At 51.7% G+C, this 48759-nt stretch carries 40 protein-coding genes and 1 pseudogene; 36 read left to right on the top strand and 5 right to left on the bottom strand.

Annotation, left to right across the window (positions count from 1 at the left end; all coding sequences use genetic code 11):
* The 12 genes from QME66_02655 to QME66_02600 form a co-directional block, all read left to right on the top strand.
* Positions 1-2746, top strand: a 2746-nt coding sequence (locus QME66_02655) for a M1 family aminopeptidase (protein MDI6807868.1), incomplete at its 5' end; no start/stop codon positions are given.
* The gene (locus QME66_02650) at positions 2743-3744 is read left to right on the top strand and encodes an ATP-binding cassette domain-containing protein (GenBank protein ID MDI6807867.1); all 1002 of its coding nucleotides are present in this window, start codon (positions 2743-2745) and stop codon (positions 3742-3744) included. The genes QME66_02655 and QME66_02650, both read left to right, overlap by 4 nt.
* Positions 3725-4546, top strand: a complete 822-nt coding sequence (locus tag QME66_02645) for an ABC transporter permease (GenBank protein ID MDI6807866.1) — start codon at positions 3725-3727, stop codon at positions 4544-4546. Before QME66_02650 ends, QME66_02645 begins: the two co-directional genes overlap by 20 nt.
* Positions 4537-5385 (top strand): ABC transporter permease, encoded by an 849-nt coding sequence (locus QME66_02640; GenBank protein MDI6807865.1) that lies wholly within the window; start codon positions 4537-4539, stop codon positions 5383-5385. The genes QME66_02645 and QME66_02640 overlap by 10 nt, the downstream gene beginning before the upstream one ends.
* Positions 5386-5519: 134 nt before the next feature.
* Positions 5520-6488, top strand: a complete 969-nt coding sequence (gene corA / locus QME66_02635; GenBank protein ID MDI6807864.1) for a magnesium/cobalt transporter CorA — start codon at positions 5520-5522, stop codon at positions 6486-6488.
* The gene (locus tag QME66_02630; protein MDI6807863.1) at positions 6479-7036 is read left to right on the top strand and encodes a phosphatase PAP2 family protein; all 558 of its coding nucleotides are present in this window, start codon (positions 6479-6481) and stop codon (positions 7034-7036) included. Before corA ends, QME66_02630 begins: the two co-directional genes overlap by 10 nt.
* A 71-nt stretch (positions 7037-7107) precedes the next feature.
* The gene (locus QME66_02625) at positions 7108-9483 is read left to right on the top strand and encodes a hypothetical protein (protein MDI6807862.1); all 2376 of its coding nucleotides are present in this window, start codon (positions 7108-7110) and stop codon (positions 9481-9483) included.
* Positions 9484-9741: 258 nt separating this feature from the next.
* A complete protein-coding gene (locus QME66_02620; protein MDI6807861.1) occupies positions 9742-10983 on the top strand; it encodes an aspartate kinase in 1242 nt (413 codons plus the stop codon).
* 68 nt (positions 10984-11051) lie between these two features.
* Positions 11052-11564: a PTS sugar transporter subunit IIA gene (locus tag QME66_02615; GenBank protein ID MDI6807860.1), complete on the top strand. Its 513-nt coding sequence runs from the start codon at positions 11052-11054 to the stop codon at positions 11562-11564.
* A complete protein-coding gene (locus QME66_02610) occupies positions 11561-11908 on the top strand; it encodes a C4-type zinc ribbon domain-containing protein (protein MDI6807859.1) in 348 nt (115 codons plus the stop codon). Before QME66_02615 ends, QME66_02610 begins: the two co-directional genes overlap by 4 nt.
* A gap of 3 nt (positions 11909-11911) precedes the next feature.
* Complete coding sequence (locus QME66_02605; GenBank protein ID MDI6807858.1) at positions 11912-12457, top strand: HD domain-containing protein; 546 nt, start codon at positions 11912-11914, stop codon at positions 12455-12457.
* Between the two features lie 239 nt (positions 12458-12696).
* Positions 12697-13017 carry an AMP-binding protein gene (locus tag QME66_02600; GenBank protein MDI6807857.1) on the top strand — a complete coding sequence of 107 codons (321 nt, stop codon included), beginning with the start codon at positions 12697-12699 and terminating at the stop codon, positions 13015-13017.
* A gap of 25 nt (positions 13018-13042) precedes the next feature.
* On the opposite strand, the gene QME66_02595 is transcribed toward QME66_02600, so the two are convergent.
* Positions 13043-13675 carry a DedA family protein gene (locus QME66_02595; protein MDI6807856.1) on the bottom strand — a complete coding sequence of 211 codons (633 nt, stop codon included), beginning with the start codon at positions 13673-13675 and terminating at the stop codon, positions 13043-13045.
* Positions 13676-13682: 7 nt separating this feature from the next.
* Positions 13683-14738: a M20/M25/M40 family metallo-hydrolase gene (locus QME66_02590; GenBank protein MDI6807855.1), complete on the bottom strand. Its 1056-nt coding sequence runs from the start codon at positions 14736-14738 to the stop codon at positions 13683-13685.
* 233 nt (positions 14739-14971) lie between these two features.
* Between QME66_02590 and QME66_02585 the strand changes: the two genes are divergently transcribed.
* A complete protein-coding gene (locus tag QME66_02585) occupies positions 14972-15517 on the top strand; it encodes a Mut7-C RNAse domain-containing protein (GenBank protein ID MDI6807854.1) in 546 nt (181 codons plus the stop codon).
* On the opposite strand, the gene pgeF is transcribed toward QME66_02585, so the two are convergent.
* Complete coding sequence (gene pgeF, locus QME66_02580; GenBank protein MDI6807853.1) at positions 15509-16216, bottom strand: peptidoglycan editing factor PgeF; 708 nt, start codon at positions 16214-16216, stop codon at positions 15509-15511. The two genes, QME66_02585 and pgeF, sit on opposite strands and share 9 nt — an antisense overlap.
* A 412-nt stretch (positions 16217-16628) precedes the next feature.
* On the opposite strand from pgeF, the gene QME66_02575 reads away from it, so the two are divergent.
* The 12 genes from QME66_02575 to QME66_02520 all read left to right on the top strand — a co-directional run bounded on the left by QME66_02575 (position 16629) and on the right by QME66_02520 (position 34309).
* Positions 16629-19538, top strand: coding sequence for a peptidyl-prolyl cis-trans isomerase (locus QME66_02575; protein ID MDI6807852.1), 2910 nt, complete (start codon positions 16629-16631; stop codon positions 19536-19538).
* Positions 19535-20839 (top strand): M20/M25/M40 family metallo-hydrolase, encoded by a 1305-nt coding sequence (locus QME66_02570; GenBank protein MDI6807851.1) that lies wholly within the window; start codon positions 19535-19537, stop codon positions 20837-20839. Before QME66_02575 ends, QME66_02570 begins: the two co-directional genes overlap by 4 nt.
* Positions 20811-21911, top strand: coding sequence for a DUF1611 domain-containing protein (locus QME66_02565; GenBank protein MDI6807850.1), 1101 nt, complete (start codon positions 20811-20813; stop codon positions 21909-21911). Before QME66_02570 ends, QME66_02565 begins: the two co-directional genes overlap by 29 nt.
* Positions 21895-22911, top strand: coding sequence for a dipeptide epimerase (locus QME66_02560; protein MDI6807849.1), 1017 nt, complete (start codon positions 21895-21897; stop codon positions 22909-22911). Before QME66_02565 ends, QME66_02560 begins: the two co-directional genes overlap by 17 nt.
* Before the next feature lie 50 nt (positions 22912-22961).
* Positions 22962-24719 (top strand): T9SS type A sorting domain-containing protein, encoded by a 1758-nt coding sequence (locus QME66_02555; protein ID MDI6807848.1) that lies wholly within the window; start codon positions 22962-22964, stop codon positions 24717-24719.
* Entirely contained in the window at positions 24712-27570 is a 2859-nt protein-coding gene (locus QME66_02550; protein MDI6807847.1) for a M6 family metalloprotease domain-containing protein, read from the top strand. The genes QME66_02555 and QME66_02550 overlap by 8 nt, the downstream gene beginning before the upstream one ends.
* A 152-nt stretch (positions 27571-27722) precedes the next feature.
* Positions 27723-28778: an AI-2E family transporter gene (locus QME66_02545; GenBank protein MDI6807846.1), complete on the top strand. Its 1056-nt coding sequence runs from the start codon at positions 27723-27725 to the stop codon at positions 28776-28778.
* Between the two features lie 26 nt (positions 28779-28804).
* Entirely contained in the window at positions 28805-29977 is a 1173-nt protein-coding gene (locus QME66_02540) for a DUF401 family protein (protein MDI6807845.1), read from the top strand.
* Between the two features lie 10 nt (positions 29978-29987).
* The gene (locus QME66_02535; GenBank protein ID MDI6807844.1) at positions 29988-30395 is read left to right on the top strand and encodes a CoA-binding protein; all 408 of its coding nucleotides are present in this window, start codon (positions 29988-29990) and stop codon (positions 30393-30395) included.
* Between the two features lie 31 nt (positions 30396-30426).
* A complete protein-coding gene (locus tag QME66_02530) occupies positions 30427-31842 on the top strand; it encodes an HDIG domain-containing protein (GenBank protein MDI6807843.1) in 1416 nt (471 codons plus the stop codon).
* Positions 31839-33452, top strand: a complete 1614-nt coding sequence (locus QME66_02525; protein MDI6807842.1) for a homocysteine S-methyltransferase family protein — start codon at positions 31839-31841, stop codon at positions 33450-33452. The genes QME66_02530 and QME66_02525 overlap by 4 nt, the downstream gene beginning before the upstream one ends.
* Entirely contained in the window at positions 33449-34309 is an 861-nt protein-coding gene (locus QME66_02520) for a methylenetetrahydrofolate reductase (GenBank protein ID MDI6807841.1), read from the top strand. Before QME66_02525 ends, QME66_02520 begins: the two co-directional genes overlap by 4 nt.
* On the opposite strand, the gene QME66_02515 is transcribed toward QME66_02520, so the two are convergent.
* The gene (locus QME66_02515; protein MDI6807840.1) at positions 34294-34698 is read right to left on the bottom strand and encodes a hypothetical protein; all 405 of its coding nucleotides are present in this window, start codon (positions 34696-34698) and stop codon (positions 34294-34296) included. The two genes, QME66_02520 and QME66_02515, sit on opposite strands and share 16 nt — an antisense overlap.
* A gap of 335 nt (positions 34699-35033) precedes the next feature.
* The gene (locus tag QME66_02510; GenBank protein MDI6807839.1) at positions 35034-35705 is read right to left on the bottom strand and encodes a hypothetical protein; all 672 of its coding nucleotides are present in this window, start codon (positions 35703-35705) and stop codon (positions 35034-35036) included.
* A gap of 878 nt (positions 35706-36583) precedes the next feature.
* Between QME66_02510 and QME66_02505 the strand changes: the two genes are divergently transcribed.
* The 11 genes and pseudogenes from QME66_02505 (at position 36584) to QME66_02455 (ending at position 48667) form a co-directional block, all read left to right on the top strand.
* A complete protein-coding gene (locus QME66_02505) occupies positions 36584-38815 on the top strand; it encodes a vitamin B12-dependent ribonucleotide reductase (GenBank protein MDI6807838.1) in 2232 nt (743 codons plus the stop codon).
* A gap of 308 nt (positions 38816-39123) precedes the next feature.
* Positions 39124-41877, top strand: a complete 2754-nt coding sequence (locus tag QME66_02500; GenBank protein ID MDI6807837.1) for a type I restriction-modification enzyme R subunit C-terminal domain-containing protein — start codon at positions 39124-39126, stop codon at positions 41875-41877.
* A gap of 32 nt (positions 41878-41909) precedes the next feature.
* Complete coding sequence (locus QME66_02495) at positions 41910-43100, top strand: ATP-binding protein (protein MDI6807836.1); 1191 nt, start codon at positions 41910-41912, stop codon at positions 43098-43100.
* Positions 43101-43116: 16 nt separating this feature from the next.
* Complete coding sequence (locus QME66_02490) at positions 43117-44640, top strand: restriction endonuclease subunit S (GenBank protein ID MDI6807835.1); 1524 nt, start codon at positions 43117-43119, stop codon at positions 44638-44640.
* Complete coding sequence (locus QME66_02485) at positions 44603-44983, top strand: HEPN domain-containing protein (GenBank protein ID MDI6807834.1); 381 nt, start codon at positions 44603-44605, stop codon at positions 44981-44983. The genes QME66_02490 and QME66_02485 overlap by 38 nt, the downstream gene beginning before the upstream one ends.
* Complete coding sequence (locus tag QME66_02480; protein MDI6807833.1) at positions 44962-45282, top strand: nucleotidyltransferase domain-containing protein; 321 nt, start codon at positions 44962-44964, stop codon at positions 45280-45282. Before QME66_02485 ends, QME66_02480 begins: the two co-directional genes overlap by 22 nt.
* Positions 45272-45418 (top strand): annotated as a pseudogene (locus QME66_02475) (type I site-specific deoxyribonuclease). The gene QME66_02480 and the pseudogene QME66_02475 overlap by 11 nt, the downstream one beginning before the upstream one ends.
* A 91-nt stretch (positions 45419-45509) precedes the next feature.
* The gene (locus QME66_02470) at positions 45510-45821 is read left to right on the top strand and encodes a hypothetical protein (GenBank protein ID MDI6807832.1); all 312 of its coding nucleotides are present in this window, start codon (positions 45510-45512) and stop codon (positions 45819-45821) included.
* Complete coding sequence (locus QME66_02465) at positions 45809-46030, top strand: DUF2283 domain-containing protein (protein MDI6807831.1); 222 nt, start codon at positions 45809-45811, stop codon at positions 46028-46030. Before QME66_02470 ends, QME66_02465 begins: the two co-directional genes overlap by 13 nt.
* 33 nt (positions 46031-46063) lie before the next feature.
* On the top strand, positions 46064-47521 hold the full coding sequence (locus tag QME66_02460) for a class I SAM-dependent DNA methyltransferase (protein MDI6807830.1): 1458 nt from the start codon (positions 46064-46066) through the stop codon (positions 47519-47521).
* Positions 47522-47686: 165 nt separating this feature from the next.
* Positions 47687-48667 (top strand): polyprenyl synthetase family protein, encoded by a 981-nt coding sequence (locus QME66_02455; GenBank protein ID MDI6807829.1) that lies wholly within the window; start codon positions 47687-47689, stop codon positions 48665-48667.
* The last annotated feature ends 92 nt before the right edge of the window (positions 48668-48759 follow it).

Genomic DNA, 48759 nt, shown 5'->3' with positions numbered 1-48759 from the left:
AAGGTTTTTCAAGGATTTCAGCAGATTCCCGGAGGAGATGTGGGGAGAAGAGAAGATTGAGAAGTTTATCTTCGATGGCGCGGAGCTCCCTGTTGAAGTTGATGACACGATCGGAAGAGTGGCTCTCCCGAGAGCTATTCTCCCGGGAGAAACCGTACTTTTCGAAATCACGTTCAAAGGCAGAATTCCAGAGCACCTGATTAGAATGGGACGGCGTGGGAGAGATTTCAATATCGCGCAGTGGTATCCGAAGATCTGCGTCTATGATTTGCGAGGATGGCACAAGGACCAGTACATAGGCCAGGGCGAGTTCTACGGTGATTTTGGCACTTTTGATGTTTCCCTGACACTGCCGGGGACATTTCTTGTTGCTCATACCGGAACACTTACGAATCCCGGCGAAGTCTTGCCCGATTCAGTCATAAAGAAGCTCGCCACAGTAGGCGACACAACACTCAATATTGCAGATAACTCGAACTGGCTTCGCCCCAGTGATCCTACGTTGCGAAAAGAGCTTGAGAAGCCCAAGACTTGGCGATTTCGCGCGGATAATGTTCATGATTTCGCTTTTGCGGCGAACGAGAAATACATCTGGGATGCCACGAAGTTGGGGAATGTCTACGTTCACACTTTCTACTTCAAAAACAAAGCCGTGCACTGGCGTGAAATGGCCGGAGTTTCAAGAGAGTGCGTGAGATTCTACAGCGAAACCTTCGGAGGATATCCATACGATCAGGTGAGTGTGGTTGCCACAAGTGTACACGGAGGAATGGAGTATCCCAATCTTGCCTTCATTGGAAGTGAAATAGGTGACGAACGCTCCCGTTTTCTTTCCGCTGTGATAGCTCACGAAATTGCTCACAATTGGTTCTATGGAATCATTGGGAGCAACGAAAACGATGAAGCGTGGCTTGATGAAGGCTTCACAAGCTTCGCCACGATTCTCTTCATGGAGAACTACTACGGAAGAAACAATGATGTCCGCAAGTACAAGAGGCCATGGGAGAGGTATTTCTTTCCCCCTGAGGACAAGAGGGAATCAAGCCAGTTTGACTACATAAGCTTTGCAGAAACTGGATATGAGGAGCAGGTGATTACGCCGTCAGACAAGTTCGGAGAGCGTATTGCATACAGGACCGCGGTTTATCAGAAGTCAGCGGCGATTCTCTTTATGCTCCAGTATGTACTCGGTGATGAAACATTTGACCGGGTGATGAAGGAGTACTTTGCATTATGGCAGTTCAAACATCCCTATACGGAAGATTTTATTGCGGTGGCAGAGAGGATGAGCGGGAGAAAGCTCGGCTGGTTTTTTGACGAATGGCTGAGGCGAACGTACCGCTGCGACTATGCCGTCAAGGGAATGAAATTCAGGCGACTCGCCGATGGAAGAGACTACTCAGTTGATGTCAGGATCGAGAAGAAAGGCCGTGCAATAATGCCTCTCGATTTTGCCTTCAGATCGAGCTCTGGCGAGACTCGTGTACTGTCACTACCACATACGGTCTGGGACGATGGAAGGAGATCATACACGCTCAAGGGAGAGCTTCCCTTCAAGCCGGTCGGGGTTGAGATGAATCCGGACAAACGGATAGCGGACGTTGACAGGAGAAACAATGTTTACCCCTATCCGAAGTTGAAGTTTCAGTTTGATAATCCCGTACACGCTTCGATTCCGATCGATGCTTACAGGGTCACCTGGAGGCCGGCGGCTTGGTTCAATGACATTGATGGCGTGAAGGTTGGACCCCGGCTTGGTCTCAGTTTTCTTGAAGACCAAAACCTTACGGCGCTCAGCATCTGGTACGGAACGAGGAACGCCGGGTGGCAGTATGATTGCTCCTACAGCACGCCTCTTGGTCTAGCGGGGTATGACGCGAGAGTCGGGGTTAGAAGTTACACGATTGACGGAAGAGAGGGGTATTCTTTTTTCTTTAGGAGACGGCTGAGCTCCTACATGAACATTGGTCCTTATCACACTGTCACGCTTAGCATTAACGAGAAGAGACTTCTGAGGGAAAGCTATCTCAGAAATCCCTTGGAGTGGGAGAAAGGGGCGGTTCGGACTCTCGATGCCGGCTACTCGCTTGAGGGCAGTTACAGACGGTTCAACCTCTCAGGCGGAATGCATCTTGAGACCAGTGTTCCGGGCAGCGCCTACTCTTACGATAGACTCACCGGAGAGGCCACGGTGAGCTCAAGTCCGATGGGCCTGTTTCATCTTGAGGGTAGAACATATTTGGGAGCGACTGACGGCAGGCCTCCGGTTCAAAGAAAGTTATATCTCTCCGGCGCCGACCCTTATCAGGAGTTTGAGAATGGATTTTTCAGATCGAAAGGATTGATAAGGCCGAATTGGCACGGGCGGCTTGGAGGAGCGGGAAATCTAAGGGGCTATTTTGACAGGGATCCCGCTCTTTTCACAGGCGCAAGAATTGCGTCTGCCAATGTCGAGATATCATTCGACAATCTCGTCCCGATTCTTCCGGATGGGATATTTGGAAACTCATCCATGCCTTTCTCTCTTCTCAGGTCGGCGCTTTTCGTTGATGTTGGAAAGGTGTGGGAGAAGGGGGAAGCATTCTCCACGTCGGGCCTCCTCTGGGACGGAGGATTTGGGATAAGAACAAAGAAGCTGGTGGGAGGGCTTCGTCTGCGGTTTGACTTTCCGGTCTTTCTCTCCGATCCGGCTCCATGGGATGACAGGTGGAAATGGCGGTGGCTTTTTTCAGTTGAGGGAATATGAACTTCTCTGTCGAAACAGAAGGACTCACCAGAATCTTCAAGGCGTCGAAGAAGGAATATCATAAGAAGGCGATAACCGCACTTGACGACGTCAACCTCAGTGTCAGGGAGGGCGAGCTTTTCGGAATTCTGGGGCCAAACGGCGCCGGCAAGACTACGCTGATCAAGATACTCACTACTCTTCTCCTTCCCACGTCAGGAAAAGCCCATGTTCTTGGATTCGATGTTCTCAAGGAAGCCGGCAAGGTCAGAGAATCCATAAACGTCGTTTCGGGCGGTGAGCAGAGCGGCTACGGAATCCTTACCGTGAGAGAAACACTCTGGATGTTCTCTCAGTTCTATGGCGTCCCGGGACGAGAGGCAAAGAAAAGGATAGATTTTTTGCTGTCGGCGTGCAGCCTTGCTGATAAAGCAAACACTAAGATGAACAAACTCTCCACCGGCTTCAGACAGAGACTGAACTTTGCGAGAGGATTTGTGAGTGACCCAAAGGTGATCTTTCTGGATGAGCCTACTCTTGGACTGGACGTTACATCAGCGCGCGAGATAAGAGCATTCGTGAAGCGCTGGGTAAAGGAGAAACCCGGGAGGACTGTCCTTCTTACCACGCACTACATGGCTGAAGCGGACGAGCTCTGCGAGAGAGTTGCCATTATCGACAGAGGGAGATGTCTTGCATGTGAGTCACCGAAGGTACTCAAGGCGGAGCTCGTCAGTGAGTCGGTCTTCCATCTTGAAGTTGATCTCTGCCCCGACGGACTGGGCGGCTTGAAAGAAGTCCGCGGTGTGAGAAGCTTTGCAACGAGTCACAGAGAGAATGTCGGAAAGACAGAAGTCAAACTTGTCCTGGAAAGCGACTCAGTGATTTCGGACGTTGTTTCCTTTGTGAGAGCATCCGGACTCAATGTAATGACACTGAGCAAGGTTGAGCCGACTCTTGAAGACGTGTTCGTCAAACATGTAGGGAGAAGCCTCGAAGATGAAATTCTCGAAGATTGAGCTTAACCTGCGCGCTGCTGTTGGAAGAGCGTACGTAAGAGTCGTTGCAGCGAACAGGGAGCCTTCCTGGATAATAACTGAGACGGTGCTGCCGTTGCTTTCCATATTTGCTTTTGTCTATATCTACAGGGCAATGAAGGCGCCGGAGGAATTCGTTGGATTCGTGGTCCTGGGCGGCGCGATGACGGCTTACTGGATGAATGTGCTCTGGAGCATGGCAAGTCAGTTCTATTGGGAAAGAGAGACCGGGCTGCTTCAACTGTATCTTGTCGCACCTTGCTCGAGGATGGCCATTCTTCTGGGGATGGCAGTCGGCGCAATAATCATGACGACCACGCGGGCCGCCTCAGCGATCATTCTGGGCAGCCTGATCTTCAAGGTTCATTATCAAATCACTTCAATCCCTCTTTTGATTGTGATCTTCTTCCTTACCATGCTGTCTCTCTATGGCCTTGGAATGATGTTAAGCTCTCTCTTTCTTTTCTTCGGAAGGGAGGCCTGGCACACTGTCAATTTGCTTCAAGAGCCGGTTTACCTGGTGTCCGGGTTCTACTTTCCCGTGAGGGCGCTCGGCTTCTGGTTTGCGCTGGCAGGTTCCATCATACCTCTCACGCTCGGACTTGACGGGATGCGGCAGCTTCTCTTCGGCCCGGAGAAGGCAAGGGGATTTCTAGATGTACGGCTTGAGGCATTGATTCTCCTTGTTCTCGGAGTAATCTTCCTGATTGGAGCTCAAAAGTCCCTGTCATTCATGGAACGAAAGGGGAAGGAAGAAGGGAGGCTCACACTCAGGTGGCAGTAGTGCGAGTGCTGAGAAATATCAGGTCTGCCGCCTGGCTTGGATGGCAAATAGAATCGAACTGGGCAGACCCATTTCTGTTTATTGTCTACTCGGTTGCGAAGCCGGTTGCCTCTTCCCTGATACTCGTCTTCATGTATCTCATCGTTCTGGGCGGAGACACTTCGACCCCCTTTTTCGCCTACATGTTCTCGGGAAACGCGTTTTTCATCTACGTAGGTCAGCTCCTTATCGGAATAGGCTGGGTTATTTTTGAGGACAGGGAGCACTATGAGACTCTGAAGTATGTCTATGTGTCTCCCCAGAAGATAGTTCTCTATCTCTTTGGGCGCGGGACAATCAAGTTTCTTACTGCAACACTCGCGGTCGCGATAACTCTTGCTTTTGGAATCATAGCTCTTCGTGTTCCTGTGCACACGGAACGCATAATGCCGTTCCACTTTGCTGCTTCCTTTGTTCTTGGCATCATAGGGATAGCCGCGCTTGGCATCATTCTGGCCGCGATCGGGCTTCTCGTCGCGCGGCACAGCATGAGTTTGAATGAGGGCGTTGCCGGGCTTTTCTATCTGCTGAGCGGAGCAGTCTTCCCGATCGATGTCCTCCCTGGCTGGGTGAGGGGATTCTCCAAGTCGCTTCCGTTTACGTACTGGCTTGAAGGAATCAGGAGATCACTTGGATGGGGAGGGGTGAGCAAAGAGTTGGGCAGCATCCCGGATGGAAGAATCCTCCTCATTCTTCTCGTCACAACTGTTTGTCTGTTCTTCTTCGCCCTCTGGTTCTATGCGGTTTGCGAGCGCATCGCCAGAAGGTACGGACTGATCGACAGAACGACGAACTACTGACGTCTCCGAATCAGCATTCTGCGGTGGATTGGAGGTGTCCTTTCCCTCCTGCCTTCGCCAACGCCTGGTCGCATAAGGAAATACTTTACAACACCCCGCTTTCCTCTTAATATCGGCCTCAAAGGAGCACTTTTATGACAAGAGTCCTGGTCTACGAATTGGAGAAGCGATCTGTCAGACAGGGAGCGCTCGAGGAACTCCCTTCACTTCTTTCCAGAGATGATGTCAGAATCTGGGTTGACCTTGAGAAACCATCTGAAGAAGAAGCGCAAATCCTTTCAACTGTCTTCAAGTTTCACCACCTTGCTGTTGAAGACTGCATTGGTAATCTCAATCATCCCAAAATTGATGACTACGGTGAGTATCTTTATCTCGTAATACACGGTGTTGATTTCTATGCGCCGAAGGACAGGTTCGACACGCAGGAGCTGGACATTTTTCTTGGAAAGAACTACCTCGTCACGTTTCATTACAAGTTTTCGAGAAGCGTATCATCAAACTTTGACAAGTGCTGCGAGAATGCCTTTTTCATGCAGAAAGATTGCGAATTCATTCTCTACCGGATACTTGATACGCTGGCAGATGATTATATGCCCACGCTTGAGGCATTGGATGACAAGATTGATGCCATCGAGAAAGGGCTTTTTGAGAATCCAACTCAGGACATTCTCAGCAAGATATTCATTCTGAAAAAGGATATTATGTTTCTGAAACGAATCGTCGAGCCGCAGAGGGAAGTCTTGAGGAAAGTCGCCGGAGGAGAATTCCCGCTGATCTGCAGCGAATGCATTCTTCTCTTCAGAGATATTCAGGACCACCTCTTCATGATTTATCAATTGACCGATTCTTACAGGGACGCAGTAACCGGGATGCTCGAGGCCTACCTGTCGATAGCGTCAAACAAATTGAATGAAGTCATGAAAGTCCTGACCGTCATCGCGACAATAATGATGCCGCTCACTCTTATTACCGGAATCTACGGGATGAACTTCGAATACATTCCGGGGCTTAAGGTTCGAGTGGGTTTCTTCATACTTGTCGGCGCGATGGTTGTTCTCAGTGCATTCATGCTCGGTCTCTTCAGAAGGAAGAGATGGCTTTGATGAAGGCAGTTGCTCTCCTCATCTTCCTACCCGTTCTGGCAAGCGGCGAAAGTCTCGACACACGCCTTCTCGAAAGGATACACACGGGATGGGAGAGCCGGCATCTAACACAGATCATGGAGAAGACGACTGTCCTTGGACAGGCTGAAGTGGGCCTGGGACTGTGCCTCATATTGAGCACATATGGTAGCGAAAAGGAAAAAGAAACAGGAAAGCTTGGCTTCACTTCGCTGGCTTTGACAGGCCCCGTTGTGAGCGGGCTCAAGTACGCCGTGGGGAGAGAAAGGCCTTACGAGAAGACATCGAGAGCCAATTCCTCTTTTCCATCGGGTCATGCTGCTGCAGTATTTGCTGTCTCATCGGTGATAGCATCGGAGTATCCCCGGCTGAAAATTCCTGCTTACGTGGTGGCAGGGGCAGTAGCATTCTCAAGAGTCTATCTCGGAAGGCACTACCCCAGCGATGTCATTGTGGGATCTGCAGTCGGATACGGAATAGGGAAGTTAGTGTACGCAAAAAGAAAACCTATTCTTGCTCTTACTTTCTAATACCAATTGCAGGGGCAATAGATTCGTCACGGCTGGGACAGGTGCGTCCCAAACAAGTGGAGGGGGGTTTCATGGCTCAACTAAGTGGTCTGACCGCGAGGGTTCCTTATACTGAGAAAAGAAGCCGGTACGTGGAGGTCGAAGACCTGCTGCAAGACTCTCAGTACGAGCCCAAGAAAGAGCTGATTGACTGCCTTGAGAAGTATGATCTCATTTACCGCACAGTGTGCGGCATTCTTTACAACTTCGTCCCAACGTCGGGCCATCCAGGCGGGAGCATTTCTTCGGGCAGGATGGTCGAGATGCTTCTTTTCTCCACCATGGACTACGATTTCTCGAATCCCGAAAGGGAAGATGCCGACATCATTTCTTATGCCGCCGGGCACAAAGCCATGGGGCTCTATGCGATGTGGGCGCTCAGAAACGAAATCGCAAGAATTGCCAGGCCGGAGCTTCTGGCTGATGAAAAGAGACAGCTCAGACTTGAGGATCTGCTCGGCTTCAGGCGAAATCCTACAACGAAGACGCCGCTCTTCAAGAAGTATCACGCAAAGCCGTTGGACGGGCATCCGACTCCAGCCACGCCGTTCATCAAAATCGCAACCGGTGCGTCAGGCGTAGGCATACCTGCTTCGTTTGGATTGGCTCTGGGATGTATTGAAACCTATAGAGACGCCGTGCCATTTGTGCATGTGATAGAAGGCGAAGGCGGAATGACTCCCGGTAGAGTCTCCGAAGCTCTCGCAACCGCGGCGACGGCACAGCTCTGGAACACAGTCGTTCATCTTGACTGGAATCAGGCCTCGATAGATTCAAATCAGGTTTGCAGGGATGGGGACAAGCCCGGCGAGTATGTGCAGTGGAATCCGATGGAATTCTTCTACGTCCATGACTGGAACGTTGTTCATGTCCCGGATGGAAAAGATCTGAAGCAGGTTTTTGCAGCTCAGAAGTATGCCGCGTCCCTGGACAATGGGCAGCCTACGGCAATAGTGTACAGGACTGTCAAGGGGTGGAAGTACGGAATCGAAGGCAAAGCATCTCATGGGGCTGGTCACAAGTGCTGTTCGCCAGAATATTATACTTCCGTACAGGAGTTCGAAGACACGTTTGGCGTCACATTTCCGCGTCTTCAGGGTGAGGCGAGTCCTGACAATCTTGAGCAGAATTTCTTTGACACCTTAATGGTCGTAAGGAAAGTGTTTGAGCAAAACAAGCAGCTTACTCAAACACTCGGGGCGATGCTTGCCGAATCAAAGGAAAGGTTGGACAAGAAAAAGAGAAAGCTGCGTCCTGACCTGCCTGACATCTCGGCGATCTATGCTGCAGACGTCAAACCGGAAGTGACGCCTGATGAGCTCGTTCTCAAGCCCGGAAGCGAGAGTACGCTGAGAGCTGCGCTGGGCGATACTCTCAATTACCTCAATAAGAAATCGAAAGGAGCAATCTTCGGCGGGGCCGCGGACCTCCTCGGTTCTACGAGTATCTCAAATCTGGCAAAGGGATTTCCGCAGAGTTTCTACAATGCTGTTTCAAATCCGGGAGCAAGGCTTATTGCATGCGGCGGAATCTGCGAGGATTGCATGGGAGCGTTTATGGCGGGTCTGTCGGCCTACGGAAGACACATGGGGACCGGCTCGTCATACGGCGCCTTCATCGCTCCGCTTCAGCACATTGCTTCGAGACTTCACGGAATCGGCCAGCAGGCGATGGCAGAGGTTCTGCATCAACCCTACAGACCGTTCATTCTGATCTGCGCGCACGCTGGTTTAATGACCGGCGAAGACGGACCGACGCATGCAGACCCTCAGGCCCTTCAGGTCCTTGAGGAGAACTTCCCGAAGGGAATTATGATCACGCTTACACCGTGGGATCCCGCGGAGCTCTGGCCACTCGTGGTTGCTGGCCTGAAGCACCGCCCGGCAATACTGGCGCCTTTTGTCACTCGTCCGAATGTCCCGATCCTTGACCGCAAGCAGTTCAAGCTGCCGGAAGCCGCGGCTTCGGTGAAGGGCGTTTACCCATTCCGCCTGGCGGACAAGAAGAGTAAGCAGTACAACGGGACTGTGTTTATTCAGGACAGCGGAGTAGCCAATGAGTTCGTGACAGAAGTTCTGCCGAAACTCGACAAGGCCGGATACAACATGAACATTTACTATGTTTCGAGTTCGGAACTGTTCTCGCTTCTTCCGGATGCGGAGCAGGATAAACTCTGTCCTGAAGAGCATAGAAGAGAAGCAATGGGCATCACCGGTTTCACTCTTCCGACAATGTACAAATGGGTGACTTCTGAAGAAGGACGCAGGAGAACCCTTCATGCATTTAGAAAGGGAGGTTTCAAGGGAAGCGGACCGGGCATCAAAGTCATGGAGGAAGCAGGACTCCACGGTGACGGCCAGTTCGAAGGAATTGCCGATTACGCCAAAGCCATCGAGAAGAGACGGTAAGATCCGTTGAGAAGCTAGCTGCAACAGAAATCTGTTGGGGCGAGGAGGCCTTCAGGCAAGCGCGGCAAGAGGCTGCGCACCGGCTAGGTTTTTGCCGCCGGAGATCACGCCATTTCACCCTTCGCACCGACGAAACGCGGGACTCAAATCCACCAAGGCCCATACCTCTGTATAGATCAACAAAACTCCGCATCCCAATTTTCCCCTTGAACTTCTGGCCCGGGGCAGTGTATTCTCTTTCGAAAGAAAGGAAAGCGATTGCCCCTCTTTATCCAGAAATACGGGGGAAGCTCCGTATCCTCGCCTGAAAGGATAAAAGTAGTCGCCCGAAGGATTGTTGACCTGAAAAGGTCGGGAACAAATCTTGTTGTTGTAGTCTCTGCAATGGGCGACACCACAGACGACCTCCTCAAACTTGCCCTGTCCGTTACTGATAATCCCAGGGAAAGGGAGCTCGACATGCTCCTTACCGCCGGCGAAAGAATTTCCATCGCGCTCCTTTCCATGGCCGTGAACTCACTCGGCCAGGATGCAGTTTCATTCACTGGCTCGCAGAGCGGCATTCTCACGGACGAGAGGCATACGAGGGCAAGAATTGTTGATATGAGAACGGAGAGAATACGAAGCGAGCTCCGCGACGGAAAGGTTGTGATAGTTGCCGGTTTCCAGGGAGTCAGTGCAAAGGGAAAAGAGATAACAACGCTGGGAAGAGGAGGCTCCGACACGACTGCAGTTGCGCTCGCCGTGAATCTCGGAGCTGACATGTGCGAGATTCTCACGGATGTTGATGGCATCTATACGGCTGATCCGCGAATTGTCCCATCTGCGAGAAAGCTTGAGTTTGTGAGCTATGATGAAATGCTTGAGCTTTCCTCTCTTGGGGCCCAAGTTTTGCATTCACGCTCGGTAGAAATGGCACTCAAATTCAGCATGCCGATCTGCGTCCGTTCGAGCTTTAACCAGACCCCGGGAACACTTGTCGGGGAAGGAGGCAAGATGGAGGAGCCCGTCATAAGGGCGATAGCCTGTGACAAGAACATTGCCGAGATCGTCTTATCAGGGCTGACAAACGACGAGATCGTGGTGCGGATTTTGAACGCCCTGAGCGACGCCGGGGTGAACATCGAGCTTCTGGTGCAGGGGATGGCTCACGAAGGAAATAGGGAGATTATTCTTACATTCTCCAGGGAAGACGGCAAACTTGCTGCCTCGGCTCTGAAGAAAATGTCTGAGACAAAGGCCGGCTTCGATTGGAAGTGTGACGAAGAAGTCGGCTCCATATCCGTCGTCGGCGAAGGGATGGCTAGCTCACCGGGGGTGGCTGCCGCCGTCCTGGAGTCGCTGAACAAGCGCAATGTTCCAGTGCAGTGCATCTCCAGCTCTACAATCACTATCAGCTGTGTTGTACCCAAGAACAAAGTGGATGAAGGAGTGAGAGCCCTGCACGAGACATTCGGACTTTCGGGTTCTCGCCCTGCCGGGCAGAAATCTGCATTCTGATGAGCGGAGCGCGGCACGGTGAAGCGTTTCAGATACACGGGACACCTTTTTGATGGACTTGTGAAGATATGACAGACGGAGCACGCGAAGCGGTCAGGAAGCCCGTACGGCCAAAGGAAACAAGAGTAACCGACTATCTTGTTGAGTCCCTGTTCATATCTGAGCTCAAGTCAAAAGACTGGGAAGGCGTGCTTCTCGAAATGGTTGAATGTCTGACAACGACGAGAAAGGCGAGCGATAGAGACATTCTTGTGGAGATGCTGAAGAGAAGGGAGAGTCTTGGCAGCACGGGCATAGGAAAGGGAGTTGCTATTCCCCACGGAAGATCTCTTTCCGTCTCCGACGTGACTGTTGTCTTTGCCAGATCAGATCACGGAGTAAATTTCAATGCCATTGATACAAAGCCGGTCCATTTGTTCTTTCTCATAGTTGCGCCTCCGCAGGATGCCGGAGCAAGGTATCTTCCTCTCCTGGGCAAAATCGTGGAAGTGGTAAAGGACGCACGGACCCGCAAGAAACTCCTTGAGGCCGAAGGCTTCAAGGAAGTAAAGAGTCTCTTCTCAGAAAGGGAAAAAGGGTGAAAAGAAAACTTCAGCTTCTTGTTGCCCTTCAGGACCTCGACATAATGATCAGGGAGACAGCAGATCCTGACAGTGTGAAGGAGGAGAAAAAACTTGGTTTCGAAGTGAAAGGCCTGGACAAACTCATGGTCGCGCGGGAGAAGCTGGCTTCCCAGGTTGACCCAGAGCTGCTCAAGCTGTACGAGAGAGTTTCGAAAAGATACGGCAGGGGCGTTGTTCCAGTTGAAGAAGGGGTTTGCCTCGGTTGTTTCATGAGTCTTCCGACGGCAAGAGCTCCCAGGGCAAAGGAAATCACCGAAATTGTCTTGTGTGAAAACTGTGGAAGGATTCTTTACTGGGTGTAGCCTATGACTAGAGAAGATGCGCTTCTTCTCATATCTGAATACGTCAAGACAGTGAACCTGAAAAAGCACATGCTTGCCGCAGAGGCAGTGATGGGGGCTCTTGCGGAGAAGCTTGGAGAGGACGTGCACCGATGGAAACTCACGGGTCTTCTCCATGACATCGATTTTGATCTTACATCCAAGGACCCGGAACGGCACACACTGGTGGCAGAGGAAGTTCTCGCGAAGAACGCGGTCCCATCGGATATCATACACGCGATAAAGTGTCACAATGACAAAGCTCAGATGGAAACAAAGATGGATAGGGCGCTCTGGACTTCTGACCCGGTCACGGGCTTCATCGTGGCAGCAGCCCTCATTCATCCACAGAAGAAACTCTCCGCAATTGATGCGAAGTTTCTCTTGAACAGGTTTTCTGAGAAAGGATTTGCCCGCGGCGCGAACAGAGACCAGATGAGAGCATGTGAGCTCCTCGGGATATCGCTTGAGGAGTTTTTTGCGCTGTCTCTTTCTTCCATGCAGAACATAGCATCCGACCTTGGTCTTTAGCTCTTTCGGCCCGTGTAGGTCTTAGGGACTTCCCACTATGACGATTCCGGAACTATTCAACGAAACAAGAAAGAAGACGCTGGAGAAGGTCGCCATTTCCTTGAGAAAAGACGGGAATCTGGTCTGTTCTACCTATGATGAGCTGTTCCGGTCTGCGGATGAGTTCTCCCTTTCACTCTTGAGCCGTGGTCTTAAATGCGGAGACAGGGTCGCATTGGTTTCGGAGAATAGACCCGGAAGTGGCCGTTGGTTTCGAGAAATTTGGCATCACGATTCTTGAAGGATACGGGCTGAGCGAGGCTTCGCCGATCTTGACTGTGAATCGGGCCGAACGGCCCAAGATAGGTTCTGTCGGGCCCGCAATTCCAGGAGTAACAATCAGGATTGATGGCAGCGGCGAGAACGGAGTGGGAGAGATCCTTGCGAGCGGCGAGAACATAATGGCCGGCTATTTCGGGAAGGAGGAGGAAACGAAGAAGGTGCTGGTCGATGGCTGGCTCAGGACAGGTGACCTCGGCTGGATTGATTCGGATGGGCATCTCCACATAGTTTCCGGGTAACAGAATTGAGTGGTGTGTCCCCGAATTAGGGGGTTGCTCTTCTCTCTTCCTTCAGCGCCTTTAGGTGCCTTGTGAGCCACCAGACAAATGCTACAATGACAACAATTGCAATTATATAGTCTGCTCCTCTAAAGTAAGTTCTTAATGTCTCCCAGTTTTGTCCAAGGAGCATCCCCGCATAGGCCAGCGCCAGGCACCAGGGAAAAGAACCAACGAAAGTGTAGATTAGAAACCGCGGAACATTCATCTTTGCGACGCCGGCCGGAAACGAAATGAATGTCCTTATGACCGGAAGGAGCCTGCTGAAAAAGACTGTGGCATCGCCGTGCTTTGTAAACCACCTGTCGGCAATCGAGATATCTTTCTTCGAGATGAGCACGTATCTTCCATATTTCTCGAGGAACGGTCTTCCGAGCAGCTTTCCTGCCAGATAGGCGATGATCGAGCCAACTGTGCAGCCAATGGCACCTGCCAGTGAGACTCCGAGAAGCGTGAATCTTCCGAGGTGAACAAGGTATCCCGAGAAAGGCATGATAATCTCGCTGGGGAGCGGGATGCAGGCACTTTCTATTGTCATGCAAAGGCCGATCCCGGCGTACCCGCCTTTGGAGACTACATTGATTATCCAGCCGGCAACGGCACTCAGTATGCTTTCCAAGGTTACCTTACCTCCCTTTCATCAGAGCCAGGCAGAATGATGTGTACGCATGCTCTGCCTTTTTGAGCTGAAACACATCCACAAACTCATCCTGCTGATGGGCAAGTTCCGGTCTGCCCGGCCCGCAGACGAGAATAGGCTTCCCGGTGCTTGCGTAGCGGGTTGCCTCGGTTGCGTACATGACCGGTGCAACTCTTGTGTCGGCCACTCGCAAGAAGGTTTGTGCCTCAGGGCAGTTCACATCGAATTCAAACGCGGCAACTTCGTGAAGCTTCGTTACTTCCCACTTCACACCCGAGCCGCCGAGTGTTTCCTTTATTCTTCTGACAACCACCATCGGATTCAAGGATGGAGGATATCTGACATCAAGAGTCGCCGATGCGAAATCCGGCACGATATTCGCCGCGGTGCCTGCTCTAAGGATGCCGAGATTCACGGTTATGCCATCCGGAAGGTGCATTTCCGGATTCTGCAGAAACTCAAGGTGAGAGAGAAACTGAACCATCCTTTGAGCAGCGTTCTTTCCGAACCAGGGCATGCTTCCGTGTGCAGTTTTTCCCCAGATCCGGACCTCCAGTTGGAGCGTCCCTTTTTCGCTTGTCGCAACCAGCATATTGGTGGGCTCGGGGATGACTATTGCCGCGGCTTTCTTGAACAAAGGATTCTTTGCAAGAAGAGCGGCGCCTCCCATCCTCGTTTCCTCGTCGGTCGTGAATGCTACGGCAAACGGAACCTTGCCCCGAAGCCTCTGTGCAGCTGCGAGCACCGCGGCACAACCGCCCTTCATGTCAGACGCCCCAAGTCCCCAGAGCTTCCCGCCTGAGACGATGCCGGGCTTCTTCTTTGGAGGACGAGGCGATGAGACTGTGTCCAGGTGTCCCGCGAAAAGAACGCCTCCCGGCTTTCCAAATCTGGCAAGGAGAAACCGTGGTTCCTTCCGGGTAACAGTGACTTTGCCCCCGAGCTTTTTCAAAAACTTTGCAGAATAGAGAATCACCTTTGACTTGTCGGAATCCGATTGGATCTGAACAAGCCTCTTTGCAATCTTTTCAACTTTTTCCATGACCCCTCCCTTAATAGTCCCAGCAATCTATCAGGAAATCGTTCCATCTTCAAGATGATTCTGGTGTGCCGTCGCAGAAATAACTTTACGAAATGCAGGGCGTTTCATAAGGCACACTGCCAGGGGGTATAGGGGGGTCGTGGCCGACCCCCTTAAGGGGTGACAGCGGAGGGATGCGACGAGTAGGAGCATCCTGAAGCGTCAGAGGGGCGAGAAGCCCCTATGAAAGTGTAGTGTCCCGGGGTAAAGACATAGACAAGAAACTTGCGGGACACGACACTGGATGGTTGCCACGTGACGGCAAGTTCGCATATGATCGTAATGTGGAAGCGAAATTTCTTCTGGACGGAACCGTTGACAGACTCTGCCGGTGGCTGAGGCTCCTCGGTTTTGATGCCGAGCTTTCAAGAGCTGCCGACGATGTAGCATTCCTTGTGGACGCATGCAACAAGGGAAGGATTGCACTAACGAGAAAGCAGTCGCGAGTGAAGAATGCACGAGAAGCAGTCTTCATTGAGAGCGGAAATATCAGACAACAACTGAAGCAGGTGCTCGACAGGTTCGGGAAGCCGGATTCACCTCTTTCAAGGTGCTCGCTCTGCAACACCGCTCTCGTTAAGAGAGAGAAGATAGAGATCGAGGGACTTGTGCCCGAATACCCCTACAAAAAGTGCAACGAGTTCTATTCGTGTCCGAACTGCAAGAAGTTCTACTGGCGGGGCACTCACCCTGAAAAGATGAAAGCCTTCATCGAAGACGCTCTGTCCGCATCAGGCTGAAGACACCAATCCAATAACCGAAACCATTCTCCCCGAGTGCGGTCCGTCCCTTCTGTATGAATGGAAAAGATCAGGATTGCAGCATGTGCAGATACCCGAAACATGTATTCTGTCAGGTGTGACTCCGCTCGCCTCGAGCTGTGATTTGTTGAGCGACCAGAGGTCAAGGAAGAGTTTTCCATCTCTCGTATGCACGAAAGTCCCATCAAAAAGGTCAGCAACCTCGCTGCCGACCGTATAGCAACACGACCCGATGGATGGGGATATGTAGGCGCTCAGGTCTTCGGGCCGGGTCTTGAATTTGTTCTCCATTGACTCGACCGTTTTTCGCGTGATGCCCGCGAGAGCTCCTCTCCAACCGGCATGGACGTTTGCGATTGCCTTGTTCCGTTTGTCAAAGAGAAGAACCGCTGCGCAGTCCGCCACAAACGTCGCAAGGAGAATACCTTTCCTTGGGGTAACAAGTGAGTCGCAGGCGCCCTGATTACCCGGAGATGACACGACCTTCACAGTCGATCCGTGGACTTGTTTTCCATATGCGGCTGTTCCGGGATCGAGTCCGAGTGATGAAAGCATTGCGGGATGTGTCACCGGCGGTCTCGATGATGAGTTCTTCAGAGAAAGCGAGGTCGAGAAGAACGCAAGAACGCCATCGCCGAGGGATGGGACGCTCATACAGTCCGGGGGAATCTGGTTCATAGGCGGGAATCTAGGTTGCGTCGTTTCTTCAGTCAAGCGTTTCGCACGCATTCGGGACGCTCGGGTCAGAGAGGCTTGGAGATGTCCTTTCCCTCCTGCCGAAAATGTCGATCCTTCTTAGACTCGCTCACTCGAATTTGTGAACTCGGGCTTCGCCCTCGGACAGCACAAATTCGCCCCCTTCGGGGTCGTTCTCTCGTCCAAAAAGGGAGTCCAGAGATTTTCGGAAAGTCGGTTCAAGGACATCTCCAGACCTGTCTGGGCCGCGCCGGCCTGGGCCCCGCCGGGACTGTGGGCTGTCGGAGTAACCACTTGCAAAGTGAGTATCGGAAGACTATCATTTAATACTCAAGGGCTGTAGAGCCGAATTCCCCCGCATACCGGAAGTTTCCAGAAAAGAGAGGGATTCCTGATGATGGAGACAAGAAGACTGGTTCCGAACTCCCCAGCGCTGCCGGCAGTCATTTTTCTTGGATTGCTCTTTGTGCTTGTGCAGGTGGTTTTCCCACTTGCCCGGGGGCCTGAAACGGTTGCAACAGTGGACGGTCTCAAAGTCACGCGAAATGAGCTCAACCAGGCGGCGGACCCGCTCTTGGCGAGTGTTGCTGAACAAGTCGGAGGAGATGTTTCTGAAGAGACCAGGACAGACGTCATGAAGGCGGTCTTGAATGACTTGATAGCGGCCAGACTCGTCTTGAACGAAGCCACGAAGTTGAAGCTTACGGTGTCGGAAAGCGACATCGACTATTTCCTGAAGAATACCTCGCAGTTCATTACTCAAGGTCTTTCCGATTCGGTGGTTTTCAAGAAATTCAAGACCACGAAAGGCTCGGGATATAAAGAAGCAACTGAGATTGTGCGGAACTATCTTCTGACAGCGAAGATGTACGACAGTATGAAAGAGAAGCTCACGCCGACGGAGGAAGAGATCTTGCGGGAGTTCGGGAGAAAGAATCAGAGAGTCATTCTCTCATACATCGTTCTTCCGGCTGAGGGGATTTTCAAATTTGCTCATGCGACGTCAGCCGAGGCTCTCGAATACTACAAAAGGCATCCCGAGGAGTTCACGAGCGGCGACCTCATGCGAGTCGAGATGATTCTTGTCAAGGTTCCAGGGAAAGTTCTTGCCGGCGGGACGGCTGTTCTCGATGAGAAGGCGACTCTCCGGGAAGCAGGGAATCTGCTGTCCGCCCTGAAAAGCGGGAGAAGCTTCCGGGCACTCGGAGAGAAATGGGGCGGTGCAAAAGTGTCGGCACTCTTTTCCCTGTCTGATCCGGTGCCATTTGCAGGGAAGATACCGGGTTTGGGCGACAAGCTGTCATCCCTCAGAGCGGGCGAGGTGCTCTACGAACCGATAAGAGTCGAGAACGGTCTGGGGATCTTCCGGATGGCCGAAAAGGTTCCTTCTTATGTTAAATCGTTCGAAGATGTGACAGTTCAGGCGGCTGCTGCTTCAGATCGGGAAAGAAGGTTTCTCCAGTCAAGGGATGAGCTGGTCAAACTCTACGACCGGAAGAAGGAGGAGTATCGCACCACTCTCCTTACTGTTGACACGCTTACGATCTCCCTTGGTGAGATAGGAAATCCGTCAATGAGCGGGAAGGAGCTCAAAGAATACTACGAGAAACACAGGACTGAATTCCTGAAGTATGACTCCGAGAGCGGAACTGCTGAATATCTGACATTCAAGGACGTGAAGGATGAGATAGCTGCAAAGCTCGTTGGGGACAAGATAGACACCCTCGCAAGGCAGAAGGCGTTGTCACTAAGGAATGATCTTGCCGCGGGGAAGATGAAGAGACTCGCATCATCCGGCCATCAGCTTGGGAAAGCTGGCCCTTTCTACCTCGGGCTCATCGGAAGCATGAAAGGCGCGCCCAAGGACATTCTTGAGCAGGCGAGGACAGTTAACGAGGGTGATTGGGGCCAGGTGATTCGCACACCGGGAGGATATTCGATTTTCAGAGTTAACGAGAGAAAGGACGATGTCGTTCCTCCGTTTGACATCTTGAAAGACGAGCTCCTTTATGAGCTGCAGCAGGAGGAGGCCAGGAAAGAAGCCGAAGAAACATATCAGTTCTTCCTGAAGAATCAGTCAAATTACCTGACAGGCGAGAAATACAAACTCTCCTACGCGTTCTTTCCAATACTGTCACCGGACAGTGTCAAGGTGAGCGAGAAAGAGATTTCCGAATACTATAGGGAGAACGCTGGGGAGTTCGTTACGCCCGAAGCTGTCCGGGTGAGAGAGATATTCTTTCCCTCTTATCTGGCCGGGGTCAACAAGGATGAAGCAAGGGCGAAGGCTGAGGCGGTTGCCAAACGATGTTCTTCCGGAAGGGACTTTGCCTCACTTGCTTCGGAATTCTCTGCGGACGAGGAGGGAAAGAGAAAGGGAGGCGATCTGGGTTTTGTGGAAAGAAGGATGCTGCCGGCCGCGCTGGAAGATGTTGTGTTTTCCATGAAAACCGGTGAGATAAGGGGGCCGCTTGAGAGCGAAGTTGGCTACCACATTTTCAAGATGGAAGCCAAAAGACCTGCGGGCAAGCGGAGTCTGGACGAGGTGAGGCCGTTCATAGTGGCCAGGCTGAAGGACGTGAGGAGAGAATCTATCCCGGCAGGAGAGGCTGAGAAACTGGTCAGGGAGCCTCGTAGTGTGGCTGAGTTTGAACAGAGCATGAAGGGGAAGTGGAATCTCAACGAATCGGCCTTTTTCGTGAAAGGTGATGACATTGTGGGACCCGGCTCTGGCGCAATTCTCGCACAGGTAATCTCAAATGCCCAAAAAGGAAAGATATTTCCGGGGATCATCAGGCTTCAGTCAGGATTTCTGGTCTTTGGATTGAAAGACAAGCTGGAAGGGAAGCCGATTCCATTCGAACAAGCAAAGAACCGGGTTCAGCAGGACTATCAGAGAGAGAAAGATTCTCTGGCCGTGCAACAGATGTTTGAAGAGCTGCAGGCAAGGGTAGCTGAGGGAGAAAGCTTCAACGAGATGGGGGCGATACTTGGCGGAGTGAAAGAAACAATTCCTTTCGTTCCATTCGCGAGCGAAGCCCAAGGAAAATGCTCTGGTCTCGATGCCTTTCCGGGGCTGATTGATTCGGCGCGGGAGACGGAAATCAGAGGGACTGGCGGGCCTTTTGTTTCACCAGCCGGTATTGCACTTTTCAGGGTCAAGGAGAAGCTTCCCCCGGACAAGGACTTTCTCGCAGAGAGGGACAAGATTGAGAGAGATATGTTGTCGCAGAGGGTTGAGGATTGGACTGAAGGGCTGAGAGAAAAAGCCAAGATAGAAATCCTGGATCAAAGGTTGAGATGAAAAAACCGCTTCTCGATGAAATAACTGAGCTTCTCAGCTCCATGATAAGGTTCGATACCACAAACCCGCCCGGAAACGAACTTCCCCTTGCAGAATTCATACGTGACCTTTTTGTCTCAGAAGGAATCAGTGCCCAGGTGTTTGAGTCCGCGCCTGGCCGGGGAAACGTCGTCGCCCGGGTAAAGGGGAATGGATCGAAGAAACCTCTTCTTCTTCTCAATCATCTTGATGTCGTCCCTGCGGAGAAGGACAAGTGGCAGGTTGACCCGTTTTCCGGAACGGTCAAGGGCGGCTGCGTTTGGGGAAGGGGCGCTCTCGATATAAAAGGGATGGGGGCGATGGAAATCCTCACTCTTCTGAGGCTCAAGAGGGAAGGCGTGCCGCTCGCCAGGGACGTGATTTATGTTGGTGCGGCAGATGAGGAGACGGGCGGGAAAATGGGAGCAGACTGGCTCGTCAGGAACCATCTGGATGCTCTCAATGCTGAGTATGCGATAAATGAAGGCGGGTTTACCCTGCTCTACAGGGGAAAGACGGTGTTTTATTGCCAGTGCGCCGAGAAAACCATCATCTGGGCAAGAGTGAAAGTGAAAGGAAAGGGAGGGCATGCGTCAATACCTCATCCTGAAAATCCGATCCTCCGGCTTTCCCAGGGAATAGATAGAATCGACCGCGGCAAGTTCCCGCCTGTGAGAAACAAAATCGCGGTTGCGATCATGTCGGGGCTCTCGGGAGTTGAACCGCTGCATAAGAGAATAGCCATGAGATTCGCCTTCACTCCTCTGCTGTGGAGAGCGGCGCTTAGAGTTTTGTCGAAGGACAAGCTGCTGAATGCTATTCTGAGGAACACTGCCACGCCTACTGTCGTGAAGGGCGGCGAGAGAACGAATGTGATCCCTTCTGAAGCCGAGTTTTCACTCGACTGCAGAGTATTCCCTGACACAGATCCGAAGGAGTTTGCATCAGGTCTCCGGAGAATCCTCGGGAAGGGATTTGAGGTCGAAATAGTCCGGGAGCACGCGGGTACCGAATCTCCCATGCAGACTGAACTCTGGACGCTGCTCGAGGGGCTCGTTAAAGAGAAAAGGGGAGATGCAATCTTTCTTCCATATCTTTCTCCGGGAGGAACTGACTCCGGCTCTTTCAGACCTTTCGGGATCGTATGCTACGGGTTCGATCCTACCGTTACGACGGAAGAGGAGATCGACACTGTTCACGGCATAGATGAGAGAATCTCTCAAGAGAGCCTCGTGTGGGGAGCCGAATTTCTGTATGAGACAGCCAAGAGATTCTGCACGTAAAGACTTTCCGATTCCTTTTGCAGTCCTGGCTGAAGGGCAGTTTGGCCTCCTGGAATCGAAGACGGCCGCCTGCGTCATAAGATATAGAGAAAAAGACGTTGCCTGTGTGATAGACAGTTCGAGAGCCGGACAGGACGCAGGGGACGTGCTGGGATTCGGAAAGGGAATCCCGGTCGTCTCATCGATTGAAGATGCCATCAAGTTCGGTCCGAGGTCGCTTCTTATTGGAATTGCCCCAAAGGGAGGGAGGCTCCCGGACGTCTTTCGCGTGATAGTCAGGAAGGCGATGCTCGCCGGGCTCTCGATAGTAAGCGGGCTTCATACTTTTCTGGCGGAGGATGATGAGCTGGTTGAGATTGCCGGCAAGACCGGGGTCCGGCTCTTCGACATCAGGAAAGTCCCCGATGACCTTTCAGTCCCGACCGGGAGAAGAAAGGAAATCGGCGCCGCCGTGGTCTTGACCGTCGGCAGCGACAGCAACACCGGCAAGATGACCGTAGCATACGAGCTCAACAGAGAAGCGAGAAGAGCGGGCTTAAGAAGCTACTTTGCGGCTACGGGGCAGACGGGGATTCTTCTCTCGGGCAGCGGGATTGCGGTTGACAGAGTGATTTGCGATTTTCTCGCCGGGGCATGTGAACGATTGCTTCTCTCTGTCCCTGATGATGCTGAGCTGATAATCGTGGAAGGGCAGGGCTCTCTGTTTCATCCCGCCTTCTCGGGGGTCGCAGTTGGGCTTTTGCACGGTACGATGCCGGACGGAATGATCTTATGTCATCAGCCGACTCGAAAAGAGATTCGGGCGTACAGTGTTCCGATACCTCCTTTGAAGAGGCAGATTCAAATGCATGAGGATGTGGCGTCTTATCTCCGGGAATCGAAAGTCCTGGGCATAGCTCTCAATTGCTTCGACCTGGACCCGTCGCAGACAAAAAAGGCGGTGGAAGAAGCTGAGAGAGAAACCGGCCTTCCTGCATTTGATGCGATCAAGGAGGGCAGCGGAAGAGTCATGGCCTCGCTCGCGAGGCTCGTTGAAGACTGCCGCCGGAGGAAAAATGAAGCTCACGTTTGAACCCTTGAATCTGGAAACAAAGCACCTCTTTGCCATATCTCGCGGAGGTTCGAAAGTTTTCAAGAACGTCCTTCTCAGAATCGAAAGCGATGGTCTCGTCGGACTGGGCGAAGCAGGTCCGTCTTCGTTTCACGGCGAGAACCAGAGAACGGTGCTTGCTGCTCTCGAGACAATTTGTGAGAGAGTGAGCGGGATGAATCCGTTTTCCGATCCGGTATGCGAGGAAGCGAAGAAGGCGATAGGGAAGAACTTTGCTGCGAAGGCGGCCCTTGACATGGCCGTGCACGATATAAAGGGAAGGAAAGCCGGTGTTCCGGTTTGGTTTTCTCTTGGTATCTCAAGGGAGACGGCGCCAACCACATCGGTCACCATCGGACTGGATGAGATTGACGCAATGAGGAAGAAGGTCAAAGAGGCATCTTCTTATCCAATCCTGAAGGTGAAGCTTGGCACAGACAAAGACGTTGAGATTCTTAGAGCCATGAGAGAAGAGACTGATGCCGTGATAAGGGTTGATGCAAACTGTGCCTGGAGTGCGAAGGAGGCCGTCAGGAAGATAAAGGCGCTTGAGTCTTTCGGGATAGAGTTTGTAGAACAACCGGTCCCGCCCAATGATATTGAAGGTCTCAGGTTCGTAAGAGAAAGAGTTGATGTCCCGATCATTGCCGACGAGAGCGCTGGAACACCGGAGGATATCCCAAAGCTTGTTGGGGCAGTCGATGGCATAAACATAAAGCTCCAGAAGTGCGGAGGGATCACGGAAGCTCTCAAGATGATTCATACGGCAAGGTCATTTGGACTGTCGGTTATGATTGGATGTATGATAGAAAGTTCTCTCTCGGTAACTGCTGCGGCTCATTTGTCCCCCCTTGTAGACTATGCCGACCTCGATGGCCCGATTCTGTTGAAGACAGATCCCTTCAAAGGTGTTCTTTTTGAGAAAGGAAGAATTGTTCTTCCCTCCTCGGCCGGTCTTGGAGTGGAAAGAAGGCAGCCCTGAGGGGCAGGTTGCCGGCCCAGTCGCCTGAGCGATCCTGAGACTTGGAGAAGATGAAAGCGAAAGCTCTTAGGCCATTCTATTTCGCTTTGTTGACGCTCATCTTTGTGCCCGCGCTTTGCTCCGCTGCCTGGGTGAATTACAAGAGACTGACATCCACGACCTGGGAATCCGGGATCACTGGGGGCCACGGACATCCTGTCCAGGCGACCCTCTCTGGAAATGTTCATATAGTCTGGCATGACTACGGAGGCGGCGCAGCTCCGCAGACCCCGCAGGTTTACTGGAGGAAATTCTCCAAGGCGGGTGCGGTCTGGGGGGATACTGTCAGGGTCTCCCGCGGTACCGGGTTGGCCGTTGACCCTGTTACGGCTCTCTCGCCGAATGAATCACTGTTTATCTTCTGGCGGGACAGAAGAAGCGGCTCATACTCCGACATCTATCACAGGTCTCTTTCTGTGGCGGGCGTGTGGGACAATTCAGACACAATGCTGGTAAGACTCTCTTCGGTTTCCTCCGCCTTGACTGCAACCTCAGACTCAGACGGAAACATTTTCCTTCTCTGGACTGATTCAGGAGAGGTCTGGCAAAGGATCTACTGCAAGAGAAGATTTTCATCGACCGGGTGGGAGGCCGGGGACATTTGTGTGAGCGAGAATCCGGGGGGGAGCACTTCGGCAGCGCCCTCAGCAGCTTCCGACAAGCTTGGCAACGTGTATGTCGTCTGGGCTGATGACAGAGCAGGAAACTGGGAAATATACTGCCGCGCCTACATGAAAGATGTCGGATGGGAAGCTCAGCCGAGAAGAATCACCACCGCCAACGGAATATCGACAAATCCTTCAGTCGCGTGTGACGGGATCGGAAATGTTCATGTAGTCTGGTCTGACAACAGGGGCGGTCCGTTTGCCATCTACTACAAGAAGAAATCCTTGGGGGCGCCCCAGTGGGGAAGAGACAGAGTTTTCTCAAAGGGAACCGGCGATGCCGGCAATCCGACGGTGGCTGCGGACGAAAATGGTGGTGTCTTTGTGGCGTGGGAGGACAGCCGAAATCTTGGGATCGGGACCGAGATTTACTTTCGTGCCTTCACAGCAGATGGAGGCCTGGACCCGGATGACACTCGCATAACGGTCAACTACGGCACCTCCTGGAGTCCCTCACTCTCTTTGGACGGTTCGGGCAGCCTTCACCTTGTCTGGGCGGACAACTCCGAAGGAAATCTCGAGATCTACTATGCAAAGGGAACAGGAATGGCGGCCGTGGACGCCCAGGATGTGGAGTTGAGTGCTGTTCCGTCCGGCAACTGTGTGATTCTGAAATGGAAGGTTGGATGGTCTCCTTTCCTGAGAGGGCTCTCGATCATAAGAAAAGATGAGGATGGAAACCAGGAACTCATCCTGGATCGGGAAATCCACGGTTCGGGAAAGGGAGATTGCATCGATGAGGGGATTCTCCCCGGTCATGTGTATGAGTACAGAGCCGTCCTCACCGGTAGTGACGGCACATTTTTGGCATCGCGCTCGCTCCGGCTCTCGATCCCCTTGTGGGATGACTTTATCATTTTCCCCAACCCATCCACCGGAAGGCTTACGTTCGAATTCACGGCAAGCAGGAGAGGGTCCATTAGGCTCATCGTGTTTGATGTCCGAGGCAGGATGGTAAGCTCGTTCGAGCCCGATTCGGGACCCGGTGAGAGGTCAAGGTTCGATTGGGTTTTCCCGCGAGAAAACCGTGCTTCCGGAATCTATGTCGCAGTACTTGTGAATGGAGACAAAAGAGTTGCCAAGAAATTCGTCCTCATTGACTAGAAGCATTCTTATCCTGTGTGGGCTCCTCGTGTTTCTCTCCAGAGACGGGCTTGCTGTAAGCTTCCCGCCGGATGAGATAATGAGATTGAGAAGAGAAGGCAGAGTTTCGGAGCTGGCCGCGATCGAAAAGAGGAAAGCATTACTGGGTGTTGACAGGATCGATGACAGGTTCTCATTCAACATGAACAAGTATCCTGCATCCTCAACCGTAAAACTGAACATAGCCGTCATTCTTGTCGATTTCTGGGATGTTCCGGCGGACTCGGTCAAATTCCCACGCGCCCATTTTGACTCTCTCCTTTTCTCCAAGGACACATATCCGACCGGAAGCCTCAGAGACTACTATCTCAAAAGCTCCTACGGCAGGCTGGATCTTGGAGGGAAAATCGTGGGATGGTTCAGGATGCCGCATCAGTATTCTTACTACTCCTTGCCGCCCAATCACGGGCTCGGCCCGTATCCGGCAAATGCGCAGCTCATGGCGAGTGATGCCATCAAGGCCGCAGACCCGCTCGTGAACTACTCGCTTTTTGATAGTGACGGTCCGGACGGAGTCGCTGATTCAGGGGATGATGACGGTTTTGTTGATGCCGTGTTTGTGATTCATGCCGGCAGGGGCTACGAAGAGAGTTTCGACGACCGGGACATAGTCTCCCATCAGTGGATGCTTAGAGATGACCTCAGCGTTGATTTCGTGAAAGTCAGGTACTACGCCACGGGACCACATGACGGAAAAATAGGAACACTGGCTCACGAGCTCGGTCATCTTCTTGGATTGCCCGATCTGTACGACACCACCTACAGGTCTTTTGGACTCGGCTATTGGTCTCTGATGGCGTGGGGATCCTGGACAGGGAATCCGAGAGGGGCCCGTCCCGTCGGGTTTGATGCTTATTGCAAGGCCAAGCTTGGATTCGTGAATCCGACCGTGCCAAAGGCGAACATCAGCGGGGTCAGCGTGCCTCCGGTGGAGACAAGCGCGTCGATCCTGAAATTGTGGACTTATGGCAATGAGGGAAGCCAATACTTCCTGGCCGAGAACAGACGCATGCAGGGAGTAGATCAGTTCATTCCCGGAGAGGGACTCCTGGTCTATCACGTCGATGAATCAGTGTTCTCCAACGATGATTCATCGCATTACAGGGTCGCGCTCGAACAGGCAGACGGCGAGTCCAACCTGGAATGCTATTCCGGCCCGGCCTGCAACACGGGTGATACTGGAGACCCTTTCCCTGGGAATGCCGGAAAAACAAGGTTTGGAGCTGACACAACTCCTTCAAGCAGGAACTACTCGGGCTTTGACACACAGACAGAGATAAAGAACATATATGAACTTGGCGATACGGTGATGGCGGACTTTTCAGTGGAGGTAATTCCCTTTCCGAACGTCACCCGCTACTACCTGACGGATTCAACAGTTTCCGGAACCCCAAACGGCTATCTTGAACCCGGCGAGAAAGGAAAGCTTCGTCTTAAGATTATAAATGAAGGTAGCGACCTAACTGATATGTCCTTAAGGGTGTTAGAAGATGACGCAAAAGTGACTATGGACGTGGATTCACTCTTGCTGGGACCGCTTGTGGCCCGCGACAGCATCGTGACAGGACAGGACATAGTTTTCTCATTTGGCAGTGATGCACCCACCGGGACATACGGCATATGGTTCAAGGTGAGATTCTATGAGGGGAGTACATTCCTGGATCAAGACAGCATTCTTGTCGCGGCAGGAGGGCCGAGCAACTTCTTAGAAGACGTTGAATCCGGAGCGGGGGGCTGGGTGCATTTGCCTTGCGAGGGAACCACTGATGAGTGGCACGTCTCGGACATGAGGAGCAGTTCCCCAAGCCATAGCTGGAAGTGCGGCGCCACTCTGGTCGGCAACCCGTACTCATCCGACCAGGACGCAGTCCTTGTGACTCCTCTCCTCAATCTCAATCCGGGCTCAACTTTGAGCTTCAAGTACTGGGTTGAGGCTGAGGTTCTGACCCCTGCGCTTGCACTCGATGGCGGCATGGTGGAAGTGTCGGAGGGAGGGGGGCCGTTTGTGCCGGTCGAACCTGAAGGGGGTTATCCCTACAGGGTTTTCTCGAGCTCTCCTGACGGGAAGCTTGCCGGACGGGGAGTCTTCTCGGGAGCGAGCACAGATCAAAGCCCCACGGGTTGGCTTGATGCGGGCTTCAATCTGGGAGAGCTTTCGGGTTCGGTGAGATTCCGGTTCAGATTCTTCACCGATGGATCAGGGGACCTTGAGGGATGGTACATTGACGATGTCAGAGTCGAGACCCCTACGCCAACAGGGCTTGAGCTCTCCGATATCCTGTGCACCAAAGAAGGAGCTCTCTTGATCTGGAGAAGTTCGGAGCGCTACTTGTACTTTGACATTCTGAGAGCCGGGTCGCCTTCAATAGATCAGGCTCATCAGGTGAATGCGGGGCGAATATCCGGTGAAGAGAACACTCCCATCAACTTCCTTGACAAAGAGGCAGACGCGCGTGAGCCGTGGTATTTTGTCAGGGGCGCAGGCAGAGATGGAAAAGCCGACCTCTTCGGCCCGTGGAGTCTTGAATGTGGAAGCCGCGGAATAAGAGAGATTGCTTTTGACAGAAATCCATTCCCGGGGAAACTCAAGATTTTTCTGACCGGCTTCACCGGATCCGGAATGTCAGAGCTCAAGATCGAGGTTTTTGACGTTATGGGAAGATGCGTTCGACGACTCGGTGAGGAATCGCCGGGAGTCTGGCGCTGGGACGGGAGGGACGCGCATGGTCTCGACCTCCCCTCGGGAGTTTATCTCTTCAAATCAACCGCAGGCGAGGCAGTAGCCGCCAAGAAAGCAGTTCTTCTCAGATGACAACCAGACGGGTTCTTGTCTGGACAGCGTGAATCCAAAAGGCTTATGATGCCAAGCTAGGCAATTGGGGCGGGCGCAGACGATCGACATGGTCCACGGTGCCAAGGCGTCTGATGTGAAGACGCACGACGCACATAGCAGGGGGCTGTCTCATGTCAATTGAGAAAAGCAGTGCGAGAAACCTGGTTCTCTGGGCTCTTGGTGCGTTTCTTCTAATCTGGCTTCTTGTGAAGTTGAAGGGCATCCTGGTGCTCGTTATTCTCTCCGTGCTCTTTGCCTACGTGCTTGACCCTGCCGTCAGTCTTCTGGAAAGAGTGAAGCTCACGCGCGGAAAAAGACTATCAAGAAAAATTGCCGTTTTCCTAGTGGTTCTCATCTCGGTCGCCATAATTGGAACGGCCCTCCTCATCGCAATCCCGAGACTTGCGGAAGAAGTCGCCTCTTTTGCGATGAGCTTCCCGGAGTATGCGTTTAAGGCGAGAGAGCTTCTTCTCCAGGTGATGCCCCGCCTTCTGGAGAGGAACCTGCCTCCGTCGCTTGTGTCTTCGATTGAGAATGAAATAAGTGGAGCAATTGCCTCAGTTGGAGGCCTTGTCGCACGGAGTCTCTATTCGGTTGTTAGTACGATCATTCATATTCTAAGCCTTCTTATCATACCGGCAATGGCCGTCTATCTCCTGATTGACGGAAAGGACTTGAAGCAGATTCTCATCAGCCGGTTTTCGGGCGGGAAACGGGACAGGTTAGAGGGAATAGTGGATAGTCTCAACGTAGCACTTTCGTCGTACATCAGAGGCCAGACGATTGTCTGCCTGTCAATGGGAGTGGCATGTGGAATTGTCTTCTCGATCCTGGGACTGCCGTACTCACTCCTTCTTGGCGTGACGGCAGGATTGATGGAGGCAGTGCCGATCGTTGGATTCATCACGACTCTCATCCTTACCTGCCTGGCCGGACTTTCTCACAGTGTCGGTCTCGCAATCACGGGAGGGATTCTCTACATTGTTGCGAATCAGGTTCTCGGCCTGGTTCTTACGCCGAGGGTCATGGGAAGGCACATGAAGCTTCATCCTTTCCTGGTGCTGCTTTCGATCATGTGCGGGATTCAGCTTGCCGGATTTGTCGGCGCAGTGCTCGCTCTTCCGGTGGCAGCTTCAGCCAGGGTGCTGCTGAATTCTTTTCTTAGCCAACAGGGGAGCGGCAAATAGGACTCGTTGCGATAGTCATAAGTTTCATCCTGGTCCTTGTTCTCCTCAAGCTGAGGGCCGATCTCGGCGTTTCATTGCTCGGCGGTTCGATTCTCCTCGGGATTATGGCAGGAGTGCATCCCTACCTGCTTTCCACGACAATCCTCTCTTCGGTCTTCGGCAGGGATTCCCTTCAACTCCTTGGAACGATTATTCTCATAAGTGCGCTCGCAGAGCTATGCCGTGCCCTCGGATACCTCGACAGGTTTGTGAAAAGCCTGAAAGGGCTCATCGGCGACGTGAGAGCTGTTATTGCGCTGATACCGGCATTCATCGGGCTCTTTCCAATGCCGGGTGGGGCAATGCTGTCTGCGCCCCTGGTGAACAGAGCAGCATCAGGCCTCGATCTTTCGAATGAAGACAAGGCTTTCCTGAATTACTGGTTCCGGCATATCTGGGAGTGGGTGCTTCCGCTTTACCCCGGGCTTATAGTTGCCTCCGCCATTCTGGGGGTTGAGGTAAAGAGAATGTCTCTGAAACAGATACCTATCACCCTGGCAACGATAGTCGCAGGAGTAATCTTCGGACTGGCGAAGATTAAGAGAGAGAAAGTCAAAGACGAAGAAAAGGGGCACATCCTTGCAGAACTGAAACTCCTTTTCCTGAATATCTGGCCGTTTCTGCTGGTCATTGGTCTGTATGTAATCCTCAAGCTCAACCTTTTCATCTCCCTGGTTCTCACTTTCCTTGTTGTTGCCCTGATAGGGAAGACTGGTTTCGTGAAGATGCGCACCGCCGTAGTGGACAGTGCAACAGCTTCGACCCTGAGTCTTGTCTTCGGCGTAATGGCCTTCAAGGGAGTGATCGGCGCTTCTCAGGCGATCAACGTCGTGTCTTCATTCGTCGGCCAGAGTGAAATCTCCCGCTACGTCGTGTGCTTCTTCGTGCCCATGGGAGTTGGGGCGCTTACCGGAGTGACGCAGGCGTACGTTGGCGTTACCTTTCCGATCCTTATGCCTTTCTTTGGAGAGAGGGGCGATCTCAGCCTTCCCATGCTCGCCTTTGCGGGTGGCTTTCTGGGGGTTCTCCTGTCACCGGTTCATCTTTGCCTTGCATTGACGAGGGAGTATTTTGGAGCAGATACGCTGAAGTTTTACAAACTGCTCTTTCTCCCCATGCTCTTTGTGTTCGCAGTGATAGTCATACTCACAATTTTCTAAGAGGGCAGAAATGGGCAAAGCCGAAGATGCCGAAATCCGGGATATCCTGGCCGGGATAAAATCAATTGCCGTAGTCGGACTCTCGGACAAACCCGACAGGCCAAGCTACCACGTCGCATCGTTCCTCAAGAGTAAGGGGTATGTGGTGATTCCCGTGAATCCCGCGAAAGAAGAGATTCTTGACCGGAAGTGCTTTGCCTCACTGGAGGAGATTCCAGAGAAGATTGATGCTGTTGTGGTTTTCCGGCGGAGCGAGGATACCGTGCCTGTGGCCATGAGCGCCGCGAAAACAAAGGCAAAGGTGCTTTGGCTCCAGCTCGGGATCAAGAACGACGAAGCTCGAAGAATCGCAGAAAAAGCCGGACTGAAGGTGGTCATGGACAGATGTATGGCTATTGAGCATGGGAGGCTTATGTAGGGCTGAAGCGCTGGTCCGATAAAAATCCAAGATGGAAGAAAAGCTCAACGAAAAGGAAAGACGAAGATTCTCCGACCCCGTGCCCAAAGGGGTCTTTGCCATTCTGAGAACCCTGAGAGCAAACGGCCACAAGGCATATATTGTCGGAGGCAGCGTGAGGGACATTATCCTGAGAAGGGAAGTGTCCGACTGGGACATCGCAACCAGCGCCATTCCCGAAGAAGTAGCAGGACTGTTTGAGCATTTTGTGGATATCGGGATTCCTCACGGCTGCGTCAGAGTGGGCGGAGGCGAGGAGGCTTACTACGAGGTGACGACATTCAGATGCGACGGCGACTATTCGGACGCGAGAAGACCGGACAGAGTCTATTTCACAAGAAAACTGGAGGATGATCTCGCCAGAAGAGACTTCACGATCAACGCCATCGCATACGATCCCATCGACGGCGTTCTTGTCGATCCTTTCTCAGGAAGAATAGATATTGAGTACAGGATAATCACAACTGTCGGGGATCCGAAGGAGAGGTTCCATGAGGATGCGCTTCGGCCGCTCAGGGCAGCGAGGTTTGCCGCCACGCTCGAATTCGAAATAGATGAAGAGACCCTTTCCGCCATGGCTTCCGAGAAAGACAGGATAGGGCTGGTTTCGAAGGAGAGAATAAGAGATGAAATAATGAAGATGCTCGGCGCTTCAAGGCCTTCGATAGGTTTCGAGATAATGGAGCAGACCTCTATCCTTTCTCTGGTCATTGAGCCGCTCGCGCGGGGGATAGGAGTGACCCAGAACGAGTTTCACGCCTATGACGTTTTTCATCATTCTATCTACACGGCAGATAGCGCGCCGGTCGAAAAACCGCTTGTCAGACTGGCTTCTCTTCTCCACGATGTGGGAAAGCCTCAGACCAGAGAAGAGCGAAACGGCCAGTCCACATTCTACAATCACGAAGTAGTGGGAGCCAGAATCTGCGATGATTGGATGCGGATGATGAAATTCAGCAACGATGAACGGGAGGCGGTCGTTCACCTGGTGAAATGCCACATGTTTGACTACAAGGGCGAATGGACTGACGGCGCAGTCAGAAGGTTCATCAGGAGGGCCGGAATTGAAAACATAGCGGACCTCTTTGACCTAAGAATTGCAGATTTCCTTGGAAACGGATTGAGGCAAGGGTTTCCATCCTATCTTGATGACATGAGAGAGAGGATAGAGAGGATTCTGGGCCAGGACTCGGCGCTCAAGATTTCTCATCTTGCGATAAATGGTGAGGATATCATGAGAAAACTCGGAGTTGGCCCTGGTCCGCTCGTTGGCAGGATATTGGACGAACTCCTTGAGGTCGTACTTGATTCACCCTGGAAAAACACGAAAGAGGAACTTCTGAGAATTGCAGGGCAGCTAAAACTCAGTCTTGAAAAAGGAAACGATGCAAGGAGGGACGAGCCTTGAGAATAGGTAAGAATCTCTTGGACGAGCTTACTTACAGGGTCCTCGTGTGTGACGGAGCTACCGGAACCCGGATTCAGGAGTTAGGCGTGCTTCAGGATGAGTCTATTGAGTACACAAGCATTTTGAGGCCTGACTTGGTTCGCCGGGTCCATTCGGAATATATTGATGCCGGTGCAGACCTCATCGAAACGAATACCTACAGAGCAAATGAATTCATGCTGGCGAAGCACGGACTCCAGAGAAGAGTGGAGGAGATGAACCGGATTTCCGCATGGATTGCAGTCGAGGCGGCCGGCAACAGGGCATATGTTCTCGGATCGGTCGGTCCGACCGGGAGACTCATGACTCCCATCGGGGACCTGCATTTCAAGGATGCGTACAATGCCTTCAAAACCCAGATATCGAGTCTCGTTATTGGCGGCGTTGACGGAATAATAATAGAGACAATGTACGATCTGAGAGAGCTCAAGGCGGCGCTTCTTGCCTTGAAAGACACAGCTCCCGGGATTCCAAGGATTTGCCAGATGAGTTTCAACGAAGATGGGAGGACTTCACTTGGGACAGATTCGCTCTCGTGCGCAACCGTAGTCGAAGGTATGGATGCTGATGTGATAGGGGCAAACTGTTCTGTTGGGCCGGCAAGTCTTGTCCGGGTCCTGCATGAGATGGCTGAAATCACAGGCAATTTCCTTTCTGTTCAGCCGAATGCCGGCTTTCCGACGAAAAAAGCAGGGAAGATTTTCTATCCTGCAACCCCGGAATACGTGGCAAGCTTTGTGAAAAACTTCGTTGATGAAGGAGTGTCGATCATCGGCGGCTGCTGCGGAACGAATCCTTCTCATATACGGGAAATCGCGGCAAAAGTAAGGGCGATGAAACCGGTGACGAGAAAAGTGAGTGAGCTCTTCAAGCTCTCAGGAAGGACGAGGGCCTTCATGGGAGGGGGCGGGAAGAGGCCGATGGTGATAGGTACTGCCATAGGTGCTCTTTCCGGGGAAGGATCAAAGTACGACCTTGAAGCGAGGAGACTCCTTACGGTTCAATCGCTTGCCACCCGGCAGGTTGAATTCGGCGCGGACGTCCTCCTTGTGGGCGTACCCCAAGAAGCCCCGGAATCCGCTGAACTTGTGAAGAAGATTCTTACTCTCATACAGAATGCCGTGCCGAATCCGCTTGCGCTGAAGACCAGGAGTCCCAAGGGGCTCGAGACCGTGCTTGAGTCAATCGAGGGCAAGGCCCTCCTCATTGTCGAGACTCGTGATCCTTCTGATCTCAAAGAGATTCTTTCCCTGGCGAAGAGATTTGGCCTGTCGGTTGCTTTGCCGTGGGAAGAAGGACGCTCCGGCGGGATCATGACAATATTGAGGGAGACCGGCTTCAGGCAGAATGATTCCATCTTCCTCATCGAGGCGGATTCCTCCTCCAAGCTCACGCATAAGCTCGGAGAAGCGAGAAAAGCCGGAGCACACGCCGCAGTCGGGATCGGCGCACTCCTCAATTTGTGCGGCGCCGCAGGGACAAGTGAAATCCTCAAGGCAGGCGGGGCAACTGCGGTCTTTGCAAACACAGAGGTTGAGCAGGAGAGAAGTGTGCTTAGAGCCGTCCTATGACATTCAGAGAAAAACTGGGTAAGAAGTTTGTCGTCTCAGTTGAGGTTGATGCGCCCAAGGACGTTGATTTCGAGAGCGCGCTTTCAAAGATCGAATGCCTGAAGGGCATTGCTGACGTGGTGAACATTGCCGATAGCCCGATGGCAAGAGTCCGGATGAGTCCCTTTGCGTTCGGCCATTTGATAATGGAGAGACTTGGGATTGAACCTCTCATACATCTCACCTGCCGCGACAGGAATCTCATAGGTCTTCAGGCGGAGCTTCTCGGCGCGCATGCTCTGGGTGAACAGAATATCCTGGCAATTACCGGTGACCCGCCCAGCGCCGGAGACTATCCTAAGGCCACCGGAGTCTTTGATGTGACTTCCACGGGCCTTGTGAGGATGATGAAGAGGATGAACATGGGGCTTGACCTTGCCGGGAATAGCCTCAAGAGAGGGACTTCATTTTGCATTGGGATCGGAGTCAATCCTTTCAGCGATGATGAAGACGGCGAAGTGCGGAGGCTCGCCGAGAAGGCGGCGAGCGGTGCAGATTTTGCCGTCACTCAGCCCGTGTTCGATGCGGAGAGATTTCTTTCGTTTATGAAGAAGATAGCTTTTCTTGAGATCCCCGTGCTTGCCGGCATGCTCCCTATTAAGAGCCTCAAGAATGCTCTTTACCTTGCAAACGAAGTCCCTGGCATGGTGATTCCAAGCTCAGTAATTGACAGATTTTCTTCCTGCCAGTCTTCGGACATGCAGAGAGAAGGAATCGAGATCGCGAGGCAAACACTCAAAGCAATCAAGAACGAAGCGGCAGGCCTCTATCTCATTCCGATGGGCAGATACGAAATTATCTCTCAGCTTCTCTTCTGATCGCTTCCCTGCAGATAACGCAGCAGTCGTCCTCTCAGAAGAGTGAAGAGAATCGAAGTGCCAAAAAGCAGGCAGATCCCCGCGTACAAACCGCCCACGACAGGCCCCTGCCCGGATTCCAGTTTTGCCAATCTTGTGACCACCAGGAAGACCAGGATGACCGCAAGAAAGGACAACAAGAATGGAGTGAATGCACCCTTGCCCCCTTTGTACAGCCCTAGAGCTATCGGGGAGAGCACAACGCCGACCGCAAACGCTGCCAGAGTGAATTCCTTTCCAAACCCTGCGTATGTGTAACCAAGGAACACAAGTATTCCAAGAAGAAGCATCTCCAGCGGGCTGAACCTGATCACCTTCATTCCCCAGGATGTCATTTTGTCACTGGTCATATCAACTCACCTCCTTAGTGTTTGTACCGTTCCCGCCGATTGCCTTCTTGGGGGGTGACGTGTGTGCTGCACGATCCGACACGGAAGCACTTGAGGCAATCGCCGCAATCTTGCACTCTTACTCAATTCTAGTCAAGAAGTATTTCTCTGAATTTTCACTAACGCCCACATTGTTCCCCGTGGCCATCCGAGGGCAGCCGGCGAGAGCAGGCTGCCCCGAATGACCAACCTCCGTTCCCACGGCGAGCACAACTTTCTGATGCTAGTGGTACTCGTACGTGCCGCTATTCTCGCGTGAGACAGGAACTAGTTCCTGCTGCCACCAAGTCGGTTGATCAGCGCCTGGGTGGCGGAGGTCCTTGGAATTGCTGATTCCGTTCTCTGTCATCAAGCCAATCGACAACCTCCATAACGCCACACCCGGCTGCTGCGAGGGCACACCCCCCTGCGAGACAATGTCCGTAGTACGCGCCGGCAAGCTTGCACCCCACAACAACAATGGTGCAGAAATCGGCGGTACATCCTGCCCACCCCCTGAGCCGGTCCCCAAAGGAGAAAACCTGGCCGTCCTGAAAGCTGTAATCTTCTCTCACGACAGGCGGACTCTGACTCACATCAAGAACACCTCCGGCCACACTTACCTTGTCTCCCCTTTTGCAGTAGATGAGCACGTTGTAAGTTTCCGTCTGCCTTCGAGGGTTGACGAATGGAATAAGAGTGACCTCGAATGCTTCGCCTGTTCTGGCATCAGTGCCGGTCATCTTCACGACATTCTCAAAACTCACCGGGAATCCCTTTGTTCTCTCGAAGTAGTCCCAGCCCGCCCTGAGATTGGGCTCGCTGAGTCTCAACGTGGACAGAGTCCCAGGGTTCACATCATCGATTATCACTCCGCCGGGAGCGACAGCTTCCGGAGTCTGTGACGGTAGTCTGGTTTCCTTTGCCAGGCCGGCGCTCGCTAACAACAATAATGCAACCAGAAAGCTCAGAATTCCCCTGCACATCATCCTCCACTCCTTTCTTCGCGTGTGCTCTGGTTGCTGGTGAACTCGAAAACGGTCATGCGGCACTTGCGATCCGAACTACAGACTCATCACAACCACCACCTTTCCTAGTGTCGTGTCCCGGGAATTCCTTGTATATGCGTTTGCCCCCGGACACGACACTTTCATAGGGGCTTGTCGCCCCTCTGACGCTTCAGGATGCTCCTACTCGTCGCATCCCTACGCTGTCACCCCTGAGGGGGTCGGCCACGACCCCCTCATACCCCCTGGCAGTGTGCCTTATGAAACACCCTGCATTTCGTAAAGCTATTTCTGGGACGGCACACTCGAGATTCTGTGTGACATCAATGGCAACTTCTGTGCCTGAGCTGCCGAGGTTTCATGGCCGCAGCCGCATGTATTTGAGCTTGATTGACAAAGAGTCGCGCCGGGACGAAAGAGAAAGACTCGCGCCTCAGGACAACGTCCAGCTCACCGGGGAAACCTTCCTCTGATTGATGGGGAATCGGGTACGATCTCCTCCGAACATCGCATCCGTGCCGGGCAACTGGTGCCGGCTTGAGCCGCTAATTGCCCGGGCGGAAATGCCGATTCTCCATTTAGGGCTCAGCTTTCCCGGGTCATGTTTCCCCTTCATTGCGGGAGTGGAAGAGTGCCGAAAACAATTGTCTTGACACCCAATATATGGGCCTTATATGATTGAAGTACGCAAGATGTAGATGGCAGACCTTCTTGCAGAGAACCTTGGACAAACTCTCGGAATAAGGAACAAACCTCGCAAATCGGCAAGATGCCCAGAGGGCCCAGTGGATAGCGAACAGAAGAAACCCACAATTTCTGGAGAGATTCCCGCATCGATTGTTGTTGAAGAGAAATCTCCGCTGACACCGAATGCTCTCCGTGTTTTGGAGAGGAGATATCTCAAGAAGGACAGGGACGGGAAGTCGATTGAGACACCCGAAGAGATGTTTCTCCGGGTTGCGAGAAATGTTGCAGGGGCAGATCTAATCTATCATCCGGATGCGGACATGACGGAGAGAGTTCATGAGTTCTACTCTCTCATGGCTTCGCTTTCCTTCCTTCCGAATTCGCCCACACTCATGAATGCCGGTAGAGAGCTTCAACAGCTTTCAGCCTGCTTTGTTCTTCCTGTTGATGATTCGATGGACTCAATCTTCGAGGCAATAAAGGATACTGCCCTCATTCATAAGAGCGGCGGAGGCACCGGATTCTCGTTCAATCGCATCAGACCGAAAGACGACAGGGTACTCTCCACTGGCGGCGCCGCGAGTGGTCCGATTTCGTTCATGCGGGTCTTCAATTCAGCTACTGATGTGGTGAAGCAGGGGGGAACGCGGCGCGGGGCCAACATGGGAATCCTCAATATCGATCACCCAGATGTGCTTGATTTCATAACATGCAAGACCGACAACGATTCTCTTTCGAACTTCAACATATCGGTTGGTGTCACCGGAGAATTCATGGAAGCGGTCAAGGAGAACAAGGAATATGAGCTGGTGAATCCGTCAACCGGTGAGCCGGTCAAGAAGCTGAACGCAAAGGCAGTGTTCGATCTTCTCGTTCACCAGGCATGGTTAAACGGCGAACCGGGTCTCATCTTCCTTGACCGGATAAACAGAGATAACCCGACTCCTTCACTTGGACAAATCGAAAGCACAAATCCGTGTGGTGAGGCACCGCTTCTTCCATACGAAGCCTGCAATCTCGGATCAGTCAACCTTTCGATTATGCTGAAGCGAGGGGGAGACGGCTTCGAGATTGACTACGAGAAACTCGGACGGACCGTGAGAAGCGCAGTCCATTTCCTTGACAATGTTATTGATGTCAATTCCTACCCGCTCGAAAAGATTGCACGCATGACGCGCGGGACCAGGAAAATCGGCCTCGGGGTCATGGGTTTTGCCGACATGCTGATTCAGCTTCGGGTGCCTTATGACTCTGAAGAGGCGTTTGAGATAGCAGCCGCGGTAATGAAGTTCATAGGTGATGAGGCGAGAGAGGCCTCAAAAGGGATCGCACTCGATAGGGGAGTCTTTCCGAACTTTGACCAAAGTATCTACGCATCCAAAGGTCTGCATCTGCGAAATGCGACCCTGACCACGATAGCACCGACAGGCAGCCTCTCAATAATTGCCGGATGCTCAAGCGGAATTGAGCCGCTTTATGCAATCACGTATGTCAGAAACATCATGGACAATGAGAAACTTGTGGAAGTTCACCCGGAATTTGAACAGATTGCCAAAGAAGAAGGTTTCTATTCCAGGCCGCTCATGGAAGAGATTGCAGAAAGAGGCACGGTGAGGGGCATCAGCCAGGTGCCGAAATGGGTGGAGAGGACCTTTGTCACGGCGCACGATCTTACTCCCGAGTGGCACGTGAAGATGCAGGCCGCGTTCCAGAAGTACACGGACAACGCCGTATCGAAGACAGTGAATTTCTCGAACAGTGCAACTGCTGATGATGTTAGGAAGGTTTTTCTCCTCGCCCATCAGGAAGGCCTGAAGGGAATAACGATCTACCGGGACGGTTCAAGGAAAACCCAGGTTCTCAAATTCGGGAAGAAGGAAAAGGCAGAAGGGAAGACCGGCATAATCCCGAGAGAACGGCCAGCTGTTACAAGAGGCAGGACAGAGCGAATGGGCACCGGCTGCGGAAATCTCTATGTGACGATAAATGAGGATAGCGAGGGGCTCTGCGAGGTTTTCGCACAAATGGGAAAGTCAGGCGGCTGCGCCGCATCACAGATAGAGGCAACAGGCCGGCTCGTGTCCCTTGCTCTTCGTTCGGGAATTGACCCCATTACGATCGTGAGACAGCTCAAAGGAATAAGGTGTCCGTCTCCCCTGTGGTACGAGGGCTCGATGGTTCTCTCGTGTGCTGATGCCATAGGGAGAGTGCTAGAAAGGCACTTGAGAGAGAAAACCGCCGGCGGCATTCAAGACAAGCCAGGTGAAGCTTCAAAATCCATGAGCCCGCCTGCTTCTCCAGGCAGGGAATGGCTTCTCACCGGATGTCCGGAATGCGGTGGATCAATAGACTTCGTCGAAGGCTGCATTGTCTGCAGAAGCTGCGGATTTTCGCGATGCGGGTGATGACGGAAGTGTCCGGTTCCGCCTTGTGTCAGGGCGGGATCTGGTTTGGGATGGTTACGTTGGACGCATGGAGAAGTCCGGCTTTGCAAGGCCGGACTTTGGCAGACAATTGGAACAAGGCGCCAGAATAGATGGGTGATCGGTCTTAAGAGACTGGAACGTCCTCATTGACAACCTCGCTTGACCTCTGAATGTTTCGGCTTCTTCCCCCAGGTTTTGATTGCCTTGGCGCACCAGAATGCTTATTCTCATATGACAATTGATTCGTCCGTTTCGTTTGTTGTGGTTTGCATGTAGATGCGCCCTATATGAAACCAGAAGAGAAGGCAAGACAGAAGATTGACGAGTTGTTTGAATCCGCGGGCTGGAAGGTTCAAGATCGCAGGGAAATGAATCTTGGAGCGTCTCTTGGCGTGGCTGTCCGCGAGTTTCCTCTTGAGTCTGGAACTGCTGACTATCTTCTTTTCTTGGACCGAAAAGCAGCAGGTGTCGTTGAAGCAAAGCCTGAAGGGACCACACTAAGCGGCGTGGCAGAACAAACTGCAAACTATCTAACGCGTATCCCAGAGAATGTTCCTCGCGTCGGGAATCCCCCTCCATACGCATATGAAAGTACAGGCATAGAGACTTTCTTCAGGAACCTGAGAGACCCTGAGGCTCGCTCTCGAAGAATGTTCGCATTTCACAAGCCAGAAACTCTTAGAGGATGGCTTTCGCAAGAAGAGACCCTCAGAACGAAGTTGCGAGCACTACCACCTCTGGCAATTGAAGGTTTGAGAGATTGCCAGATAGAAGCAATTCGAAATCTGGAACTATCATTTGGGGACGCCAGACCCAGGTCGCTCATTCAAATGGCTTCGGGAGGCGGAAAGACATACGCCGCTGTGAACTTCGTTTACAGATTGGTCAAGTTTGCAAACGCAAAACGTGTACTCTTCCTGGTTGACAGGAAAACCCTTGGCCGACAGGCCAAAAGAGAGTTCGAGCAGTTTGTGACCCCTGACGACGGCCGGAAATTCACAGAACTGTACAATGTGCAACACCTCACCTCCAACACCTTTGATCCTGTGAGCCGTGTATGTGTTACGACTATTCAGAGGCTGTACTCAATGCTGAAGGGTGAGCCAGACTTTGATACCGAACTTGAAGAGCAATCGCTCTTCGATATTTCGCCCGGCGGTTCCCAGCTCGGAGAAGTGTCCTACAATCCCCAGATTCCGATAGAAACGTTTGATTTCATAATCACGGATGAGTGCCACCGCTCCATCTACCACCTCTGGCGTCAGGTGTTTGAATACTTCGATGCCTTCATCATAGGACTGACCGCAACACCTTCAAAACAAACCCTTGGGTTCTTTGACCAGAATCTTGTGACTGAATATAACCATGAGCGTGCCGTCGCAGATGGCGTGAACGTTGGTTACGATGTTTATAGAATCAAGACTGAGATCACCGAGAAAGGCAGCAAAGTGGAAGCAGGTTATTATGTTGACAAGCGAGATAAACTCACCAGGAAGAGACGTTGGGAGCAGTTGGATGAGGACTTGGAATACGTTCCGGTTCAATTAGACCGAGATGTTGTGGCCCCGGACCAAATAAGAACCGTTGTGAGAACATTCAGGGAGAAGCTCTTTTCCGAGATATTTCCTGGCAGGAAGGAGGTTCCGAAAACTCTTATCTTTGCCAAGGATGACTCTCATGCAGAGGACATCGTTCATATCGTGCGAGAAGAGTTCGGCAAGGGAAATGAGTTTTGCAAGAAGATAACCTACAAAACGACTGGCGAGAATACGGAAGATCTGATCTCCAGCTTTCGCAATTCCTACAACCCGCGCATAGCGGTGACGGTGGACATGATTTCCACCGGCACTGATATCAAGCCTTTGGAGTGCCTTCTGTTCATGAGAGATGTGAAGTCAAGGGTCTATTTTGAGCAAATGAAGGGGCGGGGCATGAGAGTCATCCCTCAGACTGACTTCAATGCGGTTACTCCCGATTCAGCTCACAAGACGCACTTTGTGATTGTGGATGCCGTCGGGGTGTGCGAGAGCGACAAGACTGATTCAAGACCTCTTGAGCGCAATAGGAACATTCCCTTTGAGAAACTCATCACGTGGGTCGCGTTGGGCAATAGAGACGAGGACGTACTTACTTCTCTGGCGGGGAGGCTCGCGAGACTGAGCAGGGAGATTGACGAAAAGGACAGTAAGACGATCGAAAACGCTGCGGGAGGCAGGCCACTCAAACATATCATCAACGATTTGCTCGATGCAATTGACCCGGACAAAAAAGTTGAAAAAGCCAAGGAGATTTTCGATACAAAGAAGCCAACCGACGACCAAGTCAAGAGAGCTTCCGAGGAACTCGTGAAGACCGCTTGCGAACCTTTTGATAATCCGAAGCTGAGAAACACAATCATTGAAATCAAGAAGAGATACGAACAGACCATCGATACTGTGAGCAAAGACAAGGTAGTCTTTGCTGGCTTTGACGATCAGGCAAAGGAAAGAGCGCGGTCGATCGTTGACAACTTCAGAAAATTCATTGAGAAAAATAAGGATGAACTTACAGCCCTTCAAATTATCTACAGCAAACCATATGGCAAGCGCCGCCTCACCTACGAGCAAATCAAGGAGCTTGCAGAAACTATAGCAAAGCCGCCATATGGCTTTGCACCAGACCTTCTTTGGGAGGCTTACAGGCAACTTGAGTCGGCAAAGGTCAGAGGGGCTGGACCTGTGAAACTCCTCACGGACATTATCTCGCTTGTGCGCTTTGCTATCGGCCAGACCTACATGCTGGAACCATACTCTGATGCAGTGGAGCGCAGGTTCCGTGAATGGATTGGACTCCAAGAGAAAGCCGGACGCAAGTTTGCACCCCAGCAAATGGACTGGCTCGAAATGATAAAAGACCACATTGCCACGAGCTTGGGTGTTGCAATGGAGGATTTTGAACTCGCGCCATTCCACGAGAAGGGTGGACCGGTGAGGGCATACCAACTATTCGGAGACAAATTGAATCAGGTTCTGGAAGAACTAAATGAGGCGCTGGCAGCGTAGTTCGCAAATGGTGCTAATATGGAGCAATTCTGATGTCCTTATTTACGAAGACCCTCTCAGAGATTAGATTCGCCGATATTGAAGACTTTTGTAGGGTGTGGCCAGAAGGGGTACGTGTCGAATACAAACAGACCCTTCCTAAAGATCCGCGCAAGACTATTTCTGCTTTTGCCAATACGATGGGTGGGGTCTGCCTTATTGGAGTGAAGGCAAAAGATGGAGTCCCGGAAATGCCGATCACCGGAATGAAGAAAGTGATGGGGATTGAAGAAACGATCACGCAAAGTTCTATTACCGGAATTTATCCGTCGGTTCTGCCTGAGGTTCGTACAATAGAGGTTCCGGACAAGGAGGAGAATGTTGTCGTGGTCATCCGGGTGAGTGAAAGTCTTGGTGCTCCTCATGCCATTCAGAATTCTACGCGCGTGTATGTCAGGACTGGATCCATAAGTCAGCCTCACGAGCTTGCTGAGATAGACAGACTGGAGTATTTATTGAAACGGCGAGAGACACCTTCAAGAAAGAAAACGGCCCTTTTGCGTTCAGCCGATCACCGGGTAAGACTCCACGTGCCAGATCCGATTCTTGGACCCACCCTCAAAGTCACCGTGATTCCAGTCTTTCCTCACAGGCCTATTGTGTCCCAGGAGAAACTCTATTTGTTTGCTCAAGAGGAGGGGACTTATGGATACATCTCACAGCCCGTCAGAGTTCTTGGCGGGGTCATTGATAGTCGTCCGAAATCCCACAGACATATGGAGATGAATGAATACGGACTGGTCTATTTCTTCTCCAAGCTCGAGTTTATTGAGGAGCTGGTTCAAGTGGCCTATGAATTGGAGAAGAGACCGACAAAAGCTCTTCGTTTTCCTCAGCTGGTCGGAATTCTAGGGAAGGTCCTAAAGATTGCAGAAGATCTCTACGAAAGTTGCCAATACCTAGGAAATGTGGAGATTAGCGTGATCCTCTCTGGCATTCGATCTTGTGCTATGTTGTACGAAGTGGGTGGTTTTGCGGAACTTGAGCTTATGGAACGCGGTCTCTGTGTGGATGACACAGTGAGCTCTTCCAGGATTACACTGGCGTACGATCCGGTTAGAAGCATAAGTTGTGTGCTACCAGAAATGTTGCGAGAAATAGCATGGGTTTTTCAGTTAGTTCCCGCGAACCTTGATGAAACAGTCCAAGAGATTCTGGTTCAGAACCGGTCAATGCAGCAATGAGTCCTAGATTAGGAAAATGAAAGAGATTATGGTTCAGGATGAACTACCCAAAGGTTGGGTGTGGGCGGGGCTAGAAGAGATAGGCGAAGTCAATCCGGGCTTCTACGCAGAAGCCACTGTCCACGATACGGAGGTTACGTTCCTGCCGATGAAATGCGTCGAAGAACTAACAGGTCGCATTGATTTGTCCATTAGCAAGAAACTATCAGAGGTGAGAAAAGGCTATACGCATTTCGTGAATGGTGATTTGCTTCTTGCAAAGATCACTCCATGTATGGAAAACGGAAAGGTAGCCATTGCTCATGGCCTAAAGAACGGTATTGGGTTTGGTTCAACTGAATTCCATGTAGTCAGGTTGCATGAATGCCTTCCGAGGAGGTTATTCTTTTTCTTTTTGATAAGAGAGGAATTCAGGAAGGAAGCTCAAGGAAACATGACTGGCTCCGCAGGTCAATTGAGGGTTCCAGCCAGCTATATTCAGCAGAGTCCTCTCCCTCTTCCACCTCTTGCCGAGCAACGCAGGATTGTGGCGAAGATTGAGGAGTTGTTCACCAGGTTGGATGCGGGCGTAGAGGCATTGAAGAAGGTAAGGACACAGTTGAAGCGTTATCGGCAGACGGTTTTGAAGTCTGCTTTCGAAGGAAAACTGACCGAAGAATGGAGGGAGGCTCACAAAGGCGAAGTTGAACCTGCGTCTATGCTTCTTGAACGCATCAAACAAGAACAAAAGACGAAGCTCGGGAAGAAATACAAGGAACTGCCGCAGGCAGACACATCGACTTTGCCAAAGCTGCCTCGAGGGTGGCAATGGACTGCTGTCGGAGAATTAGCGGGAGGAATACACTACGGGTATACAGAAAAGGCCGCAGATTTGCCAATAGGTCCAAGGTTCCTCAGAATCACCGACATACAGAATAGCGGGGTTGATTGGGATTCGGTTCCCTACTGTAAGATTGATGAGTCTATGAAAGAAAAATACCTCCTGAAAGATGGAGACCTGGTTTTCGCAAGAACAGGAGCGACTGTCGGGAAGAGTTTCCTTATTAGAGGTGACATCCCTGAGGCGGTGTTTGCGTCGTACCTCATAAGAATAATACTTCACCGCAGCGTCACGAAGGAAACTGTGTACTACTTTTTTCAATCCCCTCTTTATTGGCTACAAATCCAAAAAGGGAAACTGGGAATTGGACAACCGAATGTCAACGCAAATGCATTGTCACAAATCCTTCTTCCACTTCCCCCCTCTGCTGAGCAGTGCAAAATCGTAGAAGAAATCGAGCACCGCTTCTCTGTGGCGGACGTGGTGGAAAAGGCAGTGGCGCAGAGCCTCATCCAGGCGGAACGGTTGCGGCAGAGCATTATGAAAAAAGCGTTCGAGGGCAAGCTTGTGCCACAGGATCCGACTGATGAACCGGCTCAGAAGCTCCTCGAACGGATCAAAATTGAGAAAGCCAAACGCGCGGTTGAGGCAAAAGGAAAGAAACCAAAACGGAGAACAGGTTATGGCGAAAGATCCTCAGGAGTGGCTAAGACAAGCTGACTACGATATCGAGACAGCAGAGCATATGTTTAAGGCAGGAAGACATTTCTACGCGGTTTTTATGTGCCATTTGGCGCTCGAGAAGGCGCTAAAAGGGGTTTACCGGGAAAAGCTGAAAGACGCACCACCGAGAACGCACAATCTTGTTTATCTTCTGAACAAGACTCATGCGAAACCTGAGGAATCCGTCGGAAGATTCCTTGTAAGACTTAATGAAGCCAGCGTTGCGACAAGATACCCTGAGGAATTGGATAAGCTCCAAGACGATTTCACAGAACCGGTGGTAAGGGACATACTCGCAAGAAGCAGGGAGGTCTTGAAATGGATAAAGACACTGTTCTAAAGATACTATCCCGTTTCATAAAAGCCCTGGAGTCCAAAGGCATCACGATAACCAAGTTGATATTATACGGCTCTTATGCAACGGGCACGTTTAGGGAGGGGAGCGACATAGACGTCGTGGTCATATCTCAAGACTTTGCGGGGAAAGGCTATTGGGAAAGAATAGACATTCTTTCAGATGCCATATACGAGGTCTTTGAACCGATAGAGGCAATCGCTTTGACGCCAGTCGAGTGGGAAAAAGAAGAATCAGCAATTGTTGAATACTCAAAAAGCGGCGAGGTAGTCTATGGAGCCTGAGGTGGAGTCAAGCCTCAAGCAAGCAGAGAGGTTGCGTCAGAGTATCCTGAAAAGGGCCTTCGAAGGGAAGCTCGTGCCGCAGGATCCGACTGATGAACCGGCAGAGAAGTTGCTCGAACGGATCAAAGCTGAAAGGGCAAGACAGGAATTAAAGGACAAAGATAAGAAGAAAGCCAGAAGGCGGCTTAAAGGGGGAATGCAGAGCGCCAGGGAGGCATGGACATGATATGATTGTCACCTATTCGAAGAGTACAGTCCCCATACGAATCAGCCAAGAGAGATGGGAGCATATCACGCGGCGGCATCCTGAAATGCTGAACCAGAAGAGAAAGGTCATCGAGACGATTTCAAATCCTGACCTGATCTTGGCAGGTGATTTCGGTGAACTATTGGCAGTGCGTCTTTACTCAAAAACGCCGTTGACTAGAAAATATCTTGTTGCGGCTTGCAAAGAAATCTCGAACAAAGACGGATTTCTTCTCACGGCTTACTTCACAAACGCACCCTTAAAGAGGAGGAAGGTTTTATGGAAGCCTTAAGAATTCTTGAAGGCAAGCCCGCGCTCAACTGGGAATATGATGAGGAAGCCGATGTGCTCTATATCTCAGTAGGGAAACCACGTGCCGCGGTCGGAACCGATATCGGTGACGGTGTGATTGTTCGCTATGACGATAAGAAAAAAGTGGTAGTTGGCATTACGATCATCGGCTTTCGGGCTCGTACATTACGGAGCATCTCTGGAAAGTAGAACTGCCGAAGTGTTTGGGTAAAAGAGGTCTTCATGCCCAACGAATCATCCACGATAGTCCAGCGCCTATGGAATTACTGCAATGTGCTTCGTGACGACGGCGTGAGCTACGGCGACTATGTGGAACAGCTGACCTATCTTCTATTCCTCAAGATGGCAGATGAGCAGACAAAGCCGCCTTTCAATAAACCTTCGAGCATCCCGAAGGACCTTGACTGGCAGAGCCTCGTTGAAAAAGACGGAGATGCTCTGGAAGTTCACTACCGACACATCCTCGAAACTCTGGGTAAAGGGAAAGGCATGCTTGGTGCCATCTTCAGGAAGTCTCAAAACAGGATCCAGGATCCCGCGAAGCTCAGACGTCTCATCGAGCTGATAAACGCTGAGACTTGGATGGGCATGGATATTGATGTGAAGGGTGAAATCTACGAAGGGCTTCTGCAGAAGAACGCAGAGGATATTAAGAGCGGCGCTGGGCAATACTTCACTCCGAGGGCACTCATCAGAGCGATAGTAGAAGTCATGCGGCCAGAACCCGGGATGACCATCTGCGACCCCGCCTGCGGCACAGGCGGTTTTCTTCTGGCAGCCCATGAGTATCTTGCCAAGAACTATTCACTGGACATAGAGGAGAAGAAGTTTCTGAAGTTCAACACGTTCAAGGGATGGGATATCGTTGACAATGTTGTGAGACTGTGCGCTATGAATCTTTACCTTCACGGCATAGGAGGAGATGAAAGTCCGATTGTCACTGGCGACGCACTTGTCTCTGACCCAGGAGACCGCTTTGACATGGTGCTGACCAATCCTCCTTTCGGCAAGAAGAGCAGCATAACCATTGTAAATGGCGAAGGGAAGGCCGACAGGGAGTCATTGATCTACGAGCGGCAGGACTTCTCGGCAACAACTTCAAACAAACAATTGAACTTCCTCCAGCATGTGAAAACGCTTTTGAAAATTAACGGAAAGGCAGCGGTCGTGGTGCCAGACAACGTTCTTTTTGAGGGCGGCGCTGGGGAGACTGTAAGAAAAAAGCTGTTACACGAGTGTGATGTGCACACGCTCCTTAGACTCCCGACAGGGGTGTTCTACGCCCAGGGTGTAAAAGCCAATGTTCTCTTTTTTGACAGGAAGCCGGCAAGTGAAAAGCCTTGGACGGAGAAACTCTGGATATACGATTTGAGAACAAACAGGCACTTTACGCTGAAGGAAGCTCCCTTGCGCTACGAAGACCTTGAAGAGTTCGTCAGTTGCTACAACCTAGAGAATCGTTTTGACAGAAAGGAAGCGGAACGCTTCAGAGCCTTCACCTGCGATGAACTCTTGAAACGGGATAAGACGAGCCTTGACATCTTCTGGCTCAAGGACGAAAGCCTTGAAGATTCAGAGAATCTTCCGAATCCGGATGTGCTTGCGAGAGAGATTGCGGAGAATCTTGAATCCGCCCTAGAGCAATTCAATAGCATCGTTGGCGATCTGGGGAAGAAATAGAACGTGGGCGTTCACAGTGCTGCGAGGATCCACCTAGTTTTGGGTGTTTAGGCAAGGTCAATATGTCCCTTTGCTAGCAGTTGATGTATACAAAAGTGTGGGCTTTTAGGTTTTGGGTTGACTTCCCGAAAGTTTCCATGATAAATTACCGGTGGGCTATCGCCCATGATTATGGACATTTCTGCGCTCAGAGAGCCGATAAAGGAAGAGCTTGAGCTGATTGAACTTGAGCTCCGAAAGACACTTTCCGACAACAGTGTCTTCACACGAAAAGTCTTGTCTCACCTCGTTTCTACCTCAGGCAAGCGGTTCAGGCCTATTCTCATGTGCCTTGTTTCCAAGCTGAATGGAGCATCGCCGCCTGAGCTCATAGCCGCTGCGAACATAGTTGAGCTCATTCATACCGCAACCCTTGTGCACGATGATTCCATAGACAAGAGCCCATTGAGAAGAGGACTTCCCACCGTGAATTCGCTCTGGTCCGACGACGTGGCGATCGCCATGGGCGACTACCTTTATTCAAAAGCGTTTTGGCTGCTCGTTGAGAAGAAGTTCTACCCGATAATGCATATTCTCGCCGAGACCACGAATAGGATGAGCGTGGGAGAGATGATGCAGCTTGAAAGGAAGAAGGACTTTGAGATAACCGAGGAAGAATACCTGTCGATCATCCGTGAAAAGACCGCGTCGCTTATCTCGGCATCATGCGAGATTGGTGCATATTTCGGATGGGGTGAAAACGGTTTCAGGGAGAGGTTCTCAAGCTTCGGGGAAAAAGTCGGACTTGCTTTCCAAATAGTCGATGATCTTCTCGACTTCCTGGGCGATGAAGAGGTCACTGGAAAAGGTTCAGGCAATGATCTCAAGGAAGGAAAAGTCACGCTTCCCCTCATAATAGCTCTGAAGAATGCTCCTAAGGGCAAAAAGTCAAAGATCCTTGAAGTCGTGGGAGAAGAAGAGATCGGTGATGGTCACTGGAAGGAAGTCACGACGTTTGTGAATAACTATGGCGGATTCCAATACAGCAGAGAGAAGGCAAAGGAATTTGGAGGCAGGGCCAGGAACATTCTCTCAGAGTTTCACTCCTCACCAATAAGAGAGGCGCTTAACTACGCGGTTGACTACGTGGTTGAAAGAGAAAGCTAGTGTGCCGTCCCAGGAATAGCTTTACGAAATGCAGGGTGTTTCGTAAGGCACACTGCCAGGGGGTATGAGGGGGTCGTGGCCGACCCCCTCAG

The sequence above is a fragment of the Candidatus Eisenbacteria bacterium genome (genome assembly GCA_030017955.1).
Taxonomy (GTDB): Bacteria; Eisenbacteria; RBG-16-71-46; order JASEGR01; family JASEGR01; genus JASEGR01.
Note: the sequence above shows the minus strand (reverse complement) of the source record. Positions and strands in the feature narration are given on the sequence as shown.

Coding starts and splice junctions, on each gene's coding strand:
- QME66_02605 (MDI6807858.1), top strand. CDS start 11,912: ATGACTAGAGAAGATGCGCTTCTTCTCATATCTGAATACGTCAAGACA.
- QME66_02650 (MDI6807867.1), top strand. CDS start 2,743: ATGAACTTCTCTGTCGAAACAGAAGGACTCACCAGAATCTTCAAGGCG.
- QME66_02535 (MDI6807844.1), top strand. CDS start 29,988: ATGGGCAAAGCCGAAGATGCCGAAATCCGGGATATCCTGGCCGGGATA.
- QME66_02470 (MDI6807832.1), top strand. CDS start 45,510: ATGATTGTCACCTATTCGAAGAGTACAGTCCCCATACGAATCAGCCAA.
- QME66_02590 (MDI6807855.1), bottom strand. CDS start 14,738: ATGGAAAAAGTTGAAAAGATTGCAAAGAGGCTTGTTCAGATCCAATCG.
- QME66_02465 (MDI6807831.1), top strand. CDS start 45,809: ATGGAAGCCTTAAGAATTCTTGAAGGCAAGCCCGCGCTCAACTGGGAA.
- QME66_02510 (MDI6807839.1), bottom strand. CDS start 35,705: ATGATGTGCAGGGGAATTCTGAGCTTTCTGGTTGCATTATTGTTGTTA.
- QME66_02560 (MDI6807849.1), top strand. CDS start 21,895: ATGAAGCTCACGTTTGAACCCTTGAATCTGGAAACAAAGCACCTCTTT.
- QME66_02515 (MDI6807840.1), bottom strand. CDS start 34,698: ATGACCAGTGACAAAATGACATCCTGGGGAATGAAGGTGATCAGGTTC.
- corA (MDI6807864.1), top strand. CDS start 5,520: ATGACAAGAGTCCTGGTCTACGAATTGGAGAAGCGATCTGTCAGACAG.
- QME66_02645 (MDI6807866.1), top strand. CDS start 3,725: ATGAAATTCTCGAAGATTGAGCTTAACCTGCGCGCTGCTGTTGGAAGA.
- QME66_02570 (MDI6807851.1), top strand. CDS start 19,535: ATGAAAAAACCGCTTCTCGATGAAATAACTGAGCTTCTCAGCTCCATG.
- QME66_02490 (MDI6807835.1), top strand. CDS start 43,117: ATGAAAGAGATTATGGTTCAGGATGAACTACCCAAAGGTTGGGTGTGG.
- QME66_02630 (MDI6807863.1), top strand. CDS start 6,479: ATGGCTTTGATGAAGGCAGTTGCTCTCCTCATCTTCCTACCCGTTCTG.
- QME66_02480 (MDI6807833.1), top strand. CDS start 44,962: ATGGATAAAGACACTGTTCTAAAGATACTATCCCGTTTCATAAAAGCC.
- QME66_02625 (MDI6807862.1), top strand. CDS start 7,108: ATGGCTCAACTAAGTGGTCTGACCGCGAGGGTTCCTTATACTGAGAAA.
- pgeF (MDI6807853.1), bottom strand. CDS start 16,216: ATGAACCAGATTCCCCCGGACTGTATGAGCGTCCCATCCCTCGGCGAT.
- QME66_02495 (MDI6807836.1), top strand. CDS start 41,910: ATGTCCTTATTTACGAAGACCCTCTCAGAGATTAGATTCGCCGATATT.
- QME66_02565 (MDI6807850.1), top strand. CDS start 20,811: ATGAGACAGCCAAGAGATTCTGCACGTAAAGACTTTCCGATTCCTTTT.
- QME66_02545 (MDI6807846.1), top strand. CDS start 27,723: ATGTCAATTGAGAAAAGCAGTGCGAGAAACCTGGTTCTCTGGGCTCTT.
- QME66_02615 (MDI6807860.1), top strand. CDS start 11,052: ATGACAGACGGAGCACGCGAAGCGGTCAGGAAGCCCGTACGGCCAAAG.
- QME66_02555 (MDI6807848.1), top strand. CDS start 22,962: ATGAAAGCGAAAGCTCTTAGGCCATTCTATTTCGCTTTGTTGACGCTC.
- QME66_02455 (MDI6807829.1), top strand. CDS start 47,687: ATGATTATGGACATTTCTGCGCTCAGAGAGCCGATAAAGGAAGAGCTT.
- QME66_02520 (MDI6807841.1), top strand. CDS start 33,449: ATGACATTCAGAGAAAAACTGGGTAAGAAGTTTGTCGTCTCAGTTGAG.
- QME66_02460 (MDI6807830.1), top strand. CDS start 46,064: ATGCCCAACGAATCATCCACGATAGTCCAGCGCCTATGGAATTACTGC.
- QME66_02530 (MDI6807843.1), top strand. CDS start 30,427: ATGGAAGAAAAGCTCAACGAAAAGGAAAGACGAAGATTCTCCGACCCC.
- QME66_02485 (MDI6807834.1), top strand. CDS start 44,603: ATGGCGAAAGATCCTCAGGAGTGGCTAAGACAAGCTGACTACGATATC.
- QME66_02500 (MDI6807837.1), top strand. CDS start 39,124: ATGAAACCAGAAGAGAAGGCAAGACAGAAGATTGACGAGTTGTTTGAA.
- QME66_02575 (MDI6807852.1), top strand. CDS start 16,629: ATGATGGAGACAAGAAGACTGGTTCCGAACTCCCCAGCGCTGCCGGCA.